The sequence below is a fragment of the Soonwooa sp. genome (genome assembly GCF_030151385.1).
GTDB lineage: Bacteria > Bacteroidota > Bacteroidia > Flavobacteriales > Weeksellaceae > Soonwooa.
This window is the reverse complement of the sequence record NZ_JASLDS010000030.1, coordinates 115343-167482: the sequence shown is the minus strand read 5'-3', so window position 1 is coordinate 167482 and position 52140 is coordinate 115343. Positions and strand designations below refer to the sequence as shown.

44 protein-coding genes (1 of these 44 running past the window's edge) are annotated in these 52140 nt (G+C 34.9%); 33 read left to right on the top strand and 11 right to left on the bottom strand.

The window, feature by feature from the left end; translation table 11 throughout:
• Nucleotides 1-1144: 1144 nt before the first annotated feature.
• Complete coding sequence (locus Q1V95_RS05605) at nt 1145-1939, bottom strand: S1/P1 nuclease (RefSeq protein WP_300671365.1); 795 nt, start codon at nt 1937-1939, stop codon at nt 1145-1147.
• A 172-nt stretch (nt 1940-2111) separates the two neighbouring features.
• On the opposite strand from Q1V95_RS05605, the gene Q1V95_RS05600 reads away from it, so the two are divergent.
• The 4 genes from Q1V95_RS05600 (at nt 2112) to Q1V95_RS05585 (ending at nt 7309) form a co-directional block, all read left to right on the top strand.
• Nucleotides 2112-3047 (top strand): DUF3829 domain-containing protein, encoded by a 936-nt coding sequence (locus Q1V95_RS05600; RefSeq protein ID WP_300671362.1) that lies wholly within the window; start codon nt 2112-2114, stop codon nt 3045-3047.
• 100 nt (nt 3048-3147) lie between these two features.
• A complete protein-coding gene (gene uvrA, locus Q1V95_RS05595) occupies nt 3148-5973 on the top strand; it encodes an excinuclease ABC subunit UvrA (RefSeq protein ID WP_300671360.1) in 2826 nt (941 codons plus the stop codon).
• A gap of 238 nt (nt 5974-6211) precedes the next feature.
• Entirely contained in the window at nt 6212-6724 is a 513-nt protein-coding gene (locus Q1V95_RS05590) for a YetF domain-containing protein (RefSeq protein ID WP_300671357.1), read from the top strand.
• A gap of 195 nt (nt 6725-6919) precedes the next feature.
• The gene (locus tag Q1V95_RS05585) at nt 6920-7309 is read left to right on the top strand and encodes a hypothetical protein (RefSeq protein ID WP_300671355.1); all 390 of its coding nucleotides are present in this window, start codon (nt 6920-6922) and stop codon (nt 7307-7309) included.
• Nucleotides 7310-7340: 31 nt separating this feature from the next.
• Here the strand turns inward: Q1V95_RS05585 and Q1V95_RS05580 are convergent, their stop codons facing one another.
• Nucleotides 7341-7805 carry a methylglyoxal synthase gene (locus Q1V95_RS05580; RefSeq protein ID WP_300671352.1) on the bottom strand — a complete coding sequence of 155 codons (465 nt, stop codon included), beginning with the start codon at nt 7803-7805 and terminating at the stop codon, nt 7341-7343.
• 304 nt (nt 7806-8109) lie between these two features.
• On the opposite strand from Q1V95_RS05580, the gene katG reads away from it, so the two are divergent.
• The 5 genes from katG (at nt 8110) to Q1V95_RS05555 (ending at nt 14327) form a co-directional block, all read left to right on the top strand.
• On the top strand, nt 8110-10359 hold the full coding sequence (gene katG / locus Q1V95_RS05575; protein WP_300671349.1) for a catalase/peroxidase HPI: 2250 nt from the start codon (nt 8110-8112) through the stop codon (nt 10357-10359).
• 112 nt (nt 10360-10471) lie between these two features.
• Complete coding sequence (locus Q1V95_RS05570; protein ID WP_300671347.1) at nt 10472-11062, top strand: Crp/Fnr family transcriptional regulator; 591 nt, start codon at nt 10472-10474, stop codon at nt 11060-11062.
• Nucleotides 11063-11319: 257 nt separating this feature from the next.
• On the top strand, nt 11320-11706 hold the full coding sequence (locus Q1V95_RS05565) for a darcynin family protein (RefSeq protein ID WP_300671344.1): 387 nt from the start codon (nt 11320-11322) through the stop codon (nt 11704-11706).
• A gap of 5 nt (nt 11707-11711) precedes the next feature.
• Entirely contained in the window at nt 11712-12449 is a 738-nt protein-coding gene (locus Q1V95_RS05560) for an SDR family NAD(P)-dependent oxidoreductase (protein WP_300671342.1), read from the top strand.
• 288 nt (nt 12450-12737) lie between these two features.
• Entirely contained in the window at nt 12738-14327 is a 1590-nt protein-coding gene (locus Q1V95_RS05555) for a helix-turn-helix domain-containing protein (protein ID WP_300671339.1), read from the top strand.
• 5 nt (nt 14328-14332) lie between these two features.
• Here Q1V95_RS05555 and Q1V95_RS05550 read toward each other — a convergent pair whose 3' ends face one another.
• Nucleotides 14333-14986: a hypothetical protein gene (locus tag Q1V95_RS05550; protein ID WP_300671337.1), complete on the bottom strand. Its 654-nt coding sequence runs from the start codon at nt 14984-14986 to the stop codon at nt 14333-14335.
• A gap of 75 nt (nt 14987-15061) precedes the next feature.
• Complete coding sequence (locus Q1V95_RS05545; RefSeq protein WP_300671334.1) at nt 15062-15880, bottom strand: hypothetical protein; 819 nt, start codon at nt 15878-15880, stop codon at nt 15062-15064.
• A gap of 349 nt (nt 15881-16229) precedes the next feature.
• Here Q1V95_RS05545 and Q1V95_RS05540 point away from each other — a divergent pair, with 349 nt between their 5' ends.
• From Q1V95_RS05540 to Q1V95_RS05515, 6 genes are all read left to right on the top strand, one after another.
• The gene (locus Q1V95_RS05540; protein ID WP_300671331.1) at nt 16230-16388 is read left to right on the top strand and encodes a hypothetical protein; all 159 of its coding nucleotides are present in this window, start codon (nt 16230-16232) and stop codon (nt 16386-16388) included.
• Between the two features lie 78 nt (nt 16389-16466).
• Entirely contained in the window at nt 16467-17252 is a 786-nt protein-coding gene (locus Q1V95_RS05535) for a hypothetical protein (RefSeq protein WP_300671329.1), read from the top strand.
• On the top strand, nt 17231-18109 hold the full coding sequence (locus tag Q1V95_RS05530) for a hypothetical protein (protein ID WP_300671327.1): 879 nt from the start codon (nt 17231-17233) through the stop codon (nt 18107-18109). Before Q1V95_RS05535 ends, Q1V95_RS05530 begins: the two co-directional genes overlap by 22 nt.
• Before the next feature lie 5 nt (nt 18110-18114).
• Nucleotides 18115-18777, top strand: coding sequence for a response regulator (locus tag Q1V95_RS05525; RefSeq protein ID WP_300671324.1), 663 nt, complete (start codon nt 18115-18117; stop codon nt 18775-18777).
• A gap of 169 nt (nt 18778-18946) precedes the next feature.
• On the top strand, nt 18947-19393 hold the full coding sequence (locus tag Q1V95_RS05520) for a hypothetical protein (RefSeq protein ID WP_300671322.1): 447 nt from the start codon (nt 18947-18949) through the stop codon (nt 19391-19393).
• A gap of 26 nt (nt 19394-19419) precedes the next feature.
• Nucleotides 19420-19833, top strand: coding sequence for a DUF6157 family protein (locus tag Q1V95_RS05515; RefSeq protein ID WP_300671319.1), 414 nt, complete (start codon nt 19420-19422; stop codon nt 19831-19833).
• Between the two features lie 67 nt (nt 19834-19900).
• Here the strand turns inward: Q1V95_RS05515 and Q1V95_RS05510 are convergent, their stop codons facing one another.
• Entirely contained in the window at nt 19901-22111 is a 2211-nt protein-coding gene (locus Q1V95_RS05510) for an NADP-dependent isocitrate dehydrogenase (protein WP_300671316.1), read from the bottom strand.
• Between the two features lie 878 nt (nt 22112-22989).
• Between Q1V95_RS05510 and Q1V95_RS05500 the strand changes: the two genes are divergently transcribed.
• The 8 genes from Q1V95_RS05500 (at nt 22990) to Q1V95_RS05465 (ending at nt 33134) form a co-directional block, all read left to right on the top strand.
• Entirely contained in the window at nt 22990-24594 is a 1605-nt protein-coding gene (locus Q1V95_RS05500; protein WP_300671313.1) for a sialate O-acetylesterase, read from the top strand.
• A gap of 209 nt (nt 24595-24803) precedes the next feature.
• The gene (gene tpx / locus Q1V95_RS05495; protein WP_300671311.1) at nt 24804-25301 is read left to right on the top strand and encodes a thiol peroxidase; all 498 of its coding nucleotides are present in this window, start codon (nt 24804-24806) and stop codon (nt 25299-25301) included.
• A 58-nt stretch (nt 25302-25359) separates the two neighbouring features.
• Complete coding sequence (locus Q1V95_RS05490) at nt 25360-26565, top strand: DUF763 domain-containing protein (RefSeq protein ID WP_366143271.1); 1206 nt, start codon at nt 25360-25362, stop codon at nt 26563-26565.
• A 95-nt stretch (nt 26566-26660) separates the two neighbouring features.
• Nucleotides 26661-29006: an adenylate/guanylate cyclase domain-containing protein gene (locus Q1V95_RS05485; protein WP_300671305.1), complete on the top strand. Its 2346-nt coding sequence runs from the start codon at nt 26661-26663 to the stop codon at nt 29004-29006.
• 21 nt (nt 29007-29027) lie between these two features.
• Entirely contained in the window at nt 29028-31040 is a 2013-nt protein-coding gene (locus Q1V95_RS05480) for an adenylate/guanylate cyclase domain-containing protein (protein WP_300671302.1), read from the top strand.
• 32 nt (nt 31041-31072) lie between these two features.
• Entirely contained in the window at nt 31073-31648 is a 576-nt protein-coding gene (locus Q1V95_RS05475; RefSeq protein WP_300671299.1) for an HD domain-containing protein, read from the top strand.
• Nucleotides 31649-31662: 14 nt separating this feature from the next.
• Complete coding sequence (locus tag Q1V95_RS05470; RefSeq protein WP_300671296.1) at nt 31663-32544, top strand: YitT family protein; 882 nt, start codon at nt 31663-31665, stop codon at nt 32542-32544.
• A gap of 11 nt (nt 32545-32555) precedes the next feature.
• Nucleotides 32556-33134: a Crp/Fnr family transcriptional regulator gene (locus Q1V95_RS05465; RefSeq protein WP_300671293.1), complete on the top strand. Its 579-nt coding sequence runs from the start codon at nt 32556-32558 to the stop codon at nt 33132-33134.
• Here the strand turns inward: Q1V95_RS05465 and Q1V95_RS05460 are convergent.
• The 3 genes from Q1V95_RS05460 to Q1V95_RS05450 form a co-directional block, all read right to left on the bottom strand.
• Nucleotides 33131-33982: a mechanosensitive ion channel domain-containing protein gene (locus tag Q1V95_RS05460; protein ID WP_300671291.1), complete on the bottom strand. Its 852-nt coding sequence runs from the start codon at nt 33980-33982 to the stop codon at nt 33131-33133. The genes Q1V95_RS05465 and Q1V95_RS05460 overlap by 4 nt on opposite strands.
• An 81-nt stretch (nt 33983-34063) precedes the next feature.
• Nucleotides 34064-34891, bottom strand: a complete 828-nt coding sequence (gene tatC / locus Q1V95_RS05455) for a twin-arginine translocase subunit TatC (protein ID WP_300671288.1) — start codon at nt 34889-34891, stop codon at nt 34064-34066.
• A gap of 85 nt (nt 34892-34976) precedes the next feature.
• The gene (locus Q1V95_RS05450; RefSeq protein ID WP_300671382.1) at nt 34977-35936 is read right to left on the bottom strand and encodes a KpsF/GutQ family sugar-phosphate isomerase; all 960 of its coding nucleotides are present in this window, start codon (nt 35934-35936) and stop codon (nt 34977-34979) included.
• A gap of 213 nt (nt 35937-36149) precedes the next feature.
• On the opposite strand from Q1V95_RS05450, the gene recQ reads away from it, so the two are divergent.
• From recQ to Q1V95_RS05420, 6 genes are all read left to right on the top strand, one after another.
• Nucleotides 36150-38357 (top strand): DNA helicase RecQ, encoded by a 2208-nt coding sequence (recQ, locus tag Q1V95_RS05445; RefSeq protein WP_300671286.1) that lies wholly within the window; start codon nt 36150-36152, stop codon nt 38355-38357.
• Between the two features lie 69 nt (nt 38358-38426).
• The gene (locus tag Q1V95_RS05440) at nt 38427-39500 is read left to right on the top strand and encodes a glycosyltransferase (protein WP_300671379.1); all 1074 of its coding nucleotides are present in this window, start codon (nt 38427-38429) and stop codon (nt 39498-39500) included.
• 107 nt (nt 39501-39607) lie between these two features.
• The gene (gene lpdA / locus Q1V95_RS05435) at nt 39608-41011 is read left to right on the top strand and encodes a dihydrolipoyl dehydrogenase (RefSeq protein WP_300671284.1); all 1404 of its coding nucleotides are present in this window, start codon (nt 39608-39610) and stop codon (nt 41009-41011) included.
• 83 nt (nt 41012-41094) lie between these two features.
• A complete protein-coding gene (locus Q1V95_RS05430) occupies nt 41095-42147 on the top strand; it encodes a T9SS type A sorting domain-containing protein (RefSeq protein WP_300671282.1) in 1053 nt (350 codons plus the stop codon).
• Nucleotides 42148-42348: 201 nt separating this feature from the next.
• Nucleotides 42349-43245, top strand: a complete 897-nt coding sequence (locus Q1V95_RS05425; RefSeq protein ID WP_300671280.1) for a DUF4476 domain-containing protein — start codon at nt 42349-42351, stop codon at nt 43243-43245.
• A gap of 190 nt (nt 43246-43435) precedes the next feature.
• On the top strand, nt 43436-44425 hold the full coding sequence (locus tag Q1V95_RS05420; protein WP_300671276.1) for a T9SS type A sorting domain-containing protein: 990 nt from the start codon (nt 43436-43438) through the stop codon (nt 44423-44425).
• Between the two features lie 73 nt (nt 44426-44498).
• On the opposite strand, the gene Q1V95_RS05415 is transcribed toward Q1V95_RS05420, so the two are convergent.
• The 3 genes from Q1V95_RS05415 to Q1V95_RS05405 form a co-directional block, all read right to left on the bottom strand.
• Nucleotides 44499-45926: an MFS transporter gene (locus tag Q1V95_RS05415; protein ID WP_300671274.1), complete on the bottom strand. Its 1428-nt coding sequence runs from the start codon at nt 45924-45926 to the stop codon at nt 44499-44501.
• A 114-nt stretch (nt 45927-46040) separates the two neighbouring features.
• Entirely contained in the window at nt 46041-46391 is a 351-nt protein-coding gene (gene secG / locus Q1V95_RS05410) for a preprotein translocase subunit SecG (RefSeq protein WP_300671272.1), read from the bottom strand.
• A 63-nt stretch (nt 46392-46454) separates the two neighbouring features.
• Nucleotides 46455-47297, bottom strand: coding sequence for a chitobiase/beta-hexosaminidase C-terminal domain-containing protein (locus tag Q1V95_RS05405; protein WP_300671270.1), 843 nt, complete (start codon nt 47295-47297; stop codon nt 46455-46457).
• A 68-nt stretch (nt 47298-47365) separates the two neighbouring features.
• Between Q1V95_RS05405 and Q1V95_RS05400 the strand changes: the two genes are divergently transcribed.
• The 4 genes from Q1V95_RS05400 to Q1V95_RS05385 form a co-directional block, all read left to right on the top strand.
• Nucleotides 47366-49366, top strand: coding sequence for a S9 family peptidase (locus tag Q1V95_RS05400; protein ID WP_300671268.1), 2001 nt, complete (start codon nt 47366-47368; stop codon nt 49364-49366).
• A 201-nt stretch (nt 49367-49567) separates the two neighbouring features.
• Nucleotides 49568-50740 carry a HAMP domain-containing sensor histidine kinase gene (locus Q1V95_RS05395; RefSeq protein WP_300671265.1) on the top strand — a complete coding sequence of 391 codons (1173 nt, stop codon included), beginning with the start codon at nt 49568-49570 and terminating at the stop codon, nt 50738-50740.
• A gap of 148 nt (nt 50741-50888) precedes the next feature.
• A complete protein-coding gene (locus Q1V95_RS05390) occupies nt 50889-51605 on the top strand; it encodes a type 1 glutamine amidotransferase domain-containing protein (RefSeq protein WP_300671263.1) in 717 nt (238 codons plus the stop codon).
• Nucleotides 51606-51620: 15 nt separating this feature from the next.
• Nucleotides 51621-52140, top strand: the 5' portion of a protein-coding gene (locus Q1V95_RS05385; RefSeq protein WP_300671261.1) for an NAD-dependent epimerase/dehydratase family protein. It continues 407 nt past the right edge of the window; 520 of the gene's 927 nt are visible here — the first part of the coding sequence; it begins with the start codon at nt 51621-51623; its stop codon lies off the right edge, out of view.

Genomic DNA, 52140 nt, shown 5'->3' with positions numbered 1-52140 from the left:
TTATGAATTATGAATTATGAATTATGAATTATGAATTATGAATTATGAATTATGAATTATGAATTATGAATTATGAATTATGAATTATGAATTATGAATTATGAATTATGAATTATGAATTATGAATTGAATTACATAAACAACAAAAAGATATTTTTAGATTTTTACTACTATAGTTATGCTCCGACGGAGCATTCTGTTAATAGCATTTCGATGAATCATTGTGGGAGCTCCATAGGAGCGACCTGTTAGATTTTGATTTGAATTTTAAATTTCTTGCTACGTTGGAAACATCAATTACTAGATAGATTATCTTATTTATGAATGTTATTGGTTTCGCCGAATCTTCGATTTCAAAGCGAAGCGAAGAAATCTAACATTGTATCACTGATATCAAACTTTTTTGTAATGTTGAGATTCCTCGGACCTCGGAATGACATTCAGAATGTAACGTAATGGAAGGAAGGTTCTCTTCTAACTTTTGAAAATTCAGTTATCAACTTATACGACTAAAGTTATACTCCGTCGGAGTATTCTGTTAATAGTATTTTGTTGAATCATTGTGGGAGCTCCGTAGGAGCGACCTGTTAAATTTTGATTTGAATTTTAAATTTCTAACAATGCTGATGAATTAATGTCTTTTTGTAATGTTGAGATTCCTCGTGCCTCGGAATGACATTCAGAATGTAGCGTAATGGAAGGAAGATTCTCTTTCAACTTTTGAAAATTCAGTTATCAACTTATACGACTAAAATTATGCTCCTTCGGAGCATTCTGTTAATAGAAATATGGTGGATTATTGATGGAGCTCCGTAGGAGCGACCTGTTAAATTTTGATTTGAATTTTAAATTTCTAATACAATGCTGATGAATTCATACTTTTTTGTAATGTTAAGGTTCCTCATACCTCGGAAATCGAAGATTCGGTGTAGGCAATGACTGGCAAAAATTTTTCGAAAAACTACTAACTACATTACGCGCTCACTTCGCTCGCGCACCCTTTTGTACATTCAAAAACAAAAACCTTGTCAAGCATTTTACTTAACAAGGTTTTTGTTTATTTATGAATTTTAAATTAGGAGTTAGAAGTTCTACGTTTAATTTTTCACTAAAAGCTAAAAACCAAACACCAAATACTAAAAACCTATTTAAAAACATCATTCAAAACTTTAGCAAGACGAAGACCACCGTAAAGGAGTTGTCTTTCCATTGTTTCATTGAATTGATATTGATAGTCGTAACCTAACTTGCTGTCTTCAGGAGTAGCAGCATAGATTTCGTTGGCGATTTTATGAGAATCATAGAGCCAATCTTCCAAAGTTCCAGCTTGTATTGCCTTTACTTGATCTTTAGTTTTAATATCGAGAAGTTTCGCGTATTCTGAGTAGCTGTATTTTTGTGAATCTACCAATTTACCATCCCAAACCGAATGCAGGTTGGTTTTTTCACCGAAATAGGTAACATTTATTTTATTCCCACCCAAATCATCTGCACGTCCAACATGTAATGGTTGCGCCAAATCTCCAAGTAGATGAACTAAAAATATCAAAGCAATTTTTCGGTCTTTTTCAGAAGTTTTATCACTTTTAATTTGGGAAGAAAGTACGCTTATTTGGGTGTAAAGACTTGGACCAGCTTGCGCTTTTAGGTTTTCTTCAAAAGTTTTGAAATCCGTTTGTGGATCTATATTAACGTAATGCCAAGAAGAGGCTTCTTTCCAAACGCCAGTTTTATCAGATTTTATGAAGTCTGGCCAGTTTGCCCAATAGGCTAGGCGCTCTTGACCCATTATCTTTTTTATTTGTCGACGTGCACGACCATCAAGATGGTTTTCGGCAATCTCTGCAATTACACGATGACCTGTCAATCCCCAAGCATAAGAATATATAGAAGTAGAGATACTTACAAGCATCAAGACTTTTAACCAAAGTTTTTTCATTTCAGAATTTCAGATTTTATAATGCAAAGATATAACCTAGGAAATTAAATTACGATGAAAATAAGTTTAATACTTTAACAAAAAATGTTAATTCTTTGTTGGGTTTTAGGAGTTTTTCGTCTTTTTGTCCTATATTTAGACCACAAACAATGAAACACTAAAAATTCTCGTTATGAAAAAAGTTTTTTTAATAGTTGGTGCATTAGCATTAGCTGGTATGTCGACAAGTTGCAAAAAAGATGGTGCTACAGATTCGTCGAAATCTGAGGCTACTGTAAAAGGTGCCGATGATGCGAATGATATTATTGATTTTAACAACAAAATAATAGAAGAGTACAAAAAGAAATCTAAGCGTGTCGATAATATTTTGCAATATGTTGACAAAGCTCTTGCGAAATCAAAAGGGGAAAACGTTCCTTTCATTCCATCTGTTATGCCGATGATTAGCTTTGGTAAGAAAGAAGCGACTGAAGTACCAAAAGCTTTTGGTAAAGATAAAGACGCAATGGACAAGTCTTATGCTGGATTTAAATCTTCTTTCGAAACGATTGAGAAAAAATTTGATGAGTTAAAATCTTACATGTCTGCAGAAGATTATAAAGATGACAAAGGTGCAAAAGCGGATGCACTTGCTAAAGAAATTGAAGCGGCTTCTAGTACTTTCTTCTCTTCAGGTGATGCGATTATGAAAACCATGAAACCAATTGCTGACAAAGCGGAAGAAATTACGCTTAAAGATCACCCACTTAAAGATTATATCATTAGCTCAAAAACAATCTTGAACAATCTTGATGCTTCTTATGACGCAATGGACAAATCGTTTGCAGCAGGGAAGTACAACGAAGCTGAAGTGCAAAAAGCTTATGATGAATTAGAAAAATCTTTAAAAGTTAATCAAGCTAAAAAGTTTGAAGTTAAAGATACTTCTTATAGTTCAAAAGGTGGCTACTATGATAGCTTCAATAAGAATATCAGTGACTATCTTGACGACCTTAGAAAGGAAATGCGTGATTGCAAAGCAAGTGGAAAAGTTTCCGAATCTACAATGAGTAGTTTGGATAGTTCTTATGATTCTGCAATCTCAAGTTACAACAACTTTATTAACTAAGATTAGAAGTATTAAATAATCATAAAATCCCAGAAATTTCTGGGATTTTTTTGTTGGTATGATGACTAAAGATTTGATTATTTGTACCTTTGCAAAATCTATGGCAGATCAAGATTTTATAGAAGTTTATGGTGCTCGCGAGCACAATCTAAAAGATATTAATGTAAAAATTCCGCGCAACGAATTGGTGGTTATCACTGGTCTTTCGGGCAGTGGAAAATCGTCTTTGGCATTTGATACCATCTTTGCAGAAGGTCAACGTCGCTATATCGAAACATTTTCGGCTTACGCGCGACAATTTTTAGGTGGACTAGAGCGTCCCGATGTTGACAAAATCGAAGGATTATCACCAGTTATTGCGATCGAGCAAAAAACGACCAACAAAAATCCGCGTTCTACAGTTGGTACAATTACAGAGTTGTACGACTTTTTGCGTCTATTGTTTGCAAGAGTTTCGGATGCTTATTCCCAGACTTCGGGGAAGAAATTGGTGAGTTATTCAGAAGATCAGATTTTGGAAACCATTAAAGAAAACTTTAAAGGTCAAAAGATTTTATTGCTGTCGCCCGTTATCCGTTCTAGAAAAGGACACTATCACGAACTTTTTGTTCAGTTGGCAAAAAAAGGATATTCGCAAGCGAGAATTGACGGCGTACTTCAGGATATCGAGTATGACCTAAAACTCGACCGTTACAAAACCCACGATATCGAAGTGGTTATCGACCGCTGGATTATTGGCGAATCTGCTTCAGAAACCCGAATGCCAAAATCGCTAAAAACCGCCATGGAAATGGGCGATGGCATTATTGCAATCCAGAAAATGGGCGAGGACGAGGTTCATTATTTTAGTAAAAACTTAATGGATGATGCCACGGGAGATTCTTTGGCTTTGCCAGAACCCAATACCTTTTCATTTAACTCTCCTAAAGGAAGTTGCCCAACGTGTAAAGGACTCGGAACGATTAAAAAAGTTAATACCGATTATTTCGTTGACAATCCCAAATTATCCATTAACCAAGGTGCTTTGCTGCCTTTGGAACAGATCAAAAATAATAAATGGATTCTTGGTCAGATTAAGACTATTTTAGAACAATACGATTTGGCGATGTCAACACCTTTCCAAGATATTCCGAAGGAGGCTTTGGATATGATCTATTATGGTGCGCATCAAGAAATCAATAAAGAGCTAAAACACGCAGGAATTTCGAAAAAGTTAAAAATCAATTTTGATGGTTTGGTGGCTATTTTGGAAGAAATGGTGGAAGAGCGTGAGAATTATGATGCGGTTGTTTTGGAAAGAAACTTTACAACCGAAGAAACTTGTCCAAGTTGTAAAGGCGCACGTCTACAAGCATCTAGTTTGAGTTTTAAAATTGATGGCAAAAATATCGCTGAAATTAATGGACTTTCTTTAATTGATCTAAAAGATTGGTTGGCCGAGGTTAAAGATAAATTCAGTGAAAAGAATAAAATCATTGCCCACGAAATCTTAAAGGAAATCGAAACAAGACTTCAGTTTTTACTGGATGTTGGTTTGGATTATTTAAGTCTTAGCAGAAGTTCGAAAACCCTTTCTGGTGGCGAGTCTCAACGTATTCGTTTGGCGACGCAAATCGGTTCGCAGCTGGTTAATGTTCTCTATATTTTGGATGAACCAAGTATCGGACTGCACCAACGCGACAACGAAAGATTAATTAACTCGCTTAAGAATCTTCGTGACATAGGGAATTCTGTTTTGGTTGTAGAGCATGATAAAGACATGATTTTGGAAGCAGATCATGTTTTGGATATTGGTCCACGCGCGGGGAAATTCGGTGGCGAAATTCTATGGCAAGGTGATCCAAAAGATATTAAAAAAGCCAATACCATTACGGCAGACTACATCACTGGAAAACGTAAAATTGAAATTCCAGAAGTTAGAAGAGCTGGCAATGGAAAATCGATTGTGCTAAAAGGTGCCACAGGAAACAATCTTAAAAATGTAAATGTAGAGATTCCGTTAGGAAAATTGGTGGTTGTGACTGGGATTTCGGGAAGTGGAAAATCGTCGTTGATTAACGGAACTTTATATCCGATTCTTAATCGTCATTTTTATAGAAGTGTGCAAGAGCCTTTGCCTTACAAAAGCATTGATGGGATTGATAATATTGATAAAATCGTCGATGTTGATCAAAGTCCAATTGGTCGTACACCGCGCTCGAATCCTGCAACTTATACAGGAATGTTCACAGATATTAGAAATCTTTTTGCTGAGCTTCCTGAGTCGAGAATCCGTGGTTACAAAGCTGGACGTTTTTCATTCAATGTAAAAGGTGGACGTTGCGAAACTTGTCAAGGTGGTGGTCTCAAAGTTATCGAAATGAATTTCTTGCCAGATGTGTATGTTCATTGTGAAACTTGTCATGGTAAGCGATTTAACCGAGAAACTTTAGAAGTTCGATACAAAGGAAAATCAATTTCTGATGTTTTGGAAATGACCATTAACGAAGCAGTAGATTTCTTCCAGCCGATTCCTAAAATTTATAATAAGGTTAAAACTTTGAAAGACGTTGGACTTGGCTACATCACAATTGGTCAGCAATCAACAACTTTGAGTGGAGGAGAAGCGCAACGTGTGAAACTGGCAACCGAATTATCCAAAAGACAAACTGGGAATACCTTATATATTTTGGATGAACCAACAACGGGATTGCATTTTGAGGATGTTAAAATTTTGATGGATGCCATTAACCAATTGGTAGAGTTGGGGAATTCATTTATTATTATTGAGCATAATATGGATGTTATCAAATTAGCGGATCATATTATAGATGTAGGTCCAGAAGGAGGAAAACACGGTGGAACCATCGTTGCACAAGGTACTCCCGAAGAGATTATCAAATCTAAAAAATCCTTAACAGGTAAGTTTTTGAAGAAAGAATTTTAAAGAAGTTCAAATAAATATTGTTAAAATACCTTGTCTTTTGATGAGGTATTTTTTTGTTCCAATATTAAATCTCTAACTTAATGTGAATTAAAGTTTAATTTAAACTTATCACAGACTTTAAATGACGGTAACTATTTTTAAACTTTACTTAACCCGAACTTAGGTTAAAATTAGTTTAAAAAGTTAATGTCGCTCCACCTTGAGAAGCTTTTTTGACTATTTTTATAAAAATTTTTTGATGAATCCTTTTCTAGATATTTCCCTTAGGTCCCTTGCTGTCTATGTTTTTATGCTAGTTGCATTGCGATTATTTGGTAAAAACCAGTTGTCGCAGCTTAACGCAGGCGACGTCGTTTTGTTGTTGTTAATTTCCAATGCTGTTCAGAATGCGATGGTTGGCCCAGACACCAGTTTGCAAGGCGGTTTGGTTGCAGCTTCAATTTTATTTTTGGCGAATTTTATTGTTAAAAAAATAATGTTTCGCAGTCAGAAGGTCAAAAATTTGTTGGAGTCAGAACCTTATGTGCTAGTACGAGATGGAAAAGTCTTTGAGCAAACTTGTAAAAAAGTAGAAATATCTGAAGACGAACTTTTGGAAAGTGTCCATGAGCATGGCATCGAAAGCATTAAAGATGTTAAACTTGCTGTATTGGAAGTTGATGGCAATATTAGTGTTATTTCACAAGATCAAAACGGCTCAACGCATTATACAAGACACAAGAAATGGATTAAGAAAAAACGAAATCTTTAGAGTCTTTTTTTTGAACAAAAATTTAAACAAGCGATAATCTTTCGGTTTGTATTTTCATAATTTGACAGTGATTTACTTTGTTTTAAAATCAACATTTTTCATATAATATGATTCGGTTTTGTATTTTTTGGCTCCAATGTTTTTTTGTTTGGCATTCATATTGAATTATCAATATCAAATGTAAAACTGAAAGTTATGAAATGGATTAAATTTTTTAGACTAAGTATTGCCGCAGGCTTCTTGGCAATATCATGTACTACAGGTTCGGTTTATACCAACAATGACAGAGTCTATCGCGCTCCAGATGGTGGATCTTACAGAACGGGCGAAATCTACAGAGATAGAAATGGCAGTGTATACCAAAACGGAAGAATAATTGTTATTGATAGAAATTCTAATGACTATCGAAATCTTCCTCCTGGTCAAGCCAAAAAGATTTATGGTGACAAATCAGCGAAAAGATATGCGCCTGGTCAACAGAAAAAAGGCTATCGCTATGACCAAGGTGATCAAGACGAAGGCAATGGAAGACATCATAAAAATAAAAAGTATAAAAATCGAGGTGATAATGATGACCAAGATTAACAAAAAACTCGGACCAATAAGTCCGAGTTTTTTATAAACCTTTGTTGATATTTCGATTGAGGTACGTTTTGTAATCAGGAAGCGATACAACGTGATCTTCGTCCATATATTTAGAAGTGATTAAGAAATCCGCACTTGCCGAATTGCTAGCAGTTGGGATATTCCAAACAACACAAAGTCTTAGAAAAGCTTTTACATCACTATCATGAGGCTGAGATTCCATCGGATCCCAAAAGAAAATAACCATATTGATTTTTTCTTCCGCAATCATGGCTCCTAATTGTTGATCGCCACCTAAAGGACCACTTAATACACGTTCAACGTCAACATTCAGACTTTCCGAAATTAACTTTCCCGTTGTGCCAGTAGCAATTAAATTGTGTTGGATAAGGATTTTCTTATGACGTTTTACCCAATCTAGTAATTCGTCTTTTTTATGATCATGCGCTACCAAAGCAATCGTTTTCTTGGAAGGCAAATGTTTTGAGTTTTTCATATTTTTTAATCTAAATCAAAGCTACGAATTTTAGAAGGATAAGTATCTATGGGCTTTTCGGATGTACAAATGTTAATCTTATTTTAAAATTGATAATCAATAGCTTGGATATCATTTATTTCTTTTAATTTTAAATAAATCCTTTGCACATATTTTAATGAATTATAGATAAAAAATATTGAAATTAAAATTACGATTGATTTCGTTTATGATTTGATTAAATTAAATAGATTGCAAATTGGAAGATTCGTTCTTTTAAACCAATAGCTTTGTTTCAATCAAAAAATAATTAAAAGTAAAAAATATGGACACAACTTCAGGAGAAGGCAAATGCCCTTACAATCACGGTGAATCTACACCACAACCCAATCAAGAAACCAATTCTAATTCAGGAAAATGTCCCGTAATTCATGGTGGATTAACGTCCAACAACGAGTCGGTGATGGATTGGTGGCCGAATGCACTGAATCTCGATATTCTGGCGCAGCACGACCACAAAACTAATCCTTATGGAGAAGATTATAATTATGCCGAAGAATTCAAAAAATTGGATTTGGAAGCTGTAAAAAATGACATCAAACATCTTTTAACCGATAGTCAGGATTGGTGGCCTGCAGATTACGGAAATTACGCGGGAATGTTTGTGCGTACGGCTTGGCATACTGCGGGAAGCTACCGCGCAATGGACGGTCGTGGTGGTGCTAATACGGGAAATCAACGTTTTGCGCCGCTTAATTCTTGGCCAGATAACGTGAATACAGATAAAGGTCGTCGTTTGCTTTGGCCTATCAAAAAGAAATACGGAAACAAACTTTCTTGGGCAGATTTAATTATCCTTGCAGGAACAGTGGCTTACGAAGCTGTAGGTTTGAAAACTTTCGGTTTTGGTGGCGGACGTTTGGACATTTGGGCTCCCGAAAAAGATGTTTATTGGGGTTCTGAAAAAAAATGGTTAGACACAACAGAGCATCGTTATGGCGACGATGAAAACCGCGATACTTTGGAAAATCCTTTGGCAGCGGTACAAATGGGATTAATATACGTAAATCCTGAAGGTGTTGACGGACATCCAGACCCAATTAAAACTGGTCATGATATTCGTGTGACGTTCAAAAGAATGGGTATGAATGATGAGGAAACGGTTGCCTTAACGGTTGGTGGACACACAATTGGAAAAGCGCATGGAAACGGCGATGCATCAAAATTAGGTCCAAATCCAGAGGCTGCCGATGTTAACGAGCAAGGTTTGGGTTGGCACAATCCAGAAGGAACTGGAAACATGGATAATACTGTTGTTTCGGGGATTGAAGGAGCTTGGACAACCAATCCAACACGTTGGGATAACGAATTTTTGACTTTACTTTTCAAATACGATTGGAAATTAACGAAATCGCCAGCTGGTGCTAATCAGTATGAGCCAGTTGATATTGCAGACGAAGATAAACCGGTGGACGCTTTCAACCCGAATGTAAAACGCAATCCAATGATGACGGATGCCGATATGGCGATGAAATTTGACCCTATTTACAGAGAAATCTCATTAGACTTTTTACACAATCCAGATAAATTAGCGGACGTTTTTGCAAGAGCTTGGTTCAAGTTGACTCACCGTGATATGGGACCGAAAAGCCGTTATTTAGGGGCTGATGTTCCTGCAGAGGAACTAATTTGGCAAGATAATGTTCCAAAAGCTGATTATACATTAAGCGATTCCGAAATTGCTGATTTAAAACAAACTTTGTTGAATTCTGGACTTTCAAGAGCGGAATTAATCAACACGGCTTGGGATTCTGCAAGAACTTGGAGAGGTTCGGATTATCGTGGTGGTGCGAATGGTGCGAGAATTAGATTGGAACCTCAGAGAAATTGGGTTGCCAACGAACCTGAAAGATTAAACAAGGTTTTAGCAAAATTAGAAGAAATTCAAGCTGAATTGGCGAAGAAAGTTTCCATTGCTGATTTGATTGTCTTGGGTGGAACTGCTGCTGTTGAAAAAGCTGCACAAGAAGCGGGTGTAAATATTACAATTCCGTTTGCGGCTGGACGTGGCGACGCTTCACAAGAACAAACAGACATCGAATCTTTCGAATATCTTGAACCGCTTTACGACGGTTACAGAAACTTTTTGAAAGAAAATTACGATGTTAAAGCCGAAGAATTATTATTGGACAGAACACAATTAATGGGATTAACAGCTCCAGAAATGGTCGCTTTAATCGGTGGAATGCGTGTTTTAGGAACCAATTACGCTGGAACTAAACATGGTGTTTTCACAAATAGAGAAGGCGTTTTAAGCAATGATTTCTTCGTGAATTTAACGGATATGAACAACAAATGGATTCCAACAGGAGACAATTTATACAATATTGTTGACCGCAAATCGGGTTCTACAAAATGGACTGCGACGAGAGTAGATTTGGTTTTCGGGTCTAATTCTATTTTGAGATCGTATTCTGAAATTTATGCACAAGACGACAATAAAGAGAAATTTGTAAAAGATTTCGCTGCCGCTTGGGTTAAAATGATGAATGCGGATCGATATGATTTGAAGTAAAAATTTAAAAATGATAAACTAAACCTGTTAGGTTTTAAAAACCTAACAGGTTTTTTTTATTGAATTACATTCTAAATTTCAATAGTTTTGAATCTTGAAATTTCAAAACACAATGATTCCAAAACTCCGAGCCTTTATCGACAAAATACTACCTATTTCTGATGTTAGCTATCACGAAATCGAAAAATTATTCGTCGAAAAAGATTTAAAGAAAGGCGAGCTGTTTTGTAAAGATGGCGAAATTTCTAAAGAAATTGGATTCTTGGAGTCGGGCATTGTGAGGGCTTTTTACAGAACAAGCAATGGAACCGAATACAACAAACACTTTTTTGTGAATCCTTGTTTCGTTGGTGGTTATGCGTCGCTAATCACAGGAAAACCAAACCAAATTATCCAAGAAGCCTTGACAACAAGTCGGGTTTGGGTAGCAGATTTTAAAGCTTTTCAAAAGCTTTTTGCGGAACATCGAGACATCGAAAGTTTAGCAAGAAAATTGGCGGAACAGTTTTTTGTTCAGAAAGAACAACGCGAAATTGACATTGTACTTTTGGATGCAGACAAACGTTATTTGATGTTTCAGAAAGAATTTCCAGATTTGGAAAACCAAATTCCACAGTACCATATTGCTTCCTATCTGGGCGTAACGCCAACACAACTCAGCAGAATTCGCAAGAAATTGTTTAATAACCTAAGTTCGGGATAAGAAAATTAACGTCAGTTTGAGTGGTTTTCGAAGAAAACTGTATCGAAAACAAGTTAATTTTCTTATCATAAAAACTTCTCGATACAAAATCTTTCAGATTTTTACTCGAAGTGGCGCCTCGTTTTAACAAAAGTGCTTTATCCCGAACTGACGTTAAATATTTGATTTCTCAACCTATGTAAATGGATTTGATTTTAAAGCTTGTCATTTTTGTATCACAATAAATTCAATTTTTAATCTTAATCTTATTTCCATTGATGATGAGTGCACAAAAATCGATCCCAGCAAGTAACAAACCGCCTTACACTATTTTAGTTTTAATGAACACTACACCTGATTGGCTAAGCCTTTCTCGTGATGAGAGAAGCCAGTTTTTTACAAAGACCATTCAACCAATTTTTATCGAAAAAAGCAAAAGTGTAAGCGTAAAATTGTACGACAGCGAGTATTTTCATGCTCAAATCTCCGATTTTATGATTTTGGAAACCCAAGATTTGGACGAATATAAATTTATCATTGAAAAACTTCGCGACACCAAAGTCTATGGAGTTCCCTATTTTCAAATAAAGGATATTATCATTGGACAGCAAGACCTTTTTGAAAGTTTTAATGAAGAGTTTAAAACGAAAAAAGTTTCAAAATAAATCCCATGAAAATCAATAATAACGTAATTCTGATAACCGGCGGAAGTTCGGGAATTGGCTTGGCTTTAGCGAAACGTTTCCTATCGGAAGGAAATCAAGTGATTATCACGGGTAGGAATAAAGAAAAACTAAATACGCTAAAATCTTCGAATCAAAATTTGGAGATTTTCTGTGGCGATTTATCCGATGAAAAAGTGATTGATAATTTATACCAATTTGTTTTCCAGAAGTATCCGACTTTAAATATTTTGATAAACAATGCAGCGATTCAACTGAATTATAGTTTTGCAAACGAGGCACAAGTTGAAGATAAAATAAAGTATGAAATCGCAACTAATCTCACAGTTCCGATTTTATTAGCAACTAAATTGCTACCGATTTTAATGAAAAATCTCGACTCGGCTATTGTAAATGTAAGTAGCGGCTTATTCCTTGCTCCTAAAGAATCCGCCTCTGTCTATTGTGCAACCAAAGCAGGAATGCACATTTACAGCAAAAGCTTGCGCTATCAATTGGAATCTTTAGGCATAAAAGTTTTCGAAATTATCCCTGCTTTAATCGAGACACCAATGACGGAAGGTCGCGGAAAAAACAAAATGTCGCCCGAAGATTTAGTGGAAGAATTCATAAAAAAATTCAAGAAAAACCACTACGAAATCTATATTGGAAAGACGAAATTACTGAAATTCCTAAGTCGATTTTTTCCAAGAATTGCGGATAGGATAATGAGGAATGGGTTGTAAAAAATAAAACTAATTAGTCTTTATAAAATTTGAAATCTTCTGTTTTTAGAAGGTTTTTTCTTGTTTATTAAAATAAATTGGAAGACTCCAGAACGTATTTTTTTGAGCTTTATTCATTATTTTTCAGATAAATAGAAATATTATTATATTTACAAATATTTGAAAAGTTCTTTCTGTTGCTACTTATGTAGGGATTGAGACTGGATTTTTACTTCTATTTTTTATAATGTACTTTTATTAGTAAAAGACGTTTTTGTTTACGAATAAAATAATTTTAATATTTGCTTTATGAGGCGTTCGTTTTTGGTCATATTATTTTCCTTCATTTTTGTGATGCCTTTTTCTGCGCAAAAGAAATTTGACAAAAAGCAAATTGATTCCATTTATCAGAAATATACCAACCTTCCGGAGCTTATTAAAAACAAAAAGCAAAGCATCGTCGAGATTAATGCCATTCTACCAAGGATTTCGGATGATACGCTAAAAGTCCGATTACTAACCAGTAAAACAATTTTGTATGGTACAGGTATTAAGGACCAACCAGAAGTTCTTAGAAGTCATCTTCAAGCCAAAAAAATTATCGAAAATTTTGATGGCAAACGCGAAAAAGTGATGATACATTTGGCTTTGGCAGAGACTTACAAGAATCTGAAAATGTATCAGCTGGCAATGGAGAATCTTAAGATCGTTGATAACTATATGTCAGACGAGGAGATGACGCCAGAGAAGCTTTCGTTAATCTACATGGGACATTATATTGAATTGGATGTTTTATTTAATACCAAAAAATATTCGGAGTGCATCAAAAAAGCTGATTATATACTGAAAACCGCTAACAAACTGACTATTCAAAATCATGCTGCGTTCGCCAAAATGATTGCTAATCAATACATTGGTCGATCATATTTGGAAATGAAAGATTATCCAAAAGCTAAAGAATATCTTGAAAATTCAATTGCTTTAGATCACGAGTCTTTGCCAGATTTTAGGATGCGAAATAATACATCCTATGCGCAACTGTTGTATGAAACCAATCATCCACAAGAAGCGTTAAAAGTTTTGCAAGATTTTCCGTTGGGTGATAATATGGATTATACAGAGGAGTCAATTGCTCGATTTTCGATTTTGTCAAAGGTTTACGCCAAAATTGGAAATACAAAAGAGTTTGACCTTTATGTTAAAAAGAAAGATAGTCTCGATCGTGCATACAAAGAGCAAGAAATGGTTGCAGTAGAGGAGGCGCAAAAATATATTGAAGAAGAAAAGGATCGTACCATTACTTCCAAAAATGATATTATTTATTTTCTTTTAATTCCATTATTGTTAATTGCTGTTGGAGTTGTCTTTTATATTAGACATCGTAAATCAAAAGAAAAACTGCGTTATGAACAGATTATTAATCACCTGAAGCAAGAGACATATTTAAAAGTTAATGAAGATGTCAATTCTGAAGTTGTCGACGAGCGACGAGTAGAAGATACCGAAAAACAGAGTTCTTCAACAACGACACTTAGTGATGACAAAGAGCAAGAATTATTAAAAGGCCTTGCTAAATTCGAAGAAAAAGAAAAGTTCCGTGATGTTGATTTATCGCTTTCGTCTTTGGCAAGCGCCTTGAAAACTAACAGAACTTATCTTTCGGAAGTCATTAAGAAATTTAAAGGTAAAAATTACAACACTTATATCAACGAACTTCGAATTCATTACATCGTTCGACGGTTGTACAACGATCCCGAATATCTTAATTATAAAATTAGTTACTTAGCTGAGGATTGTGGTTTTGTCTCACATTCGTCATTTGCAACTATTTTTAAGGCTGTCTTGGGGATTTCTCCCTCATCGTTTATTCAAAAGTTGAAGGAGGATCAAAATAGTTAAGTTACTTAATCTGGAAGCTCTTGATATTTAATTTGAGGAATTACCAATTTTAATTTTTCGACAGAAATATTGGTTCCATAAATATCCACAAAATAACGCTCCTTTAATTGTAATTTGATATTGGATTGGAGTTGACCATTTTCTTTAACCTCTTTTGTTGTGAGAATATGACCTTTATAAACTTGTGATTTTTTGAAACCATTTTCCAAAACTTTGTTGACATATTCGGTTTCCATAATCATCGAAGTTTTCATGGTCAAACTCGAAAATTTTTCTGAGCAATCAATAATACCAAGTCTAACCAATGCCTCGTCAGCGTGGTAGGATGCAGTAAGAGCTGTGGTTTTAAAGTCAGGATTTTCTTTAATATCGTTACTGCTTGGTACATCGAGTGTATCTCTTTTGACTCCAAATAATGTCGTCGGGAAAGCTTTTGCAAGAATACTATCAGGAATTAATTTTGTATGCAGTCTTTGTTGGTATTTATCCTCGATTTGCTGACTTGTAAAACGCGTTGACATTGCGGTTTTCAAACTGTCTTCTTGAGGCGTCAACTTTTCCACATTGGTTCCCTTTTCGCATGAAATTAACGAAGAAAATGCCAAGATGTAAAACCAATGATATTTTTTATGCAGATTAAAAGTATAATTCTTTTCCAAAATGAGTGTGTTTATAGTTACTATTTATTCAAAGAAAAGAAATTTTTTTGAAATAAATTTTTGAAAAACTCTTTTCTATTGTGTGTATTTGTTTAAAATGTATTCAGTAACGGGTTTTAGAGTTTTTCCATTTTCTGGATTCTTGCCTTGTGTGGTGAAAAAAGTGACTTCATTGTTGTATTTAGAATACCAAACTTTTCCGACAGAATGCAAAGTAAGGGTATCCGGATTGGTAATGCGTTTAAAATGTTCCAGTTTTTCTTGATTTAATGGTATTAAATTTACTTTGTCATTAATTTTATCACAATCTTCTTGTAAATATTCGTCACCATTCCAGTACATACATCCAGAGACTGTCGCACTTATTAGATTTTGGATTGTTGAAGTGTTTTGTTTGGGTTTGAAAAATTGATAACCTCCAAACGCCGAACCTAAAATAAACAAAACACCGAAAATTCCCATGCTGCTGTGTTTTGTCATAAATTCGGGAATTCCAAAGAAAGGTTTATTGATGACATTAATCGTGATGTTGGATTTAGTTTCCGATATCTGATGCGTTTCACAATAATCCTCATTCACTTTTATTTCGACCTTTGTTGAGGGATTATCTTCGATTTCATTTTTGCTGCAAAAATCTTTAAAATCCATACTGCCTACATATTTACTTAAGTCGTTTAAAGTATTCGTAGGAATGTTGTAATCTTTATTATCATCAATAAAATGCTGTTTGTAGGTTTTTAGGCTTTTGGAAGTCAAACTAATTTTGTAATCCTCACGGAGACTTATTTCCAAATCGTTAAAAATCCCATTTAGAGAAATTTCATGCGTATTTTGTTTGGCTTTTTGATAGACTTTTTCAATCAAAAGCTTTTTATAGGGAAAGTAAGTTGACATTTCGGAATATTATGTTGCCAAGATAGAAATTTTTTGGAAAGTTTCTTTGTGGTTTTCCGTAAATAAGGTGTTTGAAGTTTCCAAAAACTTTCCAATATCTTTCTAACACGTGCCTGCACATTCTCCTTTACTTTGCCATAGAAATCAGTAATAAACAAGACAGATTTCTAAAAAAAAGCCTGATAAAGCGGAGGGACATCTCTGACTTGGGAAGCAGATTTTTCTGTTCCGTTTTTGAAGGCTACTTCCCAAAAATTTAAGAAGCGCTTCTTTTTTTGTCCGTGTCACTACTCAAAATCTGTTTTTTGAGCACACTCTGGAATTATCTGAACTTAAATTTTTAATCAAAATGTTAAACTTAATTTTATTATTGTTAGGATTCGTTTTTCCTAACTCAAACGCTAATGCACAAAATACAAACTCTAACAATGCATCTGCGAGCACTGAGCAAGTTAATTCTATCGATACTGATACAAGTGGCGAAACAGGAACAATTCCTAAAAAATAAATTCTTGGAAAGAGGCTGTATAGCCTCTTTTCTTTATCTTTGAACAAAATCTCAACCTTGAAAATTTGTTCCGCATTATTGATTTTTATTTTACTCTTTTTATACTCTTGCAAACAGGATAAAACTGCGGATCAGGATAAGCTTACTAGTAATGACTACTACGAATTAGCTTGGAAGTATTTAGAACAACAAGATAATCTTGCAGCTTACAAGAATTTCATACTTGCAAAAAATGAATTTCAACGCAAGAAAGATAGCTTAGGAGTTGGTAAATCTTTGATGAATGCTGCTATTATTCAGATTAATTCGGCAGATTATCTCGGCAGTGAAGAAAATAATATTCTGGCATTAAAATTTTTTGGAAAAGCACAAAATAACATCTATTTAGTTTCTGTTTATAATAGTCTAGCACTATCAAGGAACAATCTAGGTGATTTTACATCTGCTCTTTATTGGTATGAGAAAGCTTTGAGTGCATCAACAAATGATGATGAAAGTTTTCTAATAAAGAATAATACTGCCATTGCTTTTTCGAAATTAAAAAAATACGATGAGGGAATTGCTTTGCTAAAAAGTATTAGAATCGATAAGCCAGAAGACGCGTTTAATATAAAGTCGAAGGTCATCGATAACCTTGCTTATATTCAATTTCTTAAAAACTCAAATTACAATGCAGAAACGGAGTTTTATAAAGCTCTGGAAATTCGCACGAAAGGAAATGATTTGGTTGGGCAGAATGCTAGCCATTCGCATCTCGCCGATTTTTTTGTTAAAACTAATAAGGAAAAAGCGCTTTTTCATGCGAAGGAAATGTTGAGAATAGCGAGTGAATTAACAATCCAATGGATAAAGCAGAAGCGTTAAAAAAATTGATTTTGTTGGATTCTCCTAATAATATTAAAACTTATTTCACAGTTTACAAAAAATTGGATGATAGTTTGCAAATTGCGAGGTCACAAGCTAAAAATCAATTTGCTTTAATTCGTTATGATGCCGAAAAAAATAAAGCCGATTTCCTTAAGGCACAGCGCGATAATACGTTAAAACAAAATCAAATTCTAAAGCTTTATATTGCGTTAGCTCTACTAACAATCGTAGTTTTTGCTATTTTTTATTTTTATAAAAAGAAGCAAAAGCAGAATGAACTTAATGTCAAAAATACGCAACTCAAATATTCTAAGAAAGTGCATGATGTCGTTGCAAATGGCTTGTATCATGCAATGATTGAAGTTAAGAATGATGAAAATTTGACAAAAAATCAACTATTAGATAAGCTTGAAGATTTGTACGAAAAATCCCGTGATATTTCTAATGACAGTTTCGCGAAAAGTTTGGAAACGGATTTTACAAATATGATGGCCAAAATGCTTTCATCTTATTCATCTTCAGCAGAAAAGGTCTTTATCATGGGAAACAATGATGCTATTTGGGATGGTTTTTCTCTACAGATGCGAGAAGAAATCTATTATGTTTTAAGGGAATTAATGGTTAATATGAAGAAACATAGCCATGCAACAATGGTTTCCATTGTTTTCAAAAAAGATGAAAAATCTGTTAATATAAAATATACAGATAATGGTGTTGGCTTACATAATTTAACAAAAAAAGAGGGTTCTGGTTTCCAAAATATGGAAAACCGTATTGCCAATATTTCAGGAGGTATTATTTTTGATGAAAATTCTAGTAACGGCTTGGTCGTTAAAATTCACATTCCTGTTTGAAAAAAATGTTTAAAAAAATATTAATTGTTGAAGATCACGAGTATCGCAATATTGGAACCTTAAAAACTTTAAAGGAACTCGCAATTGAAAGCTATGATATCGAAAGTTATTGCGATGATGCTTTTATTAAATTTAAAAAAGCCCAAGCAGATAACAATCCTTATGATTTGATAATAACCGATTTGTCTTTTGATGAAGATTATCGCGTTCAAAATTTAAAATCGGGCATCGATCTTATCCAAGCAATTCGAGAAATTTCGGATGATGTTAAAATCATTGTTTTCTCGATTGAGAAGAAACCAAAAATGATAGAGGATTTATTTAACAATAAAAAAATAAATGCTTTTGTCAGCAAATCCAGAAATGATGATAAAGTTCTTAAAGATGCTATCCAACGTGTGTTACAAGGTGAAACTGTGATTCCTTTTGAAGTTAAATCTTCTATGAGACAGAATTCATTTTTAATTTCTGATTATGATGAAATTTTGTTGCAACTGCTAGCAAAAGGTCTTAAGCAACAAGAAATTGGTGAAGAGCTGAAGCAACTTGGTTTTAAACCTTTTAGTCAAAGTGCAATCGAAAAACGTCTTAGTGAATTACGAGAAAATCTTAATGCGAAAAACAACATCGAAATGATTTCGATGTGCAAAGACTTGGGGATTTTGTAATTCTTGCCACAACCGATTTTTAAAGATTTCTTTATATCTAAAACCTTCCTTTTCGGGAGGTTTTCTATTTTAAAATATATACCTTCGATTAGCTGTAATTTGCAAAAAGCGAAAAATTAATATGTGTAAAAGTATTTTTATTTTTATATTTAGGTAAATACAAAATACTATGGAAAATAATACAACACCAAAAAAAGAAATGTATGACGAGAATGGAGGCTTTATTTTTATGCAAAAATGGCCTGCAGTTATTCGTTGGATTCTTGTTCTGCCCATCGCTTTGCTGAGTTTTATTTTGGTAAATGGTTTCTCGAACTGGGCGCTAAAAATTACAAGTGCAGAGTGGTTTCTTTACACAGTTTCCTTTATATTTCATACCATTGCTACAGGGATATTTATTTTTAATGGAGCAGCAGCTGCCCCTTCTGGACGAAAAATTGTCAAGATTATTTTGGCTGTAATAATGCTTCTGAGTGCTGTCGTAATTTTCACAATACCACAAGAAAAAGTTTCCTATGCAGACCTTAGCCCGACATTAAAAATTATTAATCTTGTGAGTGTTGTTTTAGGAGTAGTTTGGGTGTTTTTTGATTCGAGAAAGCAAAATAAGGTTTGAGGTAATAATATTTTTTAAATCAAAATATGAAAATTCACACTACAAATTATTTCAATACATTAATAGAGCCTGCGGAGGATTGTCCAGTTTTCGTGTCGCAAGAACCTCCAAGAAAAGAAAAGTTGAGTGTGGCGAATTTCCAATTTGATTTATTAAAATCAAAACCGTCACAATTGACTTCTGACGAAGTTTTGTTTGAAGTTTTTGCAGAAAGAAACGATATTTCTCCTTCCGAAAAAGAAAATGCACGAAAAGAGTTTTTTTCAAAAGGTCAAGCTTGTTTTAGAGCATCACCGCTAACAAAACGTTATGGTTGGGCAGTTTATTATGATTCTGACGGCAAAATGAAATTAATTTCTACAGATTCAGAAGAGTTTGAAAAGCTTAAAAAGTCTGATAATGTTGCTAAGGTAAAAGCAATGAGAAACGCTAAGAAATAATGATTTTAAAACAATAACGGCAGCTTCGAAGAAGCTGCCGTTATTTATCTTAAGAAAGAATTTATAATTAAATTCCGTCGATAATTTCATTTAAAACTGTGCTTGGACGCATTGCCGCATAAGTTTTATAAGTGTCAGGCTTGTAATAACCATCAATGTTTTGAGGTTTTCCTTGAGCTCCGATTAATTCAGCGTTGATTACTTGTTCGCTATCTTTCAAAGCTTGAGCGATAGGCGCAAATTTAGCAGCCATTTCAGCATCTTTTGTCTGAGCAGCTAATGCTTCAGCCCAATACATTGCTAAATAGAAGTGAGAACCTCTGTTATCGATAGTTCCTAATTTTCTACCTGGAGATTTATCTGTTGCCAAGAATTTAGCGTTTGCCTCATCCAATGCGTCTGCTAAAACTTGAGATTTTGTATTGTTTTGAGTTTGTGCTAAATGCTCCAAAGAAGCTTGTAAAGCTAAGAATTCACCTAATGAATCCCATCTTAAATAACCTTCTTCTAGGAATTGCTCGATGTGTTTAGGAGCAGAACCTCCAGCACCAGTTTCGAATAAACCACCACCATTCATCAAAGGAACGATAGAAAGCATTTTAGCAGAAGTTCCTAATTCCAAAATAGGGAAAAGGTCTGTTAAATAATCTCTCAATACGTTTCCTGAAACAGAAATCGTGTCTTTTCCTTCTCTTGCTCTTTTCAAAGTTTCTCTCATCGCATCTTTCACATCCATAATTCTGATGTCAAGACCTGTTGTATCGAAATCTTTTAGATATTTCTCTACTTTTTTGATGATTTCTCTGTCGTGAGCTCTTCCTTTATCCAACCAAAAAATTGCAGTTGTATCAGACAATCTTGCTCTGTTTACCGCTAATTTTACCCAATCTTGGATAGGAGCATCTTTAGTTTGACACATTCTGAAGATATCGTCTTTTTCAACTTTTTGTTCCAAAAGAACGTTTCCGCTAGCATCTTCAACTTTAATAGTTCCGTCTGCAGTAGCTTGGAAAGTTTTATCGTGAGAACCGTATTCTTCAGCTTTTTGAGCCATCAAACCAACGTTAGGAACAGAACCCATAGTTGTTGGGTCAAGTGCTCCATTTTCCTTCATATCATCTACAACAGCTTGATAGAAGCCTGCATAAGAACGGTCTGGAATAATCGCAATAGTATCTTCTTCAGCACCATCTTTATTCCACATTTTACCGCCATTTCTTACCAAAGCAGCCATAGAAGCATCAACGATAATATCCGATGGAACGTGGAAATTGGTAATTCCTTTATCAGAATTTACCATCGCAACGCGTGGTCCATTTGCCAAGTCAGCATCGATTGCAGCTTTAATTTCTGCTTCTTGAGGTTGACCCTTAATTTTTTCGTATAAATCTGCTAAACCATTGTTAGCATTGATATCTAAAGACTTGAATAATTCACCATATTTAGCAAAAACGTCTTTGAAGAAAGTCTCCACAATCGCCCCGAAAATGATTGGGTCCGAAACCTTCATCATCGTAGCTTTAAGGTGTGCAGAAAGCAATACGTTTTTATCTTTCGCTTCTTGAATTGCGTTTTGTACAAAAGCTTTCAAAGCGTTAAGATTCATTACAGAAGAATCGATAACCTCACCAGCTTTTAACGGAGCAAGCCCTTTTAATTCTTTAGAAGAGCCATCGTTTCCGTAGAATGTAATTTTATATTCAGTTGCGTTTTCAACAGTTGTAGAAGTTTCAGTTCCGTAGAAATCTCCTTCGTTCATGTTTGCAACGTCAGTTTTGCTATCAGAAGCCCAAGCACCCATTTTGTGTGGATTAGCTTTTGCATAATTCTTAACCGCTTTAGGCGCACGTCTGTCCGAGTTACCTTCCCGTAAAACAGGGTTTACAGCACTTCCCAAAACTTTAGCATATCTTGCTTTGATTGCTTTTTCGTCATCATTTTTAGGTTCTGCAGGATAATTAGGAACTGTAAATCCTTTCGCTTGAAGTTCAGCAATCGCCGCATCCAATTGTGGAGCAGAAGCCGAAATGTTTGGAAGTTTAATGATATTCGCTTCTGGAGTAGTCGCCAAAGCACCCAATTCAGCAAGCGCATCAGGAATTCTTTGTTCTTCTTTCAAGAATTCAGGGAAAGTAGCCAAGATTCTTCCTGCAAGAGAAATATCTGGAACTTCGATTTCGATGTTAGCGGTTTTTGTAAATCCTTTTACGATAGGTAAAAACGAGTGTGTTGCCAACATTGGCGCTTCATCCGTTAGGGTGTAATGAATTTTTGACATTATATCTTTTTTTAAAAGAGGTTTAAAATTGATGCAAGATTCTTGCATTCTTTGTTAAAGGTGCACAAATTTAACAATTTAAAACTGATTTTGGGTCATTTTTCGCCTTGATTTAATGTGCAAATCTTCTTGATTTCTGAAGGTGGTGGTACGGAGTCTAATTTTTGGTAATTTTTCAATTTTATTATCGAAGAAAATCTTAAAAGAATAAACAAATTTCTTGACGAATCTGGTTTCTGCTGTAGAAAGAGAAGCGGATGAAGTCATAGAGTAAAGACGTCTGACCATTAATGACAAAGTGCCCGAAATGGGAGCCAAAGTAGCGCATAATGATAAGGTGGAACTAGACTGAAAATTGATAACAGAACCTACCGAAGATTTTGTGTATCTAATGTTTTTGAGCAAAAAAACAATCACGAAAAAGAATATTTGGTACAAGTGAACAAACCTATTTAATTTCATTTTATTCGAAAAAGGAGAAATGGAATTTCGATTTTGGATACGGTTACAAATAAATGTTTTGTAGAACAAATCGATAAGTTTTCGTTCCGAATTACTCGCACACAAAATCCGTCGTATATGCGAATGTCTTGATTGTAAAGTGACCAAATTGAAAAGAATTTGAATTTTGAATTTGCAATTGGACGTTCTGTATGGAAAATTTCGCGAAATTTCTAAGGAGGAAATGAATGAACTGAACAGATTAATTGGAAATTCGGGCAAAACAGAAGAAGCAAGTTAATAAAAATTATCATTTGGGAATTTTTCCCGATTTTATGGAGTATCAAGCTTCTAAAATAAGGGAATTGTACTTATAGCATTAAATTATTTTTGTTTAGAAGCATGAATTTAGTAAGTTTGATAAAACAAATGATAATATGAAAAATTTTTACTTTACTTTAATTGCAATATTTTGCAATACTTTGATTTTTGCTCAACTTACTTTTACGAAACAACCTGTCGGAAATCAACTTTTCACACGAAATTTAACTACAAACTCTGCTGTAGTAAAGTTTATTGGGACGGTGCCTTCTTCATCTGGGTATACAAAATTAACTTTAGAAACCTATAGAAATGATGTTTTGTATAATTCTATTACTCAAAATATGACTTATACAGGAGGGATTGGAAATTTTAATTTTCAACAAACAATTATTGCAGAAAAACAAAATTATTCGTTCCGTATTATTGAACAAACTGGGACAACCTTGTATTCTGTCTTTAATATTGTAGCAGGGGATTCCTATATTATCCAAGGACAATCGAATGTTGCAGAAGGTTCTGGACAACCGTTTACAGCAACCAACCAATTTATACGAAGCTATAGTTCTGTTGACAAATGGAAGATAGCAAACATGTATTTAGGTGGCATTGCATATCATTTTGCAGATGAACTTACTGCAAGTCAAAATATTCCTATAGCAATAATGAATGGGGCAGAAGGAGGTCAAAGTATTGAGTATTTCCAAAGAAATGATGCAAATCCAACAGATGCAACAACCAATTATGGAAAACTTCTAAATCTATATCAAGCTTCTGAATTAGGAGCTTCTCGTGCCATTATTTGGTATCAGGGCGAAAATAATAGTCCTTATTCCACAATTGCGCAATACAAAACAGTTTTTAATAGTTTATATAATGCTTGGAAAGAAAATTATGCTTTTGACAAACTATATATTTTTCAGATTAAAGGCTGTGTAGTAACAAAAAATACTGAAGTTTTTGAGGCATTACGTCAACTTCCAGAAGAAATTCCAAATTCTCAAATTATTTCAACCAATGGCGTAGATACAAGTCCTGCCGATTTGTGTCATTATACAATTGATGGGTATAAGAAATTTGCACATAGTCTTCATAATCTTGCAGCTTACGAAATTTACAATACTGGATCTTTGAATGGAATTGTTTCACCAAATGTAGGCGCTGTAAAATTCACAAATTCCAATAAAAACCAGATAGAAATAAAAATCGTTCCTTCTACAAGTGTTTTAACTTGGCAAGCGGGTGTTGAAAACCAATTTTACTTTTCCGATGAAACAGTATCAGTAACAAGTGGCTCTATCATAGGAGATAAGATTATTTTGAATTTGAACAAATCTTTCACTTCTGCAAATCCTTGGGCAGCATATTTAGGATATTTAATCCAATCATCAGTAGCGCAACCTTATATTCCTAATCAGAATGGATTGGGACTGTTAAGTTTTAAATATCGTCCAATTGCAACAGATGCTACTTTAGCTGTGGATAATATAAAAGAATCAACTTTAGAAATTTATCCAAATCCTGCTCAAGAAATTATTTCAGTTAAGATTCCTTTAAATGAAAATTTAAAAAGTTTAAGCATTTACTCAATGGACGGGAAAAAAATTATGACAGAAAGTTATGCAACTCATATTAATATCAAAGCATTGCCTAAATCAAATTACCAAATACAAGTTGTAACAGACAAAAATAAATATTCCAAAAAATTTATTAAAAATTAGATTTTAAAAAAGAATAAAATTAGTTTTATTCTTTTTTTTTGAATAATACTACAAAAAGTCTTTGATAAAAAAAATAGATTGATTAATAATGGCTCCCTTGCGATAAATTCCCATGAATAAACTAGCAAAATTTATGATAAATTTAAAACTTTCGTGATAAAGATTTAAATCTCTTTTCTGTATTTTTACAAGAATTAAAATTCTATAAAATGGCGAATATCACATTCAAAGGAAATCCAATTCACACAGTAGGGAATCTTCCAGAAGTTGGAACTCAGGCAAAAGATTTTACATTGGTAGCTTCCGATTTATCCGAAAAAAAATTATCCGATTATAAAGGAAAAAAAGTTGTTCTTAACATTTTCCCAAGTATTGATACAGGGGTTTGTGCAGCTTCTGCAAGACATTTCAATCAAGATGCAAGTTCTTTAGACAATACAGTTGTGGTTAACGTTTCTCGCGATTTACCTTTTGCACTTAATCGTTTTTGCGCTGCAGAAGGACTTAACGATGTTGAAACTTTATCGGACTTCAGAGGAAGTTTTGGAGAAGATTATGGTGTAACTTTACAAGATTCTCCGCTTCATGGACTTTTGAGTCGTGCAGTTGTAGTGGTTGATGAAAACGGAAATGTTGTTTACACAGAGCAAGTTCCAGAAATAGGTCAAGAACCAAACTACGAAAATGCTTTAGCAGCAGTTAAATAGTATTTATCTTTAAATAAAAATCTAAACGGTCTGCATGAGTAGGCCGTTTTTTAATCCTATGAAACGATCGGGCACCGCAACACTTCCGCTTCACTACGGCAAAGTTCCGCCGTGGTTGTATGAACGTATGTCTGCTTTGGGACTTTCCATTGTCGAAGTTATTTTGGCAGATTACGGAAAGGCTGAAGTGCTTCGTCGTTTGTCTGATCCTTTTTGGTTTCAGAGTTTTGGTGCTGTTATGGGCATGGATTGGCATTCGTCGGGAATTACAACTTCCGTGATGGGCGCTCTCAAACGCAGTATTAATCCTATTGCTAAAGATTTGGGAATTTATATTTGCGGTGGCAAAGGCAAATATTCTAAAGAAACGCCATCCGAACTTCTCCTAATTGCCGATAAAACTGGATTAAATGCGGACAGCCTTGTCCGAGCGAGCAAATTGACAGCTAAAGTTGATAACACAGCAATTCAAGATGGTTATCAATTGTATTTGCATAATTTTATTTTAAGTGACGAAGGCAGTTGGGCGGTTATTCAGCAAGGTCTGAATGATGCGGATGGAACAGCGCGTCGCTATCATTGGCATTCCGAAAATCTAAAATCCTTTGTTGATGATCCTCACAGCGCGATCCAAGGTGTTAATCGAGGTGAAATTCTCAATCTTACCGCAAGTGATGCTAAAGACAATCGAAACGGAATTTTAGACATTTCACATACCAATTCCGAGAAGATTATGCAGGATTTTGCGAATTTAATTCTGCCGCAACATCACGAAGTCACTGCCAAAGATGTCGATCTGAAAAGGCTTGGTGCTTTGCTGTATGTCACTCGCGAATTGCAACCTCAAAACTTCGAGGATTTGTTATTGTTAAAAGGTGTTGGTCCTCGCACGATGCAAAGTTTGGCTTTGGTTAGTGAAGTTATTCATGGTGCACCGTCGCGTTTCAAAGATCCTGCGCGCTTTTCCTTTGCGCATGGTGGGAAAGATGGTCATCCTTTTCCTGTACCGATTAATACGTTTGATGAGTCGATTTCGATTCTACAAAAAGGAGTAGAAAAATCCAAGCTCGGAAATTCGGATAAGTTAAAATCAATCGAAAAGCTACACCGCATTGTTGCCGAAACTGAAAAGAACTTTACACCTGATTTTGATTTTGACGCTGTTGTTGAAGACGAACGCCGAAATTCATTTCGATTTGGTGGTAAGACGGTTATGGGCGATGCAAAACCTTCAACAGACGGAATACAATTGTCATTGTTTTAAGGTATTTTAATTCTATTTAATTTATCAATAATTTTCCTCAAGAATAAAGATAAATTCGATTAAATTTCTATTTTTGTCTTTTGAAAAAATACAGCTTGAAAAATCTATACTCCAAAATTTTCTTTGCTATTTTCTTTGCATTTTTAGGAATGCCAAAGTCGTTTGCTCAAGACTCTAATGCTATTACAGAACTTCGTCAAAAGCTGAAAGATGCTAAAGATGAAAAAAGTCGAGTTGATGCTAAGCTTGCATTGATGAATCAATTTAATAAAGAGGGACAGAAAGATAGTATTGTTGCGTACAGTTGGGATTTGATTGAATATGGTAAAAAAATTAAAAATAATTCTTTAGTTGCAAATATGTACATGACGCTGTCTACAATGTATATCCTTAAAGGTGACCCCACTACGGCAGGAAAGTACAGAGAAGATGCGGAAAAATATTTTCAATTATTGAACGATTTTGATTCCAAAGCAAAGTTGCTGATGACAAAAGCATCAAGCCGAAGTATGCAAAATGATATGACGGGAGCAATTAAATTGCTGGATGAAGCTTTAGAGTTAAATAAAAAAAATCCAGGTAAAATATCACCTTCTCTGATAAGGAATATTTTTCAGATGAATATATCGAATCATCTTATTCAGACCAAATATTCTGAAGCATTCAAAAAAGCAAATGATTACCTCGATTACTCAACTAAATATGATAAAGAATTTAGGAATGTGCCTTATTATTATATGGGGTTTTTGCAATATGAAATGAAAAATTTCAACAAAGCAATAGAATTTTTAAATCAAGGTGAAAATGTTAGCCCAGTAAAAAGTAGTGAAACTGTAGCAAACATTAACGTTATCCGTTCTTTTTGCTATATGGAACTTAAAGACTTTGAAAAAGCAAAATATTATGCTTCTAATGCTTTAGCGTATTATGATAAACAAGGCAATATCGAAAATACATCTCGAATTTATTATTTATTTGCACAATTATATCTTAAAGAGAAAGACTATAAAAAAGCTCAAGAATTCGCTCAAAAAGCCTTCGAATCGGCTCCCGTAAATAGCGCGTATCAGATTAAACCTTTCTCTAAACTTCTTATGCCAATGATTAAAGTAGATCAAATAAAAGAAGGGGCTACTACTTTTTCTAGTGAAACGGAGAAAAAAGAAGTTTTGAAATCATTACGATCAGAGATTGAAGACCGATATAAAGATGTTCTTGCGGGCGAGCTTGTTCATAATACAGGTTTCGATGCAACAGTGTGGGAATACTATTCTAAAATTGACGAAATGCTAGGCGATTACGAATCTGCATTTTCGTATTATAAAAAGTATAAAGAAATTGAAAATAAAAGTACAAGTGCCGAAAATATCCGTGGTATTGAAGAAGTACAATCAGAACGAGCATTATCTGAACAAAAATTAAAAATCAAATTAGAAGAAGAAACAAAAAGAATTCAGCTTCAAAAAGAGTTGGAGTTAAAAGCGCTTCGTTACGAATTTGATAAAAAGCAAGCCGCTGCCAAAACTGAAGAAGAACGCCAAAGATTGTTATTGGAAGAAGAACACAAGCGCCGTGAAATCAGCATTAAATACGATGAAGAGCAAAAAGCGGTTGCTATAAAATACGAGCAGGAAAAGAAAGTGGCAAAAGCTGAACAAGCGAAAAAAGACGCAGAAGCCAAAGCCGAACTTTCGAAATCTAAGAATATCCGAAATATGTCTATTGGCGGTGCTTTAGCAGCCTTGTTGCTTTTAGGATTTGCAGGTTGGTCGTACAATCAAAAAAGAAAAGACGGCATTAAAATCGCGGCGGAGAAAAAGAAATCCGAAGATTTGTTGCTGAATATTCTTCCGCAAGAAGTTGCGCAAGAGCTTAAAGAAAAAGGAAAATCCGAAGCGAAGTATTATGATGAGGTTTCGGTTTTGTTTACCGATTTTGTCAATTTTACAGCAGCTTCTGAGAAGATTGGTGTTCAGGAATTGTTGGCGGAACTTAATGTTTGCTTCACCGAATTTGACAATATTATGGGCAAACATGGTTTGGAAAAAATTAAAACTATTGGCGATGCGTATCTCGCGGTGAGCGGACTTCCAACGACTAATAAAGATCACGCAAAAAATGCCATCGCAGCGAGTCAGGATATCCTTAAGTTTATTGAGGAACGTAAAAAAGTGAGTCCACATGCTTTGGATTTACGCATAGGAATTCACTCTGGACAAGTGATCGCAGGAATTGTTGGGGTGAAGAAATTTGCTTACGATATTTGGGGAGATACGGTTAATACGGCTGCCAGAATGGAACAAGCGGGCGAAAAAGGGAAAATCAATATTTCTAAAAATACATACGAATTGATAAAAGATGATTTCGCGACCACTTATCGTGGCAAGATTTCCGTGAAAGGAAAAGGCGAAATGGAAATGTATTTTGTTGAAAGAATTTAATTTATTTTTTGAATTACAACTTTGGAAAAAACATTCGGATTTTATAGATTTTTTAAAGGAAGTATTTTTGTAGTAATGCTTCTTATTCAGGCTTTTGTTCTTGCGCAAAACAACAAAGATAAACCTGAAGTTATTGATGGTTCTGTCAACAATGAGTGGACAGCGATGCTTAACGAAAAAGTTTGGAAGTATAGTCCAGATGATCGTCCTGAATATGCAACTAAAGATTTTGACGATACTTCTTGGAAGTATCTATCGGATGAAGAATCGGATAAGCGTCCTAAAATATATTGGTTGCGCTATTATTTCAAACTGACGCCTACCATGGCAAATAAACCAATTGTTTTAAATGTAACCCAGAACGGCGCATCGGAAATTTATTTGGACGGAAAAAAGTTTGAAACTCTGGGGAAAGTAGACGCTAAAAAACCTGTGTATCAAATCAGAAAAACAATTCCTAATATTATAACGATTTCGGATACTTTAACCCACGTTGTGGCTGTTCGTTTTCAAGAAGTGAATAAAAATGAAAAACGCGCTATTGTAAATTTCGGAAGTGGCTTCTCATTGTTTTTTAGTGATGCGAATGAGCTTGTTGCAAAAAAAATGAAGGAGAACAAAACTTTCTTCTCTTTTACAATGCTTATTTCGGGAATATTTTTGGCATTAGGTTTTATCCATTTATTACTTTTTTTATTTTATCGTAAAGCGATTTACAATTTGTACTTTGGGATATACAACCTCTCTATAGCTGTGATGAGTTATTTGGTTGTTTTGTTGTATCAAATTGAAGATCCAAATAAAATTAATGATTACGTTTTTTGGTTTTATGTTAGTTTTGCGGCATTTTGCTTTTCATTAACAGCATTTGTAAATTCACTTTTTGGCAAAAAGATTCGTCGCTTTTATATATCATCTATATTTCCTGTTGTTGGAATTATTTGTCTTGTAGTTTTAAAAGACCCCAATTGGGCTGGCTTACTTCTCATTTCATACATGGTTTTTGTAGGATTCGAATCTTTTATTCTTATTGTTCGAGCCATGTTGAGAAAAGAAAAATCCGCTTTTATTGTTGGCGGTGGAATCCTTGTTTTTTTTGGAGTTATTGTTATTTTTATCATAGGTTTATTTTTAGGAGGAGGAAATTATAATTTTAGTACAGGTTTTCTAGGTGTTAATTATAAGTATGTAATTTTGTTGATTTTGTTTAGTTTTCCTATTTCTATTTCGGCGTATTTGGGATGGCAATTTGCAGCGACCAATGTAGGATTAACAAAACAATTGGTAGAGGTGAATCGACTATCGGATTTAACGATAAAGCAAGAGCAAGAGAAACAAAATATTCTTCAAAATCAAAATGAAATTCTTGAAAAACAAGTAGAAGAAAGAACCGCTGAATTACAATTGGAAAAGCAAAAATCAGAGAATTTATTGTTAAATATTTTGCCAGAAGAAGTAGCCGAAGAACTTAAAGAAAAAGGAAGTTCAAAGGCGCATTTTTATGATGAAGTTTCGGTTTTGTTTACCGATTTTGTGAGTTTCACAAAGAAATCAGAAGAGATTGGTCCTGAAGCCATGTTGAAAGAATTAAATGAATGCTTTACCGCTTTCGATATGATTATGGAAAAACATAATTTGGAGAAAATTAAAACCATTGGCGATGCGTATTTGGCAGTAAGTGGATTGCCACAAGAAGATCCGAGACATGCTCAAAATGCTGTTTTAGCTGCATTTGATATTCTTAATTTTATTGAAAATCGTAAAAAAGAAAGTCAGCATGCACTGGATATCCGAATCGGAATCAATTCGGGTTCTTTGATTGCCGGAATTATTGGAGTAAAGAAATTCGCTTACGATATTTGGGGCGATACCGTAAATACAGCTGCCAGAATGGAACAATCGGGCGAGAAAGGAAAAATTAATATTTCAAAAAATACATACGAATTAGTAAAAGAAGATTTCGCAACCACTTACCGCGGACAGATTTCTGTGAAAGGAAAAGGTGAAATGGAAATGTATTTTGTTGAAGCATAGTATTTAGTCACAATTTCAATTATATTTGAAGGATGAATTATCAAGAGGTAAAAAACATAATTCTGTCGGAGCTTCAGAACAAGTTGCCGAAACATTTGTCGTACCACAGCGTATCGCACATTGAGGACGTAATTAACGCTGCTCGCGAGATTGGCGAAGCCGAAGGTCTTTCGGAGGAAGATTTGGTTTTGTTAGAAACGGCGGCACTTTTCCACGATACGGGATTTTTGTATGGTTCTAAAGATCACGAAGAAAAATCTTGTGAAATCGCTCAGGAATATTTGCCATCGCATGGTTATTCCCAAGAGAAAATCGACCAGATTAAAGGGATGATTATGGCAACTAAAATTCCGCAATCGCCGACCAATCATTTTGAAGAAATCCTTGCAGATGCGGATTTGGACTATCTTGGACGCGATGATTTCTTTAGCATTGGAAACAAATTGTACGAAGAATTGGCGATGTTCGGGATTATTTCCAGCGAGCGCGATTGGAATCTTCTACAAGAACGTTTCTTGGAAAACCACCATTATTTTACCAAAACTGCGATTGAAAATCGTGCAGCCAAAAAAGCTGAAAACCTGGCTATTATTAAATCTAAAATCTAAACGACTACCGAAAAATGCAGGCAGAAACGCATCATAACCATTCACTTTTTTCAATTTCGGATGTAATCTATCTTATTTTGGGCGTTTTGTCCGCAAGCTTTGCACTGAAAAGTTTTCTCGTTCCCAACCATTTTTTGGATGGTGGTGTAACGGGGATTTCGCTTTTAATTCATGAAGTCAAAGGTTGGAATTTGGGTTTACTTCTTATTTTACTCAATATTCCATTTATCCTTTTGGCTTATTTTAAAGTGTCAAAACATTTTGCCATTCGTTCGGCGTTAACTATTGTTTTAATCGCACTAACACTATATTTTGTACCATTTCCAGAAATGACGCACGACAAATTATTGGTGGCGATGTTTGGTGGTTTCTTCCTCGGAATCGGCATTGGATTATCGATGCGTGGTGGCGGAACTTTCGATGGAATGGAGGTTTTGGCTTTAATGACGTTAAAACGTAGCAGCTTTAGCATCACCGAAATTATTTTGGGGATGAACATTGTTATCTTCATCATCGCTGCTTTATTCCTAAAAACAGAAACTGCTTTGTACGCGATTCTTACTTATGTGATTGCGGGACAAATGACCAAATATGTGATAGAAGGGATTGAAGCTTATACTGGTGTGACGATTGTGTCTAGTAATCCTGAAGCAGTGAAAAGAGCTTTGGTTTTAACTTTGAATCGTGGAATTACCGTGTACAAAGGCGAAAGAGGTTTTATGAAAGAATCTTTTGAGCAAAGTGCAGAAGTGGATATTATTTTCACGATTGTAACTAGGTTAGAAGTAAGAAAACTAAGAAATATTGTTCACGAAATCGACCCAAAAGCCTTTATCTTCACGCAAACGGTACGCGAACCACAAGGCGGAATTGTCAAAGAAATTATCAAACATTAATTGTCTTCAATTTGAATTCGGAAATCTTCCAAAATACCTACCAACACTTTCTTTTAAACGAAGAAGACATCAAGCAGATTGCTTCTTTTCACAAGAAAAAAACTTATGCTAAAGATGATATTATCTTGGCAGAAGGTGATGTTTTGGATGCTTATTACCTTTTGGAAAAAGGCGTTGTCAGAGCCTTTGTTCGTGATATGGACAACAATGACATTACAACCGAATTCTTTATCGACAACGATATTGTGATTATCCCAAGTTCTTTGTTTCAACAAGTTGCTTCGCAAGAGACTTTGCAAGCCTTAACTGATTGTGAAGTTTGGGAAATTAAATACGATGATTTTCAGGAAGTTTTTCGCTCCATTCCAGGTTTTGCCGAATGGGGAAGATTGTGGTTTACCTATCAATTATTTACTGTGAAACAGCGTTCTTTGGACATGATTACCCAAAGTGCGACCAATCGATATTTAAAACTAATCAAAGAAAAACCTCAGATTCTGCAAACAGTTCCATTAAAATTTATCGCTTCATTTTTAGGAATAACCGATACTTCCCTTAGCAGAATTCGGAAAGAGATTGTAAAAGCTTAAGCTTGATTCTGCTGTGAAGCTGATTTAATATTCGATGTGTAAACCGTTCTAATCGGATAAGGAATATCAATATTATGGGCACGAAATTTTTCCAAAATATCAATTCTAATATCGCCTTTTATGGCTTCTGCTTTAAAGAGGTATTTGGTGTTAAAAAATAAACTAAAATCCAAAGTTGACTGACCGAAATTCATTAATCTTGCAACAATAGGTTTGTCATGCATGACTTCTGGATGAGACTTTGCAGCATTTTCCATAAGCATAATGACTTCTTGCACATCGGAGTCGTAGCCAACACCAATCGAAATACTAAAGCCCGAGCTATCATCATCGTAGCTCATGTTTACCAGTTTATTTTTCGTCAAAATGGAATTTGGGATAATCATCGTTTTATTATCTCTGGTTAACATCGTCGATGTTCGGATATTGATTTGTTGCACTTTTCCAACAACGCCCTCGATTTCTACAACGTCATCTACTTTTATACTTCGATCCAGCAAAATAATAATTCCAGAAATAAAATCGAGGATTAAGTTTTGCAAACCAAGACCAATACCAACCAAAATGGCGCCTCCACCGACTAAAAATGGCGATACGTCAACCCCAATTGATTTGAATGCTAAAATAGCTGTAATGAGGATTATTAAATATTTTAAAATCTGCGAGAATGCAAATTTTTTCCCAACATCGATTCGTTCTGACTTGTAGATAAAGGTTCGGAAAAGTTTTGTAATACTCATCCCAACAATAACAATAACCGCAGATGAGATAAGTTGATAGACGGACAAGGAATATTTGCCCAGCGTTAAAATATCGTATTCTAAAATTTCCTTTAGCGTGATTTCCATACTTCTTATTTTAAAAAGCAAGTAAGGCTTCAAGTTTTATACCAACAAAAAAGCTACAAGATTAATTGTAGCTTTCGTTTGTTATGAAGTTTTTGTCAACTCGCGACTTTTTTCTTTTTCAATTTTTTTATAAACATATTTTGACATCAAAATACTGAATTCATATAACAGCAAGAGTGGCATTGCAGCAGCCATCATACTTAGTACGTCGGCTGGTGTTATAATTGCAGCAACCACCATAATCAATACAATTGCGTGACGGCGATAGGTCTTTAAGAATTTTGGTGTTAAAATTCCGATTGCAGTCAAAATGTAAACGATAATCGGGAACAAAAATACAACGCCCATTCCCATAACAACTTGCAAAAACAAAGTCGTGTAATCGCTAAGGTCAAACAATTGGACAATGTTATGCGAAACACTGAATAATAAACCAAAGTTAATAGCTAAAGGCAAAATCAGAAAATATCCTGTCAAAACACCTGCAATAAATAAAACCCAAATCGAATTGATATAAAAAAGTGAGTTCTTTTTTTCATTTGGTAAAAGGGCAGGGCTGATGAAACGCCAAATCTCATAAATAATGTAAGGAAATGCAATGATAATTCCACCGAAAATGGAAACTGCCATCATCACATTAAATTGTTGAAACAATTGCTTTTGCTGAATTTTAAAGGTATTTGGAAGATGTATACTATCATGCCCTGTAAACATTCTCGAAAAGTGGTTGATGATTCTAAAGGTCGGGAAATCATTGTTGGTTGGACCAAAAAATATGTGGTCCATAATCCAGTTAATATTGAATCCGACAATCAGAGCGCCTACAATAATGGCTAAAATTGCTCTTACGAGATGCGATCTAAGCTCTCCAACGTGTCCTAGAAAGGACATTTCTTTTTCTTCGCTCATTAATTTTGTTCCTGTTAATGCAATTTTTGTGACTGCGAAATTAACTATTTTAAAATTAAATCTTTATATGACTTTTCTGTTAATTCTAAATAATGCCCTCGTCTAGAAGTTTGTGCAAATCAATTATTCCAAAATATTGTCCATTATCCGTAACAATAAGCTGTCCGATATTATTACTTTTAAGAATATACATCGCTTCTTTGGCAAGTTCCGATTTGTCAATGTTTTTAGGATTTTTGCTCATAATATCTTTAGCAAGAACTTTAGAAACATCATCTTGATTTAGCAACATTCTGCGCAAATCGCCGTCGGTAATCACACCTAGAATTTTTCCGTTTTCCGTGACAACAGTTATTCCATGTTTGGAAGCGCTCACCGAAATAATAACGTCACGAATGCTCGCTTCTGGATTAACTTCGGGTTTGGTTTGCGAAACAAATTGTTCCACTTTGGCCGTTAGATTTTTTCCTAAACTTCCTCCTGGATGAAATTTTGCAAAATCAATGTCTTTGAAATCTTTTAGCTCCATAAGACAAACTGCCAACGCATCACCCAAAGCCATTTGTACCGTTGTAGAACTTGTTGGCGCTAACTTGTTAGGACAAGCTTCTTTGTCAACATGCGTGTTGAGGATGATGTCCGCGGCTTTTCCTAACTTGCTTTCGGGGTTTCCTGTCATACCGATTAAACAAGATGAGTAATCTTTTAAAAATGGAAGCAGGTTAACGATTTCGGGCGAATTTCCAGAATACGATATGCAAAGCACAACATCTTGTTTTTGGATTACACCTAGGTCACCGTGGATGGCTTCTGCTGCATGAAGAAATTGGGCTGGCGTCCCAGTAGAATTGAGGGTTGCCACGATTTTGTTACCAACATGTGCGGACTTACCAATACCAACTACGATAAGTTTTCCGGTGGCTGCATTGATGTTTTCAACCGCTTTTACAAAACTATCATCAAGTCTATTTTTAAGCGATTCGAGCTCGGCAATTTCGATGGATAGGGCATCTTTGGCTAGTGAAAGGAGATTCATATTACTTATTTATTAAGCTTCATTTTTTATTTTAGAATCATCATAAAATTTGCTATCTTCACGTTCCCAAAAAAAATAGACTTTTGGAATTTTCAATAAGCTTTAGTAACTTTAGTACATCAAGTCAGCTATTAAGCTTTTAAAGATTAGCAAAAATGTTATTCTTTAATAATTGAAGTCATTTTTGATTTATTGTGCAAATTTAGTAAACAAAACTAAAGGATGGATACAAAGAACATCGACTTATCAAAGGAGTTAAAAAAATACTTTGGTTTTTCAACATTTAAAGGTCAACAAGAAGAGATAGTAAAAACATTACTAGACTCAAAAGACGTTTTCGTACTGATGCCAACGGGCGGTGGAAAATCGCTTTGTTATCAATTGCCGGCATTAATCTCGGAAGGTACAGCAATTGTTGTCTCGCCGCTAATTGCATTGATGAAGAATCAAGTAGATGCTGTTAATGGGCTTTCGGAAGAAAGTGGCGTGGCGCATGTTCTTAATTCGTCTCTTAATAAAGCGCAAACCAAGCAAGTTTTTGACGATATTAAATCAGGGAAAACAAAATTGCTTTATGTTGCACCAGAATCTTTGATTAAAGAAGAGTATGTTGATTTTCTTCGCGATGTCAAAATTTCTTTTGTAGCGATAGATGAGGCACACTGTATTTCGGAATGGGGACACGATTTCCGCCCAGAATACCGCAATCTAAAAGGTATTATTGATAAAATTGCAAATGTGCCAGTGATGGCTTTAACAGCGACTGCGACGCCAAAAGTGCAGGATGATATCCAGAAAACTTTGGGAATGAACAATGCTTTGGTTTTTAAAGAAAGCTTTAACAGAGCCAATTTGTTCTACGAAATCCGACCAAAAGTTAATGTTGATAAGGAAATTGTAAAATTTATCAACCAGCATAAAGGTAAATCTGGGATTGTCTATTGTCTTAGCCGTCGAAAAGTAGAGGAGTTTGCACAACTTCTTCAAGTTAATGGCATTAATGCGTTGCCTTATCATGCGGGACTTGACCAAAAAACGAGAGTTGCCAATCAGGACAAATTCTTGATGGAGGAAGTTGACGTTATTGTCGCAACCATCGCTTTCGGAATGGGAATTGACAAGCCAGACGTTCGATTTGTTATTCATTATGATATTCCAAAATCTTTAGAAAGTTATTATCAAGAGACTGGTAGAGCTGGCAGAGATGGCGGCGAAGGTTATTGTTTGGCATTTTATGATCCAAAAGATATAGAAAAACTTGAAAAATTCTTGGCTCAAAAGCCAGTTTCTGAACGCGAAATCGGACTTCAATTGTTGAATGAAGTTGTCGGTTATGTAGAAACTTCGATGAGCCGTCGTCAATATTTGTTGCATTATTTTGGTGAAAAATTTGATCCTGTAAAAGGTAATGGTGCCAAAATGTGTGATAATTCGGTAAATCCTCCTAATCTAATTGAAGCTACCAAAGACCTAATTTTTGTTTTAAAACTGATAAAAGATTTGGGTGAAAAATTCCGTACCAAGGATTTGATTTCTATAATTACAGGAAAAGAAACTGCGGTTACCAAATCTTACAAACTTGAAAAATCTGAAGCTTTCGGAATCGGGAAGGACCAAAGCGACAACTATTGGAAATCCATTATTCGCCAAGCGACGGTACAAGAATATCTTAAAAAAGACATTGAAACTTACGGCGTTCTAAAGTTATCTGCAAAAGGCAACGAAATGCTAGAAGGCAAATGTAAAGAGCAATTCTTTATTGCAGAAGACCGACAATATGATTTGGCACAAACCAAAAAATCCGAATCTGAGCAAGTGCAAGTGCAAATTGGTGGTGGACTAGATCAAGTTTTGTTTGGGCAGTTAAAAGAGCTTCGCAAGAAAGTGGCGCACAAATTAGGAATTCCGCCGTACACGGTGTTTATGGACCCGAGTTTGGAAGATATGACGGTGCAATATCCAACGAGTTTGGAAGAAATTGCTAAAATCTATGGTGTTGGCGAAGGCAAAGCAAAAAAATACGGTAAAGATTTTGCGGAGTTCATCAAGAAATATGTTGAAGAAAATAATATAGAGCGCATGCAAGATATGGTTCTGAAACAAGTTGCTAACAAAGCGAGTCACAAGGTTTTCATTATTCAGAATACGGATAAAAAATTAGATTTCGAAGATATTGCGAGAGCCAAAAATTTAACAATGAATGAGCTTCTTAAAGAAATGGAAGCGATTGTATATCAGGGAACTAAATTGAATGTTAACTACTACATCGAAGATAATTTTGATGAAGATATTGTTGAAGAATTTATGGAATTTATGAAAGATTCTGAAAGCGACTCGATGAAAGTTTTGACGGACGAATTTGGCGATGACCTTTCTGATGAAGAAATCCGAATGTTAAGAATTAAATTTATTAGCGATGTAGCTAACTAATTTGTTTTAAAATATTAAATAAACGCTTTACTAATCTAGTAGAGCGTTTATTTTTTTATCTTTGGAATGATGAAAAAAATCTCAATCATATTCATTCTTCCCGATTTGGAAACTGGCGGTGCCGAGCGCATTGTGATGACGCTTGCTAACCATCTTCCACGTGAAAAGTTTGAGCCAAAAATCATGCTTTTACGTAAAGAAGGCGGCTATTTGCGATATGTGAAAAGTGATGTGGAAATTATCGACCTTAATACAGAACGCATTCGACATTCGATTCGACCGATTCTTAAAGAAATTCGAAAGAGAAAACCCGATATTGTTTTTTCTGGATTTGGTGAGGTTAATGCGTATTTATCCTTATTTATTAAGCTTTTTCCTAAAACGAAATTCATCGCGAGAGAAACCAATGTAGTTTCGGAACACGTTACCAGAAAAGAAATTAAGTTCTTTTATAAATTTTATAATAGTTACAAAAACATCATTTGTCAAAGCGATGATATGGCGAAAGATTTACTCAAAAATTTTGATATTAAATCCAATAAAATCGTCAAAATAAATAACCCCGTTGACTTTGATTTTATTGATGAAAAACTAAAATCTTCTCAACGTCCAGAAAGTTTTAAAACCAATTTTAAAAACGTTGTAGCCATCGGAAATCTTTCTTCGAGAAAAGGTTTTGATAATTTATTGAAAGTATTTTCGAGATTAAAAAATGAAAATATTTTGCTTCACATTTTGGGTGATGGGCGCGACAAAGAAATGCTCCACGAAATGAAAGAACTTCTTGGTCTTAAAAATGTAACATTTCATGGAAGACTAGAGAATCCTTATCAGTTTTTAAAATTTGCGGATTTGTTCGTTTTATCGTCTCGTTACGAAGGTTTTCCAAATGTTTTGTTGGAAGCTGGCGCTTGCGGAACTTTTGCTTTAGCCAATAATTGTCCTGGCGGCATCAACGAAATCGTGCAAGAAGGTATTAATGGTGAAGTTTCGGATATTGATAACCACGAAGATTTTGCACAAGATATTTTAAAAATTTTAAAACAAGAACATGATGTTAATTCGATTCGAAATTCTATTCTTTCAAGATTTTCGAAAGACATCATTATGAAAAAATACGAGCAAGTTTTAGGAAATTTATAACATTTATCGCAGGTTTAACAAAATTTTGATATATCTCAGTTGGCGATGCTGTATATTATCTTTAAATTTGTAACGCTTAAATAAGTAATTAACATAAAAAATATATAATGTCACAATTTGATGTTACCGTAATCGGTTCTGGTCCTGGTGGATACGTTGCTGCAATTCGTGCGGCGCAATTGGGTTTCAAAACAGCAATTATCGAAAAATACCCAACAATGGGTGGAACGTGCCTTAACGTTGGATGTATTCCATCCAAAGCACTTTTGGACAGCTCTGAGCATTTCGAAAAAGCAAAACACGATTTTGCAGATTTCGGTATTATCATCAACGAGCCTCAAGTAGATTTGGCTAAAATGATTGAGCGCAAGAACAGTGTGGTAGAGCAAACTACAAAAGGAATCAGCTTCTTGATGGACAAAAACAAAATTACTGTTTTTGAAGGTGTAGGAAGTTTTGAATCTGCTACAAAAATTAAAGTGACTAAAAACGATGGTTCTACAGAATCTATCGAGTCAAAATATACGATTATCGCAACAGGTTCTAAGCCATCTTCGTTGCCATTCATCAATATCGATAAAGAAAGAGTAATCACTTCTACAGAAGCTCTTAACTTAAAAGAAATTCCTAAACATCTAATCGTAATTGGTGGTGGTGTTATCGGACTTGAGTTAGGTTCTGTTTATTTAAGATTAGGTTCTCAAGTAACTGTGGTTGAATATATGGACAAAATTATTCCAGGAATGGATGGATCTTTGTCTAAAGAGCTTCAAAAAGTTTTGAAAAAACAAGGTATGAAGTTCGAACTTTCTACAGCAGTTTCTGGTGTTGAAAGAAATGGCGATAGCGTAAAAGTTACTGCTAAAAACAAAAAAGGTGAAGATGTAACTTTCGAAGGAGACTATTGTTTGGTTTCTGTAGGTAGAAAGCCTTACACTACTGGACTTGGATTAGAAAATGCAGGTGTTGAGCTTGATGAAAGAGGAAGAGTAAAAGTAAACGACCATCTTCAAACAAACGTGTCAAACATCTATGCAATTGGTGACGTTATCAAAGGTGCAATGTTGGCTCATAAAGCGGAAGAAGAAGGTGTTTTCGTTGCTGAAACTTTGGCTGGTCAAAAACCACACATCAATTACAACTTAATTCCAGGTGTTGTCTATACTTGGCCAGAAGTTGCAGGTGTTGGACAAACAGAAGAGCAATTGAAAGAAGCTGGTGTTGAGTACAAAGTTGGTAATTTCCCAATGAGAGCTTTAGGAAGAAGCCGTGCGTCTGGTGATACTGATGGTTTCGTGAAAATCTTAGCTGATGCTAAAACTGACGAAATCTTAGGTTTCCACATGATTGGTGCAAGAGCAGCTGACTTGGTTGCAGAAGGTGTTACTGCAATGGAATTCCGTGCAAGTGCAGAAGACTTAACAAGAATGTCTCACGCACACCCAACTTACGCAGAAGCTGTAAAAGAAGCTGCTTTGGACGCTACAGGAAAAAGAGCAATCCACATGTAAGATTTTTAAAATCAAAATATTAAAAAAGAGAAGTCAGTTTTGGCTTCTCTTTTTTTTGTACATTTATGTCAAACAAATATGCTATGATTAAAAAACTACTCACTATTAATTCCTTGCTTATAATTTTCACTTGTTTTTCGCAAAGTATCACTTTTGCAGATGCAAATTTTAAAGCAAAACTTTTAGAATCATCTACCAGCAATCTTATTGCAACGGATGTGAATGGAAAATCTATTAAAATAGATCAAAACAATAATAATGAAATTGAAGTTTCGGAAGCTGAGGCAGTTGTTACTTTGTCGCTGAATAATCGGAGATTAGGAAGGGAGGATTTTGTTACTTATTTTTTTCGTGAAGAGTATGTATCCGATCCTCCCGCAAATAATATTTCATCATTGGATGGTATAAAATATTTCAAAAATTTAAAATCTTTGGATTGCTCAAGCGGGCAATTAACGACAATCGATTTTGAAAACTTAAATAATTTAGAATTACTTTATTGCAACAAAAATAAGATTGCGTCATTTGTTAATTTTGATGTTGTCAAAAAATTATTGTACCTAGATTGCTCAGATAATTTATTGACAAGTATTGATCTAAGTCAATCGTCTGTATTAGCAGAGAGACACTATACTTTGTTTAAACTTCGTAATAATAATTTTCAAGCGATTAATCTCCAAAATAATAAGACTACTGCTTATATGATACTAGCATCTTGGGAAGATTGCCCTTTCTTTTATGATAACATGGGTACTAATTCATGTACTTATCTCCCAAAATTACAAGGAAACCCTAATTTGACAAGTCTTAAAGTTAATTGTGCAGATAAAGGTTTTTATAAGCAAGATTATCCTTTTGCTGTTGATAATTGTGATTTAATTTCTACAAATGAAGTCAGTAAAAACAGTTTTAAAATCTATCCAAATCCAGCTAAAGATGTATTAACTATTGAGTCTACAAGCAATATAGAAAAAATTGAGATTTTTGACGCATCATCAAAATTAGTTTTTAATGAAATTGTAAAGAATCCAACAATAAAGGCGAGGATATCTCTAGATAAACTATTGCCAGGTGTGTATCAAATTGTTATAAAAAGCAAGTCTGGTACTTCAAGTCAAAAAATAATTAAAGAATAAAAAAAGAGAAGTCAGTTTTGGCTTCTCTTTTTTTTGTGTTGAATTTTTCTTTGATAATATTTTTTAAGGAGAGTTAAATGCGATTTTGTTAAAATTTCAGAATTAGTAAAAATATTTGATTATTTCTTTAAATATGCTACAATACACGTTTTTTGGCACGTTTGTAGAATGTAGGAAAGTGTAAACCTAAATTTTAAAGTCATGAAAAAGATATTTACATTTTTAATTTTAGCAGTTAGCTTGCAAGCTTTTGCACAAGAAGCTGGACGATCTGGAGAATTGCTAAGAAACGAGGCTAGCGCTTCCGAAATGCAAAAACAAAGCAGCATCGGAGAGATAAGTGGCGAGAGAGGTTCTTCAAAAAATTCAAACAATACTTTGCGAAATTCTGGAGGAGGCAATGGCTCTTCTGGAATGAGATCCACTAACAATTATCGTTGGAATCAAAATTATGGTTATTCCGAGGTATTTCTAAGAATTCCGGAAAATGGCTATTTTACAGTAGAAGTTGGTGATCAAGTGATAAGTAATGCGTCAGGAAAATACCGTTTCTTTGATTTAAGTTCTGGAAAGATTCCTGTATCAATTTATACGAACGGTTATCTTATCTATAGAACACAATTGAAAGTTGCGAACAACAGCAGAATGGTTTTGGATTTCTTCACCAACAAAGGATTGTATTTGTTAGACTCATATCCTGTGGAGGGTCAAATGTATGGCTTTAATGAATGGGACGATGTTTGGAACAATCCTTACAATAGCAATTCTGGTTGGAATCAACCCAGTTTTCCAAATTCCAATATCAGCGGTGTTATGAGCAGTCAACTGTTTCAACAGTTTTACAAAGCAATGCTGAAAAATGCAGCTTTTGATAAAGATAAAAAGGAATTCATCCTTCAACAAGTCCGAACAACTTATTTTACATCAAATCAAATTGCAATGTTGATAAAACCATTTTCTTTTGATAGTAGTCGTCTGGAAATGGCAAAAATATTATACAAAAACTGTGTTGACAAAAACCAATACTTCGTCGTTGGGGATGCTTTTGATTTTGAGACAGGAAGACGAGATCTAATAAAATTTATTTCTAGTCAATAATTTTTAGAATAAAATGTGATGAAAGAGGAAGTTAGCTTCCTCTTTTTTTTGTGTAAAATTATTATTGGCGAATGTTTTATTTTGGTGTATTTGATTTTTATTTGTCGTAAAAAATTGTTATTTTAAGGGAATATTTTAGTTAAATTTAATTAAATATTAAACGAATCAATCTCTAATAAACACTTATGCTATGAAATTAAAATTACTACTTATTGCTAATTTGGCAAGTATATCGCTTTTCGGGCAAATGACCATTACTAAAACGGCTAATGATCCTGTTGTTGGTGATGTTATCAACAATGTTATTGTTAATGGAATGGTGGATAACTCTGCGATTGGTGCGAATTCCACTTTTAATAATGCTTCTTTAACCAGTGGCGATGCGGTGACCAATACTTATAGTCTACCAACAGTAGATGAGATTACGACCTATCCAGGGACTACAATTAAACATAGCGACGGCAATGGGACTTCAATTTTTTATAAGCAATCTTCTAGTCTTCTTGAGATTACTGGGATTACTATGAGTTTGGGTTCGTTGAATTTCAAAACAACCAACGCTGTTGCGATGAAGTACCCGATGTCATTTGGAAATATTGTTAATACTAATAATGTTGCTGCTGGTAGTATTTCTGCCAATGGTGTTAATGGTTACATCAAAGGTCCAGTAACTTTGGAAGCTGATGCGTGGGGAACTTTGGTTATTGGTTCTAAAACCTATCAAAATATTCTTCGAGTAAAAGCTTTTATGGATTTTAAACTTTATTTGCTGCCAAGTTTTACGCTACAAGTTGGGACGTTAACCAATACGATGTATTCTTATTTTGATATGTCGCACAAATATCCAGTTTTGATGTCTACAGATATTGCAGCTACTGGCGTGGTCAATCAATCTCAAAGTGGAGCACAAGCCATAAACGAAGCTTTTTTAGCCACAACAAACAATTCTGTTGAAGTGGTGATGTTTTACCCAAATCCAGCAACAGATGTTGTTAATATTTCTGGAAACAAAATTCCTTATACCGAAGCAAATATTTATTCTGTTGATGGAAAGTTGGTTAAAACGACAAAAATTACAGACGGAAAAGTTATTGTGGCAGACCTTCCAAAAGGAAACTATATGCTAAAAGTTTCTAATAATAGTTCACAATCAAAATCTGTAAAAATCATTAAAAAATAATTTTTCTATTGTTAAATAAAAGATTCGTTTCAATTAATTTTGGGACGAATTTTTTTATTTTTTCTAAACGAAATTAATGCGTTTTGTTTAAATCATTTTTAGCACGTTTTCGACTTTTCATGTTTCTAACATTGATGCCATCACGATCTGATAATTTTAGGTATTCATAAAGCGTTACCAATCCTAGAACGCCAATAATGGCAAAAGCTAAATGGAAATCGCTAACATTATAATGACCTTCAGTTCCATGGAATAAGCTCGCGGTTTTTAACGAGAATGCACCAAGTGTAATTCCCATTCCCAAAGTCATTTGCTGTGCTGTACTATATAAAGTGTTAGCGTTGTTCATGCGTTCTTTTGGAATATCAGCGTAAGCTAAAGTATTAAGACTGCTAAACTGCATAGATCGGACGCAACCAGAAACAAATAATACGATAATGGTCATCCAATGTGGCGTATCTGGGAATAGTAGAAGCATTGCAAAGGATGTTAAACTAAGTAAAATAGTATTGGCAACCAAAACTCTTTTAAATGAAAATTTTCGGGTTATCCATACTGTTGCTGGTTTCATTACCAAACTACCAACCATACTTGCCATTAGTAAACTTCCAGATTCGAAAGCTGTTAATCCAAAGCCGACTTGGAACATCAAAGGCATTAAAAAAGGAGCCATACCAATAACCATTCTTGTTATCGAACCAGAATAAATAGTAATCGCATAAGTTTTGGTTTTTAATTCCGAAAAGTCGAGTAGTGGATTGTCGACTTTTTTGGTGTGCAAGTAGAATATATAAAAAACAAAAATACTAAATAACATCAATGGCACCGAATAATAAACAGGCAACATATCATTGGTGAAGCTTTCTAAACCTAGCATAAAGCCGATCATCCCAATAGTACTTAGTGCAAAACCTTTTACGTCCAGTTTTCTATCGGTTTTTTCGTTTGTGTCGGGGATGTATTTCATGCTTAGAAAGAATGCTAGAAGTCCCATCGGGATATTGATGAAAAATATCCAATGCCAATTGAAATAGGTGGTAATGTATCCACCAACAAAAGGACCAAGAATTGGTCCAATTAATCCAGGCCAAGTAATAAATGCAATTGCACTAACTAAATCGTTTTTCTCAGTATTCTTTAGTACAGAAAGGCGTCCAACGGGAACCATCATTGCGCCAAAGAATCCTTGCAGAGCTCTGGCTAAGGTAAACTGGGTTAAGTTTTGACTCAATCCACAAAGGGCTGAAGCAACCAAAAAGCCAAGTATTGCTGTTCCAAAAACTTTTTTAACACCAAATTTTTCGGAGATCCAGCCACTGACTGGAATAAAAACCGCTAGCATAATAATATACACGGAAACTCCGATGCTCATGTGAAGCGGATCGGCGCCAAAGGATTTTGCCATTTGGGGAAGCGCAGTCGTGATTACCGTGGAATCTAGATTTTCCATTAAAAAAGTGGCACCGACTATCAAAGAAACTCTAAGAGCTTTTGCTTCCATACGAATATTTAAAAATGACTTTTCTTTTGTGCTAAAATAATGCCACTATTGATGTTAGAGCACAAAAAAAGCGACTGAAAAAATCAATCGCTCTATATAGACTATGTAGATAGTTTATTTTTGTGCTGGTGCAGTTTGGTTAGCAGGCGCAGTTTGATTAGCTGGTGCTTGACCTTGTGCAGGCGCTTCTTGTTTAGTTGGCGTCTTTGGCGTTTGGAAGTTGGTTGTTGGTTTACCAGTTATAACGATGCTCAAAAGAATCATTGCCACGATAAATGTAGCTAAAGTCCAAGTTGCCTTGTCCATAAAGTCATTGGTTCTTTGTACTCCAAAAGTTGCAGAAGAAGTACCACCAAATGTTCCTGAAAGACCGCCACCTTTTGGGTTTTGAGCCATAATAATAATGACTAATAGCACGCATGCAATCATAATCAATACCATAAATAGCGTAAATATAGTGCCCATGTAATTTTAAATTTTGAGTGGCAAATATAATGATAAATATTTATTACTAAAAATATTCGTTGCTTAATTTTTAATGAATTTTAAATAATGTTGCACAGAATTGTTTCCAAGTAATTTAACAAGGTAACTTCCTTTTTGCAAATTAGCCACATTAATATCTTTTACGAAATTACCTTGTCTAACTATTTTTCCAGAATAATCTATAATTTCGTAGGTGTCGAATTTTAAATCTGAGTTTACAATCAGTACATCTTTAACTGGATTTTGAGCAATTTTTACGTTCGCAATTTTTGATGATTCTTGAGTTGCCAATAGACATTCTGGTGGATTGCTAATAGGACCAGAAGATGAATCATAATAAACAGTGTCTTCTGAAACAGTTTCGTATTCCAGATAGTTAGCATTTGGCGAGCCCGAGATAAAATTACAATTATTAAAGCTCATTTGGATTTTTGCAAAATTGTAGTTGGTCTTATACCATCCTTCGCAAGCGGCAGTCATTTTTTGACCTGGAGCAAAGAAGTCGATTGTTGTTTGCGGATCTACAGTATTCATGTAAGAACAAGGTGCGCCAGACCAGCTGGTTGGTGGTTTGAAGTACACCGTTTTGGAAGTTAATGTATGCCAAAATTTCTTAGAGAAAGTCTCCGAAAGTCCAGCAGTTCCATTTTGTATTTTCGCTTTAACTACTATATTTTGTGTGACATTGATGTTGACAATATTATTTGCAGAAGCAGAGCTAAGGCTAGGTTCTGAGCCATCTAATGTGTAGTAGATTGTTCCATTAGCATTAATGGTTGCACTGTAATCTTGCCCATAATTATAGTTTAACTGAGGATTAAAACTAATTTGCGAAAATGCAGAAGTTGCAAAAACAAGGGCTAAAATTTGTAAAGATTTTTTCATAGTTAAGAATATTTGGGTTAATCGTTTTAAATTTAATAAATTCGTGCTTATAAAAGAAAAATATTTTCATGAAGTTAAAACATATTATCGTAGCGCTTGTTGCGCCCTTTATGATGAATGCACAGCAAAAATTAACGCCCGAAATTCTGTGGACGCTTAACAAATTAGGTGTTCAGGCAGTTTCTCCAGATCAATCTTCATTAATCTACAAAGTCAGTAAAACGGATTTGAAAACCGAAAAATCAAATTCTTCAACTTACTTTATGAGCTTGCTAAACCAATCTGCAGATAAAGTTGATTTTGGAAAACGTGCGGTTATCCAATGGGACAAGAATGGATTGTATGCGCAAGAAGGTGATAAAATTGTATTGTCTAAAGATGGAGGAAAAACTTGGTCAGATTTCTATACTGTTGGTAATGATGCCGAAAATATTGTAGTCTCTCCAGACGGGAAAAAAGTAGCGTTTAGCAAAGCTGTTTTAGTAGAAAACTTAATGGCTAAAGACAAATACGTTGACACACCAAAATCTACAGGACAAATCTATACAGACCTTAACCATAGACATTGGGACGCTTGGAATGAGGGACGATACAATCATGTATTTGTAGTTAATACTTCAGATTCTGCTGATAAAGCAAAAGATTTGTTAGAAGGTAAAAAGTTTGATTCGCCACAGAAGCCTTTTGGTGGAAGTGAGGATTTCGTTTGGAGCCCAGATTCTACAGAATTGCTTTATGTAACTAAAGCTAAAAGTGGTGCAGAATATGCGCAAAGTACTAATACGGATATTTTCGCGTATAATCTTGCGACTGGTCAAACGACCAATTTGACGGAAGGTATGATGGGTTATGATGTTGCACCATCATTTAGCGAAGATGGAAAAAGCCTACTTTGGCTAAGTATGAAGCGTGATGGTTACGAGGCTGACAAAAATGACATTATTGTTATGGATTGGAAGTCTAAGGCCAAAAAGAATCTAACTGAAGCTTGGGATGAGACTGTTTCTGGTTCGACGTTTTGGAGTAAAGATTCAAAAAATATTTACTTTACCGCAGCCTATCGTGGTACAAAACAACTGTTTGTAGTTGACGCGAAAGGAGGAAAAGTAAATCAAGTAACGAATGGTCAATTTGACGTTAACGATATTTTTGCTCAAACAAAAAATGGTTTGGTCGTTTCTAAAGTAGATATCAATCATAATGCTGACCTTTTCAATGTCGAATTAAAGAAAGGGCAGTTATCTCAGATGACGGATGTTAACAAAGATAATTATGCTAAATTAACTTTCGGAAAATCGGAATTAAAAATGGTGAAAACGACCGACGGCAAAGAAATGGGCGTTTGGTTCCATTATCCACCGAATTTTGATCCGAACAAAAAATATCCGACACTTTTGTATTGCCAAGGTGGTCCGCAATCAGCATTAACACAATACAATTCTGTAAGATGGAATTTTGCTTTGATGGCAGCAAATGATTATATCGTAGTAGCTCCTAACCGCCGTGGTATGCCAGGTTGGGGAACCAAATGGAATGAAGATATCTCTGGCGATTGGGGAGGACAACCTATACGCGACTATCTTTCTGCTACGGATTTTGCAAAAACGCTTCCTTATGTAGACAAAGACCGCGTTGCAGCTGTTGGTGCCAGTTATGGAGGATATTCGGTGTTTATGTTGGCAGGTGTCCATGAGAATAGATTCAAAACTTTTATCGCACACGATGGATTGTTTGATATGACGTCTTGGTATGGTACAACAGAAGAATTATGGTTTGCGAACTGGGATTTGGGTGGACCTTATTGGAAAAATCCGACGCCAAAGGCTTACACAGATTTTAACCCTATTAAAAAAGTAGCGAATTGGAATAAGCCAATTATGGTTATCCAAGGTGGAATTGATTTCCGTGTGCCTTATGAGCAAGGTCAGGAGGCTTTCCAAGCTGCAAAATTAAAAGGTCTTAAAACTAAATTTTTATACTTCCCGAACGAAAATCACTGGGTGCTTCATCCTCAAAATGGATTGGTATGGCAACGAGAATTTTTCGATTGGTTGAAAGAAACTTTGTAACAAAGCTTGTAAAATAGCCCCGATAGAAGCGGCATCCTTTTGTGGATGCCGTTTTGCATTTGTGGTGGCGGCTTCCGCAAAAGATATAGCGGATAGCGGGATAAAGCTCCTAAAAAAACAATATTTGAAGGATAAATCACGTTTAATAAAACTTGATGTTGTTGCTAGCTCCCGATTTTTTTCTAAATTAGTCAACGTTTTATGAAAAGGCTTTATTTTTTTTCGAAGATTAATAAATGGATTATTTATACCATTTTGACGGCAGTTGTGATCGGGATCATTTTGTCGTCGTCGGTGATGATTAATTATCTGCGGGAGAAGGAAACGGGACGGATAAAGTCGATTGCAACGGCGATGAAGTACATGCAGGACGTTAATTTTGACTATCGCCTTAACGAATTGTCCCTCAATGTTATCAACGAAAATGAGGATATTCCTTTTATCCTGACTGATAAAAAAGGTAACCTTATCGAGAGCCGAAATATTCCGTCGGATGTTCTCAATAATCCGGAAAGGCTAAAAGCGATGATGCGCCAAATGGAAAGCCGCTATCCTCCGTTTGAGATTCAATTGCCGGAGTTTAACAACCAATTTATCTATTACGACAACTCGGAATTGTTGAATAATTTGAGGTTTTATCCCTATGTTTTAGCATTGTTTATTGGAGGTTATATTGCATTTTCGTTTTGGTTTTTGAGAACTTTGAAGAAGACTGATGAAGGTTTTTTGTGGGCGGGACTGGCAAAAGAAACGGCACACCAAATCGGAACGCCACTGTCGTCAATGATTGGCTGGGTAGAAATTATGAAAATGGAGGATGAAAATGGAATGGGCGTTAAAGAGCTTGAGCAGGATGTTAACCGCCTAAAAACGATTTCGGAAAGGTTTTCTAAAATTGGTTCGATACCAGATCTTAATGATTTGGATTTGGTGGAAACGGTGCAGCAGAATTTTGATTATTTAAAGAAACGTATTTCGACTCGGGTTGAGTTCAGTTTGCAAAAGACTTATGAAGAAATCAATATTCCACATAGTCGAATTTTGATGAGTTGGGTTATCGAAAACTTGGTTAAAAACGCTGTGGATGCGATGAAAGGCGAAGGTAAATTGGAACTTTTTGTGTACCGAAAAGGAAAAAATGTCTACATCGACGTTAAAGATAATGGATCGGGAATGACGAAAGCACAAGCGCGAAGTGTTTTCAAACCTGGATATTCGACCAAAAAACGTGGTTGGGGATTGGGCCTTTCACTTGCCAATCGTGTTGTTAAAGAATACCACAACGGCGAAATAAAAGTGAGCCAAACCGAAATCGGAAAAGGAACAACTTTCCGAATTACACTTAAACTTCCGAAAGAACTAAAAACCTCGTAAAATTAATTTTGCGAGGTTTTTTTTGTTATTAAGTTCTTAGCTAAAATTTTCAAAAAATCGTGTCCGAGATTTGGCTACTCATTTTCGTAATTCGGTTACTTTTTTGCATATAAGTTTTTAGAATTTTGTACTTGTAAAAATCACGGAGATGTCCTTAATTAAAATACTTATCGTTGTAACCAATGTTAATGTCTATGCCAGTGGAAATTTTCCGACCGGATTGTGGTTAAGCGAGTTGACGCATATTTATGACGCTTCTAAAAAGAATGCTTACGAAATTGTAATTGCGAGTCCCAATGGTGGCGAGGTTCCTATAGACCCAGAATCTTTAAAGTTTTTCACTTTAAATAAATTGTCGAAGGAATATTGGAAAGACGCCAACTTTCGGGAAATTTTGGAGAATAGCAAAAGTTTGAAAGAGGTTCAAAATGAAAGTTTCGATGTCGTTTATTTGGCTGGAGGGCATGGAACGATGTACGATTTTCCCGATAACGAGATGCTTCAGAATCTCATCGCCAATCAATATGAAAATAAAAGAATTGTTGCGGCGATTTGTCATGGCGTTGGAGGTTTGTTAAACGTGAAATTATCTGATGGAACATATTTAATTAAAGACAAAAAGCTAACAGGTTATGATTGGTTTGAAGAAACATTGGCTGGACGAAAGAAGGAAGTGCCTTTTAACCTCGAAGCTGCTTTAAAAGAACATGGTGCTAAATATGAGAACGCTTTTATTCCGATGACATCGAAGGTTGTGGTGGATGATAATTTGATTACTGGTCAGAATCCTTTTAGCTCAAAAGAAATGGCGAAGGTGGTTATAAAAACGCTTGAAAAGAAGCTGCAAAATCAAATGGTGAATTAATTTAAAACTAAAAAAATGCAAACAATATTAGGTGCAAATGGACAAATAGGCGAAGAACTCGCTCGGGAATTGAAACGAAATTACACTTCCGATATCAGAATTGTCAGCAGAAATGCAAAGAAAGTGAACGAAACTGATGAGGTTTTCTCGGCGGATTTAATGCTTCGCGAACAAGCTATTGAAGCTGTCAAAGGTAGTGAAATCGCCTATTTTACCTTAGGAATGCCTATGAATACACAAATGTGGGAAGAAAAATTTCTTGTTATTCTGCAAAATGTAATAGAGGCGTGTAAAATTCACGGAACGAAATTGGTTTTCTTTGATAATACTTATATGTATCCGCAGGATGGCCGTATTCTTACTGAAGAAACTGCTTTTGCGCCCGTTGGTAGAAAAGGAATCGTTCGAAAAAATATGGCAGAACTTGTTTTGAAAGAAATAAAAGCGGGAACACTAAATGCCGTTATTTGTCGCGCCCCTGAATTTTACGGACCTTCGAAAACGCAAAGTATTACCAATACTTTTATTTTCGACA

What these genes read in the sequence shown, in the direction of transcription:
- Q1V95_RS05605 (WP_300671365.1), bottom strand. Translation starts at nt 1,939, where the DNA reads ATGAAAAAACTTTGGTTAAAAGTCTTGATGCTTGTAAGTATCTCTACT.
- Q1V95_RS05600 (WP_300671362.1), top strand. Translation starts at nt 2,112, where the DNA reads ATGAAAAAAGTTTTTTTAATAGTTGGTGCATTAGCATTAGCTGGTATG.
- uvrA (WP_300671360.1), top strand. Translation starts at nt 3,148, where the DNA reads ATGGCAGATCAAGATTTTATAGAAGTTTATGGTGCTCGCGAGCACAAT.
- Q1V95_RS05590 (WP_300671357.1), top strand. Translation starts at nt 6,212, where the DNA reads ATGAATCCTTTTCTAGATATTTCCCTTAGGTCCCTTGCTGTCTATGTT.
- Q1V95_RS05585 (WP_300671355.1), top strand. Translation starts at nt 6,920, where the DNA reads ATGAAATGGATTAAATTTTTTAGACTAAGTATTGCCGCAGGCTTCTTG.
- Q1V95_RS05580 (WP_300671352.1), bottom strand. Translation starts at nt 7,805, where the DNA reads ATGAAAAACTCAAAACATTTGCCTTCCAAGAAAACGATTGCTTTGGTA.
- katG (WP_300671349.1), top strand. Translation starts at nt 8,110, where the DNA reads ATGGACACAACTTCAGGAGAAGGCAAATGCCCTTACAATCACGGTGAA.
- Q1V95_RS05570 (WP_300671347.1), top strand. Translation starts at nt 10,472, where the DNA reads ATGATTCCAAAACTCCGAGCCTTTATCGACAAAATACTACCTATTTCT.
- Q1V95_RS05565 (WP_300671344.1), top strand. Translation starts at nt 11,320, where the DNA reads ATGATGAGTGCACAAAAATCGATCCCAGCAAGTAACAAACCGCCTTAC.
- Q1V95_RS05560 (WP_300671342.1), top strand. Translation starts at nt 11,712, where the DNA reads ATGAAAATCAATAATAACGTAATTCTGATAACCGGCGGAAGTTCGGGA.
- Q1V95_RS05555 (WP_300671339.1), top strand. Translation starts at nt 12,738, where the DNA reads ATGAGGCGTTCGTTTTTGGTCATATTATTTTCCTTCATTTTTGTGATG.
- Q1V95_RS05545 (WP_300671334.1), bottom strand. Translation starts at nt 15,880, where the DNA reads ATGTCAACTTACTTTCCCTATAAAAAGCTTTTGATTGAAAAAGTCTAT.
- Q1V95_RS05540 (WP_300671331.1), top strand. Translation starts at nt 16,230, where the DNA reads ATGTTAAACTTAATTTTATTATTGTTAGGATTCGTTTTTCCTAACTCA.
- Q1V95_RS05530 (WP_300671327.1), top strand. Translation starts at nt 17,231, where the DNA reads ATGGATAAAGCAGAAGCGTTAAAAAAATTGATTTTGTTGGATTCTCCT.
- Q1V95_RS05525 (WP_300671324.1), top strand. Translation starts at nt 18,115, where the DNA reads ATGTTTAAAAAAATATTAATTGTTGAAGATCACGAGTATCGCAATATT.
- Q1V95_RS05520 (WP_300671322.1), top strand. Translation starts at nt 18,947, where the DNA reads ATGGAAAATAATACAACACCAAAAAAAGAAATGTATGACGAGAATGGA.
- Q1V95_RS05515 (WP_300671319.1), top strand. Translation starts at nt 19,420, where the DNA reads ATGAAAATTCACACTACAAATTATTTCAATACATTAATAGAGCCTGCG.
- Q1V95_RS05510 (WP_300671316.1), bottom strand. Translation starts at nt 22,111, where the DNA reads ATGTCAAAAATTCATTACACCCTAACGGATGAAGCGCCAATGTTGGCA.
- Q1V95_RS05500 (WP_300671313.1), top strand. Translation starts at nt 22,990, where the DNA reads ATGAAAAATTTTTACTTTACTTTAATTGCAATATTTTGCAATACTTTG.
- tpx (WP_300671311.1), top strand. Translation starts at nt 24,804, where the DNA reads ATGGCGAATATCACATTCAAAGGAAATCCAATTCACACAGTAGGGAAT.
- Q1V95_RS05490 (WP_366143271.1), top strand. Translation starts at nt 25,360, where the DNA reads ATGAAACGATCGGGCACCGCAACACTTCCGCTTCACTACGGCAAAGTT.
- Q1V95_RS05475 (WP_300671299.1), top strand. Translation starts at nt 31,073, where the DNA reads ATGAATTATCAAGAGGTAAAAAACATAATTCTGTCGGAGCTTCAGAAC.
- Q1V95_RS05470 (WP_300671296.1), top strand. Translation starts at nt 31,663, where the DNA reads ATGCAGGCAGAAACGCATCATAACCATTCACTTTTTTCAATTTCGGAT.
- Q1V95_RS05460 (WP_300671291.1), bottom strand. Translation starts at nt 33,982, where the DNA reads ATGGAAATCACGCTAAAGGAAATTTTAGAATACGATATTTTAACGCTG.
- tatC (WP_300671288.1), bottom strand. Translation starts at nt 34,891, where the DNA reads ATGAGCGAAGAAAAAGAAATGTCCTTTCTAGGACACGTTGGAGAGCTT.
- recQ (WP_300671286.1), top strand. Translation starts at nt 36,150, where the DNA reads ATGGATACAAAGAACATCGACTTATCAAAGGAGTTAAAAAAATACTTT.
- Q1V95_RS05440 (WP_300671379.1), top strand. Translation starts at nt 38,427, where the DNA reads ATGAAAAAAATCTCAATCATATTCATTCTTCCCGATTTGGAAACTGGC.
- lpdA (WP_300671284.1), top strand. Translation starts at nt 39,608, where the DNA reads ATGTCACAATTTGATGTTACCGTAATCGGTTCTGGTCCTGGTGGATAC.
- Q1V95_RS05430 (WP_300671282.1), top strand. Translation starts at nt 41,095, where the DNA reads ATGATTAAAAAACTACTCACTATTAATTCCTTGCTTATAATTTTCACT.
- Q1V95_RS05425 (WP_300671280.1), top strand. Translation starts at nt 42,349, where the DNA reads ATGAAAAAGATATTTACATTTTTAATTTTAGCAGTTAGCTTGCAAGCT.
- Q1V95_RS05420 (WP_300671276.1), top strand. Translation starts at nt 43,436, where the DNA reads ATGAAATTAAAATTACTACTTATTGCTAATTTGGCAAGTATATCGCTT.
- Q1V95_RS05415 (WP_300671274.1), bottom strand. Translation starts at nt 45,926, where the DNA reads ATGGAAGCAAAAGCTCTTAGAGTTTCTTTGATAGTCGGTGCCACTTTT.
- secG (WP_300671272.1), bottom strand. Translation starts at nt 46,391, where the DNA reads ATGGGCACTATATTTACGCTATTTATGGTATTGATTATGATTGCATGC.
- Q1V95_RS05405 (WP_300671270.1), bottom strand. Translation starts at nt 47,297, where the DNA reads ATGAAAAAATCTTTACAAATTTTAGCCCTTGTTTTTGCAACTTCTGCA.
- Q1V95_RS05400 (WP_300671268.1), top strand. Translation starts at nt 47,366, where the DNA reads ATGAAGTTAAAACATATTATCGTAGCGCTTGTTGCGCCCTTTATGATG.
- Q1V95_RS05395 (WP_300671265.1), top strand. Translation starts at nt 49,568, where the DNA reads ATGAAAAGGCTTTATTTTTTTTCGAAGATTAATAAATGGATTATTTAT.
- Q1V95_RS05390 (WP_300671263.1), top strand. Translation starts at nt 50,889, where the DNA reads ATGTCCTTAATTAAAATACTTATCGTTGTAACCAATGTTAATGTCTAT.